The sequence below is a fragment of the Thermoplasmata archaeon genome (assembly GCA_038874435.1).
Lineage (GTDB): Archaea > Thermoplasmatota > Thermoplasmata > Lutacidiplasmatales > SKW197 > SKW197.
This window is the reverse complement of record JAVZCK010000002.1, coordinates 115,343-173,013: the sequence shown is the minus strand read 5'-3', so window position 1 is coordinate 173,013 and position 57,671 is coordinate 115,343. Positions and strand designations below refer to the sequence as shown.

General features: G+C 43.8%; 52 protein-coding genes and 4 tRNA genes (2 of these 56 running past the window's edge). 27 read left to right on the top strand and 29 right to left on the bottom strand.

What is annotated here, in order from left to right; genetic code table 11:
* Positions 1-2,143 carry the final stretch of a CARDB domain-containing protein gene (locus QXD64_01705; protein ID MEM3396029.1) on the top strand. It extends 6,374 nt beyond the left edge of the window, so only the last 2,143 of its 8,517 coding nucleotides appear in the window; the start codon falls outside the window, past its left edge; it ends in the stop codon at positions 2,141-2,143.
* Here QXD64_01705 and amrS read toward each other — a convergent pair.
* Together amrS and QXD64_01695 are read right to left on the bottom strand one after the other, a co-directional pair.
* On the bottom strand, positions 2,140-3,138 hold the full coding sequence (amrS, locus tag QXD64_01700; GenBank protein ID MEM3396028.1) for an AmmeMemoRadiSam system radical SAM enzyme: 999 nt from the start codon (positions 3,136-3,138) through the stop codon (positions 2,140-2,142). The two genes, QXD64_01705 and amrS, sit on opposite strands and share 4 nt — an antisense overlap.
* A gap of 2 nt (positions 3,139-3,140) precedes the next feature.
* Positions 3,141-4,595 carry an RtcB family protein gene (locus tag QXD64_01695; GenBank protein ID MEM3396027.1) on the bottom strand — a complete coding sequence of 485 codons (1,455 nt, stop codon included), beginning with the start codon at positions 4,593-4,595 and terminating at the stop codon, positions 3,141-3,143.
* A gap of 133 nt (positions 4,596-4,728) precedes the next feature.
* Between QXD64_01695 and QXD64_01690 the strand changes: the two genes are divergently transcribed.
* The 5 genes from QXD64_01690 to nikR are packed head-to-tail and all read left to right on the top strand — an operon-like array spanning position 4,729 to position 7,941.
* On the top strand, positions 4,729-6,660 hold the full coding sequence (locus QXD64_01690; GenBank protein MEM3396026.1) for an FG-GAP-like repeat-containing protein: 1,932 nt from the start codon (positions 4,729-4,731) through the stop codon (positions 6,658-6,660).
* A 32-nt stretch (positions 6,661-6,692) separates the two neighbouring features.
* The gene (locus QXD64_01685) at positions 6,693-7,088 is read left to right on the top strand and encodes a DUF6015 family protein (GenBank protein MEM3396025.1); all 396 of its coding nucleotides are present in this window, start codon (positions 6,693-6,695) and stop codon (positions 7,086-7,088) included.
* On the top strand, positions 7,075-7,302 hold the full coding sequence (locus QXD64_01680; GenBank protein MEM3396024.1) for a hypothetical protein: 228 nt from the start codon (positions 7,075-7,077) through the stop codon (positions 7,300-7,302). Before QXD64_01685 ends, QXD64_01680 begins: the two co-directional genes overlap by 14 nt.
* A 1-nt stretch (position 7,303) precedes the next feature.
* Positions 7,304-7,522 (top strand): hypothetical protein, encoded by a 219-nt coding sequence (locus QXD64_01675; protein MEM3396023.1) that lies wholly within the window; start codon positions 7,304-7,306, stop codon positions 7,520-7,522.
* Positions 7,523-7,530: 8 nt separating this feature from the next.
* A complete protein-coding gene (gene nikR, locus QXD64_01670) occupies positions 7,531-7,941 on the top strand; it encodes a nickel-responsive transcriptional regulator NikR (protein MEM3396022.1) in 411 nt (136 codons plus the stop codon).
* A gap of 2 nt (positions 7,942-7,943) precedes the next feature.
* On the opposite strand, the gene ndk is transcribed toward nikR, so the two are convergent.
* The 10 genes from ndk to QXD64_01620 form a co-directional block, all read right to left on the bottom strand.
* Positions 7,944-8,393 (bottom strand): nucleoside-diphosphate kinase, encoded by a 450-nt coding sequence (ndk, locus tag QXD64_01665; protein MEM3396021.1) that lies wholly within the window; start codon positions 8,391-8,393, stop codon positions 7,944-7,946.
* 4 nt (positions 8,394-8,397) lie between these two features.
* On the bottom strand, positions 8,398-8,673 hold the full coding sequence (locus tag QXD64_01660; protein ID MEM3396020.1) for a 50S ribosomal protein L24e: 276 nt from the start codon (positions 8,671-8,673) through the stop codon (positions 8,398-8,400).
* 12 nt (positions 8,674-8,685) lie between these two features.
* A complete protein-coding gene (locus QXD64_01655; protein ID MEM3396019.1) occupies positions 8,686-8,895 on the bottom strand; it encodes a 30S ribosomal protein S28e in 210 nt (69 codons plus the stop codon).
* 17 nt (positions 8,896-8,912) lie between these two features.
* Entirely contained in the window at positions 8,913-9,284 is a 372-nt protein-coding gene (rpl7ae, locus tag QXD64_01650) for a 50S ribosomal protein L7Ae (GenBank protein MEM3396018.1), read from the bottom strand.
* A gap of 105 nt (positions 9,285-9,389) precedes the next feature.
* Entirely contained in the window at positions 9,390-10,550 is a 1,161-nt protein-coding gene (aksA, locus tag QXD64_01645; GenBank protein ID MEM3396017.1) for a homoaconitate hydratase, read from the bottom strand.
* Positions 10,551-10,582: 32 nt separating this feature from the next.
* Positions 10,583-10,668, bottom strand: a tRNA-Ser gene (locus tag QXD64_01640).
* Between the two features lie 47 nt (positions 10,669-10,715).
* Positions 10,716-10,789 (bottom strand) — tRNA-Gly (locus tag QXD64_01635).
* A gap of 62 nt (positions 10,790-10,851) precedes the next feature.
* Complete coding sequence (locus tag QXD64_01630; GenBank protein MEM3396016.1) at positions 10,852-12,792, bottom strand: hypothetical protein; 1,941 nt, start codon at positions 12,790-12,792, stop codon at positions 10,852-10,854.
* A gap of 64 nt (positions 12,793-12,856) precedes the next feature.
* Entirely contained in the window at positions 12,857-13,690 is an 834-nt protein-coding gene (locus QXD64_01625; GenBank protein ID MEM3396015.1) for an MBL fold metallo-hydrolase, read from the bottom strand.
* Positions 13,687-15,150, bottom strand: a complete 1,464-nt coding sequence (locus QXD64_01620) for a 4-hydroxyphenylacetate 3-hydroxylase N-terminal domain-containing protein (GenBank protein ID MEM3396014.1) — start codon at positions 15,148-15,150, stop codon at positions 13,687-13,689. The genes QXD64_01625 and QXD64_01620 overlap by 4 nt, the downstream gene beginning before the upstream one ends.
* A 117-nt stretch (positions 15,151-15,267) precedes the next feature.
* Between QXD64_01620 and QXD64_01615 the strand changes: the two genes are divergently transcribed.
* The 4 genes from QXD64_01615 (at position 15,268) to QXD64_01600 (ending at position 18,961) form a co-directional block, all read left to right on the top strand.
* Positions 15,268-15,675 (top strand): 4Fe-4S dicluster domain-containing protein, encoded by a 408-nt coding sequence (locus tag QXD64_01615; GenBank protein MEM3396013.1) that lies wholly within the window; start codon positions 15,268-15,270, stop codon positions 15,673-15,675.
* A 9-nt stretch (positions 15,676-15,684) separates the two neighbouring features.
* On the top strand, positions 15,685-17,583 hold the full coding sequence (locus QXD64_01610; GenBank protein ID MEM3396012.1) for an aldehyde ferredoxin oxidoreductase family protein: 1,899 nt from the start codon (positions 15,685-15,687) through the stop codon (positions 17,581-17,583).
* A gap of 46 nt (positions 17,584-17,629) precedes the next feature.
* Positions 17,630-18,520: a phosphatidylglycerol lysyltransferase domain-containing protein gene (locus tag QXD64_01605; protein MEM3396011.1), complete on the top strand. Its 891-nt coding sequence runs from the start codon at positions 17,630-17,632 to the stop codon at positions 18,518-18,520.
* A gap of 368 nt (positions 18,521-18,888) precedes the next feature.
* Positions 18,889-18,961, top strand: a tRNA-Phe gene (locus QXD64_01600).
* A 31-nt stretch (positions 18,962-18,992) separates the two neighbouring features.
* On the opposite strand, the gene QXD64_01595 is transcribed toward QXD64_01600, so the two are convergent.
* From QXD64_01595 to QXD64_01570, 6 genes are read right to left on the bottom strand one after another with little or no spacing between them, the layout of a single operon-like run.
* A complete protein-coding gene (locus tag QXD64_01595; protein ID MEM3396010.1) occupies positions 18,993-20,225 on the bottom strand; it encodes an OFA family MFS transporter in 1,233 nt (410 codons plus the stop codon).
* A 48-nt stretch (positions 20,226-20,273) separates the two neighbouring features.
* A complete protein-coding gene (locus QXD64_01590; protein MEM3396009.1) occupies positions 20,274-20,927 on the bottom strand; it encodes a PHP domain-containing protein in 654 nt (217 codons plus the stop codon).
* On the bottom strand, positions 20,928-21,179 hold the full coding sequence (locus QXD64_01585; protein MEM3396008.1) for a MoaD/ThiS family protein: 252 nt from the start codon (positions 21,177-21,179) through the stop codon (positions 20,928-20,930).
* On the bottom strand, positions 21,160-23,025 hold the full coding sequence (locus QXD64_01580) for an aldehyde ferredoxin oxidoreductase family protein (GenBank protein MEM3396007.1): 1,866 nt from the start codon (positions 23,023-23,025) through the stop codon (positions 21,160-21,162). Before QXD64_01580 ends, QXD64_01585 begins: the two co-directional genes overlap by 20 nt.
* A complete protein-coding gene (locus QXD64_01575; GenBank protein MEM3396006.1) occupies positions 23,026-23,433 on the bottom strand; it encodes a 4Fe-4S dicluster domain-containing protein in 408 nt (135 codons plus the stop codon).
* 49 nt (positions 23,434-23,482) lie between these two features.
* Complete coding sequence (locus tag QXD64_01570) at positions 23,483-25,657, bottom strand: cytochrome c biogenesis CcdA family protein (protein ID MEM3396005.1); 2,175 nt, start codon at positions 25,655-25,657, stop codon at positions 23,483-23,485.
* A gap of 168 nt (positions 25,658-25,825) precedes the next feature.
* On the opposite strand from QXD64_01570, the gene QXD64_01565 reads away from it, so the two are divergent.
* The 7 genes from QXD64_01565 (at position 25,826) to QXD64_01535 (ending at position 35,281) form a co-directional block, all read left to right on the top strand.
* The gene (locus tag QXD64_01565) at positions 25,826-26,425 is read left to right on the top strand and encodes an HVO_0476 family zinc finger protein (protein MEM3396004.1); all 600 of its coding nucleotides are present in this window, start codon (positions 25,826-25,828) and stop codon (positions 26,423-26,425) included.
* Positions 26,422-26,757 (top strand): PadR family transcriptional regulator, encoded by a 336-nt coding sequence (locus tag QXD64_01560; GenBank protein ID MEM3396003.1) that lies wholly within the window; start codon positions 26,422-26,424, stop codon positions 26,755-26,757. The genes QXD64_01565 and QXD64_01560 overlap by 4 nt, the downstream gene beginning before the upstream one ends.
* A gap of 74 nt (positions 26,758-26,831) precedes the next feature.
* A complete protein-coding gene (locus QXD64_01555) occupies positions 26,832-27,326 on the top strand; it encodes a hypothetical protein (protein MEM3396002.1) in 495 nt (164 codons plus the stop codon).
* The gene (thpR, locus tag QXD64_01550) at positions 27,319-27,867 is read left to right on the top strand and encodes an RNA 2',3'-cyclic phosphodiesterase (protein ID MEM3396001.1); all 549 of its coding nucleotides are present in this window, start codon (positions 27,319-27,321) and stop codon (positions 27,865-27,867) included. Before QXD64_01555 ends, thpR begins: the two co-directional genes overlap by 8 nt.
* Before the next feature lie 53 nt (positions 27,868-27,920).
* A complete protein-coding gene (locus QXD64_01545; GenBank protein ID MEM3396000.1) occupies positions 27,921-29,213 on the top strand; it encodes an MFS transporter in 1,293 nt (430 codons plus the stop codon).
* A 132-nt stretch (positions 29,214-29,345) separates the two neighbouring features.
* Positions 29,346-34,415 carry an FG-GAP-like repeat-containing protein gene (locus QXD64_01540; protein MEM3395999.1) on the top strand — a complete coding sequence of 1,690 codons (5,070 nt, stop codon included), beginning with the start codon at positions 29,346-29,348 and terminating at the stop codon, positions 34,413-34,415.
* 14 nt (positions 34,416-34,429) lie between these two features.
* Entirely contained in the window at positions 34,430-35,281 is an 852-nt protein-coding gene (locus QXD64_01535) for a Rab family GTPase (GenBank protein ID MEM3395998.1), read from the top strand.
* Here the strand turns inward: QXD64_01535 and QXD64_01530 are convergent.
* Together QXD64_01530 and QXD64_01525 are read right to left on the bottom strand one after the other, a co-directional pair.
* Positions 35,278-35,895 carry an RlmE family RNA methyltransferase gene (locus QXD64_01530; GenBank protein ID MEM3395997.1) on the bottom strand — a complete coding sequence of 206 codons (618 nt, stop codon included), beginning with the start codon at positions 35,893-35,895 and terminating at the stop codon, positions 35,278-35,280. The genes QXD64_01535 and QXD64_01530 overlap by 4 nt on opposite strands.
* 15 nt (positions 35,896-35,910) lie before the next feature.
* Positions 35,911-36,558, bottom strand: coding sequence for a thioredoxin family protein (locus tag QXD64_01525; GenBank protein ID MEM3395996.1), 648 nt, complete (start codon positions 36,556-36,558; stop codon positions 35,911-35,913).
* Between the two features lie 65 nt (positions 36,559-36,623).
* On the opposite strand from QXD64_01525, the gene QXD64_01520 reads away from it, so the two are divergent.
* Positions 36,624-37,370, top strand: coding sequence for a hypothetical protein (locus QXD64_01520; protein ID MEM3395995.1), 747 nt, complete (start codon positions 36,624-36,626; stop codon positions 37,368-37,370).
* A 6-nt stretch (positions 37,371-37,376) separates the two neighbouring features.
* Here QXD64_01520 and QXD64_01515 read toward each other — a convergent pair whose 3' ends face one another.
* Both QXD64_01515 and QXD64_01510 read right to left on the bottom strand, forming a co-directional pair.
* Positions 37,377-38,663, bottom strand: a complete 1,287-nt coding sequence (locus QXD64_01515; protein ID MEM3395994.1) for a hypothetical protein — start codon at positions 38,661-38,663, stop codon at positions 37,377-37,379.
* A gap of 134 nt (positions 38,664-38,797) precedes the next feature.
* Positions 38,798-39,298: transfer RNA gene (locus QXD64_01510), tRNA-Glu, on the bottom strand.
* 57 nt (positions 39,299-39,355) lie between these two features.
* Between QXD64_01510 and QXD64_01505 the strand changes: the two genes are divergently transcribed.
* Entirely contained in the window at positions 39,356-40,099 is a 744-nt protein-coding gene (locus QXD64_01505; protein MEM3395993.1) for a tRNA (adenine-N1)-methyltransferase, read from the top strand.
* Between the two features lies 1 nt (position 40,100).
* Here the strand turns inward: QXD64_01505 and QXD64_01500 are convergent, their stop codons facing one another.
* Positions 40,101-41,201, bottom strand: coding sequence for a YkgJ family cysteine cluster protein (locus QXD64_01500; GenBank protein MEM3395992.1), 1,101 nt, complete (start codon positions 41,199-41,201; stop codon positions 40,101-40,103).
* Positions 41,202-41,249: 48 nt separating this feature from the next.
* Between QXD64_01500 and QXD64_01495 the strand changes: the two genes are divergently transcribed.
* Positions 41,250-41,855 (top strand): HAD family hydrolase, encoded by a 606-nt coding sequence (locus tag QXD64_01495; protein MEM3395991.1) that lies wholly within the window; start codon positions 41,250-41,252, stop codon positions 41,853-41,855.
* Between the two features lie 5 nt (positions 41,856-41,860).
* A complete protein-coding gene (locus tag QXD64_01490; GenBank protein MEM3395990.1) occupies positions 41,861-43,006 on the top strand; it encodes an aconitase family protein in 1,146 nt (381 codons plus the stop codon).
* A 12-nt stretch (positions 43,007-43,018) separates the two neighbouring features.
* On the opposite strand, the gene QXD64_01485 is transcribed toward QXD64_01490, so the two are convergent.
* Genes QXD64_01485 through QXD64_01470 form a run of 4 tightly spaced genes read right to left on the bottom strand, consistent with a single transcriptional unit; the run spans position 43,019 to position 46,396 of the window.
* Complete coding sequence (locus QXD64_01485; GenBank protein MEM3395989.1) at positions 43,019-43,258, bottom strand: RNA repair domain-containing protein; 240 nt, start codon at positions 43,256-43,258, stop codon at positions 43,019-43,021.
* The gene (pyrG, locus tag QXD64_01480; protein MEM3395988.1) at positions 43,255-44,868 is read right to left on the bottom strand and encodes a CTP synthase (glutamine hydrolyzing); all 1,614 of its coding nucleotides are present in this window, start codon (positions 44,866-44,868) and stop codon (positions 43,255-43,257) included. Before pyrG ends, QXD64_01485 begins: the two co-directional genes overlap by 4 nt.
* A 10-nt stretch (positions 44,869-44,878) precedes the next feature.
* On the bottom strand, positions 44,879-45,862 hold the full coding sequence (locus QXD64_01475; GenBank protein ID MEM3395987.1) for a histone deacetylase: 984 nt from the start codon (positions 45,860-45,862) through the stop codon (positions 44,879-44,881).
* A gap of 9 nt (positions 45,863-45,871) precedes the next feature.
* Positions 45,872-46,396 carry a hypothetical protein gene (locus QXD64_01470; GenBank protein ID MEM3395986.1) on the bottom strand — a complete coding sequence of 175 codons (525 nt, stop codon included), beginning with the start codon at positions 46,394-46,396 and terminating at the stop codon, positions 45,872-45,874.
* Between the two features lie 118 nt (positions 46,397-46,514).
* Here QXD64_01470 and acs point away from each other — a divergent pair, with 118 nt between their 5' ends.
* From acs to QXD64_01445, 5 genes are read left to right on the top strand one after another with little or no spacing between them, the layout of a single operon-like run.
* The gene (gene acs, locus QXD64_01465) at positions 46,515-48,416 is read left to right on the top strand and encodes an acetate--CoA ligase (GenBank protein ID MEM3395985.1); all 1,902 of its coding nucleotides are present in this window, start codon (positions 46,515-46,517) and stop codon (positions 48,414-48,416) included.
* Positions 48,417-48,429: 13 nt separating this feature from the next.
* Positions 48,430-50,058, top strand: a complete 1,629-nt coding sequence (locus tag QXD64_01460) for a benzoate-CoA ligase family protein (protein MEM3395984.1) — start codon at positions 48,430-48,432, stop codon at positions 50,056-50,058.
* Between the two features lie 5 nt (positions 50,059-50,063).
* A complete protein-coding gene (locus QXD64_01455; protein ID MEM3395983.1) occupies positions 50,064-50,576 on the top strand; it encodes a flavin reductase family protein in 513 nt (170 codons plus the stop codon).
* Between the two features lie 11 nt (positions 50,577-50,587).
* Complete coding sequence (locus QXD64_01450) at positions 50,588-51,040, top strand: RidA family protein (protein ID MEM3395982.1); 453 nt, start codon at positions 50,588-50,590, stop codon at positions 51,038-51,040.
* Position 51,041: 1 nt separating this feature from the next.
* The gene (locus QXD64_01445) at positions 51,042-51,956 is read left to right on the top strand and encodes a metal-dependent hydrolase (GenBank protein ID MEM3395981.1); all 915 of its coding nucleotides are present in this window, start codon (positions 51,042-51,044) and stop codon (positions 51,954-51,956) included.
* Positions 51,957-51,969: 13 nt separating this feature from the next.
* On the opposite strand, the gene QXD64_01440 is transcribed toward QXD64_01445, so the two are convergent.
* A complete protein-coding gene (locus QXD64_01440) occupies positions 51,970-56,121 on the bottom strand; it encodes an FtsX-like permease family protein (GenBank protein MEM3395980.1) in 4,152 nt (1,383 codons plus the stop codon).
* Entirely contained in the window at positions 56,118-56,837 is a 720-nt protein-coding gene (locus tag QXD64_01435; GenBank protein MEM3395979.1) for an ABC transporter ATP-binding protein, read from the bottom strand. Before QXD64_01435 ends, QXD64_01440 begins: the two co-directional genes overlap by 4 nt.
* A gap of 129 nt (positions 56,838-56,966) precedes the next feature.
* Here QXD64_01435 and QXD64_01430 point away from each other — a divergent pair, with 129 nt between their 5' ends.
* Positions 56,967-57,671, top strand: partial view of a metallophosphoesterase gene (locus QXD64_01430; GenBank protein MEM3395978.1) — the 5' portion only. It continues 2,055 nt past the right edge of the window; the window shows 705 of its 2,760 coding nt (coding positions 1-705); it begins with the start codon at positions 56,967-56,969; its stop codon lies off the right edge, out of view.

Sequence of the window (57,671 nt, the reverse complement as noted above, 5' to 3'; positions counted from 1 at the left end):
ACCTGGAAACCACATAGTGAATCTACGTGTGGAAGTGGACAGAGTGTATGATGCGGAAACCTTTGTGCTGAAAGTTTATTCTCCGCCTGACCTTGAAGTCGACACGAACAACATCCAGATTCTCTTTGGAAATACTCCTGTTTACAAAGCGATGGAAGATACGCCATTAACAATCAATGTTACCATTGCCAACCTTGCAGACACACCTGCCCACAATGTTACAGTGGAGATATACAATGACACTTACCTCATAGCAAGTGTTGTTATTCCCAACATTCCTGCGCTCTCTACGACCGAAATCTCAATACCCTGGAATGCGTCAATGCCTGGAAGAATTCTTGTCTCAGTACTGAGATGTGAACAACCATATTTAGAAAAGAACACTGCAAACAACAATGCAGAGAAACTGATTGAAGTGATTCCACTACCAGACATCCAGATTTTAGATTTCTATGCTGAAAAGAATGGAAATAAGACTGTCAACTTTACTGCAGGAGACACAGCTATACTCTGGTTGAATATTTCAAACAGCGTGAATTATGCAATTGAGAATTTCTCTTTAGAGATATTCGCGGGCAACATCAGTGATGAGAACTTGATAGTGTCTGCCAATTTGTCAATAGACGCAAATTCTACATTGACAACAAACTTCACATGGATTGTGCATCTTGACTCAAATACCTCGCTTTATGCGGTTTTGAACAGAAACCACACAATAGTGGAGAAGAACTATACGAACAACATGCTCGACCTTAACCTAACAATTATTTCTGCCAAACTGCTGATTTCCATTGCACAGCTCCCCCTTACCTTCAACATTGATGATACACCCGTGGTTTCTGGCCAAATTCTAAGAGAGGCAACTGGAGAAGGAATTCAGGGTATAAATGTGAATGTAGTTATGTTCCTGAATGATGACATTGTGTACCAGCAGGCAGTTACTACAGATCAGAACGGCAACTTTACAGTAACACTGATACAGCTGAAAGAACCAGGCCAGTACAGAGTGGTGGTTTCCTGTCCAGATTACCCAGATGTAGAGGTATCCAGCACTTTATTTAGCGTTGAGAAACCAGTGCCGCCGCCTCAATTCCCATGGCTCATGGTCATCATTGCAATAATTGCTGTTGTGGGAGTCTCTCTGGCAGTTGTCTTCCTCTACTTCCGCAGGGCTGCAGGGAAGCTCGTGGAGTGCGGTGAATGTGGTGCATACATTCCAGAAAATGCAACCAAGTGTCCGAAGTGCGGTACTGAGTTTGAAGTCACAACAGTTAAGTGCAGTGAATGCGGTGCATGGATAGACGGAAAGGCAACTGTGTGCCCAGAATGTGGCACTGTATTCACAGGGAAGAAAGTTGAAGCAGAGAGTTACGAAGAAATGATGAGAAAAGAGTTTAATGCCTATGTTGAAAAATTCAAGACAGAGGCAAAGAAAGAGCTTGGTAAAGAGTATTCTGAGAGCGCGTTCTGGGCCTGGTGGAAGAACAAACCTACTTACAGGACCTACACGCAGTGGCTGAAAGAAGAGGAACTCAAGAAGAAAGGTGCCCTTAAGTGTCCACAGTGCACTACCCTGAATGAGAAAACTGCAAAGGTATGCTTGAAGTGTGGTTCTTCACTTGAAGGTGCAGAACTGGTTCAATCTGAAAAACTACCGGGCGTGAAGAGGGTAGAAATTTCAAAAGAAGAAGAGAAGGTAGGGAAAGCTGAAGAAAAGGGCCCAACCCCTCAAAAGATCGAAGAACCTAAGAAGACCGTTCAACCAACAGCACCTCCTGCACAAGTTCCTCCTGTAAAACAAGCAGAAGCACAAAAACAACCTCCAATACCACAAGCACCTCCAAAACCACAGGTACCACTGCCTCCAAAACCCTCTGAACCGAAAGAAGAAATGCCAACGCTTCCGATTCGTGGCGCACCTCCATCCTCACCAGAACAGCAACAACCTGAAAAGGCAGTTCTCGAATTCAAGCCGGAACAGGCATCGCCAGGAGCACCCAAAGTCGTTGTAATAAGAAAACCCACTGCAGCAAAGGTGGTAATTCCGAAAAAAGTGATCCGGAAGCCGATGGCACCGGGACAGGAAGGAGAAGCCCAGGAAATCCAGGGTGAAGAATCGCGGGACAAACAGCAGCAGCCCTAAAATCTTCCAAATATTTTTTCTTTACATTTAAAGCATTTCCCTTCCTTTATTTTGTTGTAAACAACTGAAAAACCTTCGCGCTCTATCAATGGTTCGTTGCATCTCGGACAGTATGTTATATCCGGTTCGCCCCACACATTGCCAATGTAAACATTTGCAAGCCCATTCTCCTTCGCAATTCTGTGAGCTGTTCTAAGTGTAGCTAGAGGAGTTGGAGATACATCAGTCAACATATAATCAGGATGAAATCTTGTAAAATGCACTGGAACCTCTGGAGATAATTTCTCTTTCACCCATTTTACAAACTCGACAAATTCCTTCTCGCTGTCATTGTAGGTAGGTATCACAAGATATGTCAGTTCTATGTGAATTCCGAGGTTGTAAGCAAGTTCACAGGTTTCCAGCACAGGTTTTAATTTCGCATGAACTACCTTAGCATAAAATTCTTCTGTAAAGCCCTTTACATCAATGTTCATTGCATCCAGATAAGGTGCTATCTGCTTGAGTGGGTCCTTTTCGATGTAACCGTTAGTCACATAAACACTCTTTATTCCGTTCTCATGGAGAAGTTTTGAGCAATCGTAGGTGAACTCGTACCAGATTGTTGGCTCGTTGTAAGTCCAGGCAACACCTGGAACCTTGTAGCGTTTCGCAAGTTTGAGCACATCCTCTGGGGTAGTTTTTTCAAGGTAGGAGTTTGAGGGTTTTGCCTGGGAAATTGTGTAGTTCTGACAGTGAAGGCACTTGAAGTTGCAGCCCACTGTGCCATATGAAAGAATTTCAGAGCCAGGAAAGAAGTGGTAGAGTGGCTTCTTTTCAATCGGGTCAATGGCAACAGAAGAATAAAGTCCATAGATGAGCGTATGTAGTTCCCCATCTCTATTTTCTCTCACACCACAAATTCCACACTTTCCATTCTGGATTACACAGTGATGAGCGCACAGATTGCATCTTACTGCATTGCTCTCCTTTTTCTCCCAGAAAAGTGCCTTCATTTTTAGCCCTTCATCACACCAATTGGTCGCATCTTCACAATCATCCTGGAAATGCCTGCATTGTGTGCAATCCGCACCACATCATCCACATCCTTGTATGCTTCTGGACTTTCCTCTGAAAGCACTTCCTTGCTGGCTGCCCGCACATAAATTCCCTGCTTCATGAGAGAATCTTTAACATCATTCGGTCTGAAACGCCTTATTGCCGCCTCTCTGGACATTACTCTGCCGGCACCATGGCATGTGGAACCAAAGGTTTCCTGCATTGCTGTCTCTGTACCAACGAGCAGATAACTTGAGGTACCCATGTCTCCAGGAATGAGAACGGGTTGTCCCACTCTTCTGTAAGGCAATGGAATCTCTGGCCTCTCAAGAGCGAATGCTCTTGTAGCACCTTTTCTGTGTACCACCACCTTCCTTCGCTTTCCCCCAACCTCATGCTCCTCTATCTTACCGATGTTGTGGCACACATCGTAAATCACATGCATATCCATCGATTCCGGCGTTTGTTTGAAAACTCTCTGGAATGCTTCTCTCACCCAGTGAAGGATTAGTTGACGATTAGCCCAGGCATAATTAGCACCGCATCCCATTGCCTTCAGATATTCTTCGCCTTCAGTTGACGTTGCTGGTGCACACGCAAGTTGCTTATCCTCCAGATGAATGTTGTATTTCTTTGCTGCATTCACCATCTTCGCAATGTAATCAGTGGCAATCTGATGCCCAGCTCCTCTTGAGCCAGTATGTATCATCACTAGTATCTGGTCTTTTGCTGAGATACCAAAAACCTTTGCTACTTCCGGCTCATAGATTTCCTCCACTTTCTGCACCTCTAGAAAATGGTTGCCCGCACCGAGTGTGCCGAGCTGGGGCATTCCCCTCTGAATTGCTTTATCACTAACAAATGAGGAGTCAGCAAACTTAAGTCGCCCATTTTCTTCGAGGTAATCAAGGTCTTCCTTCCAGCCATAACCCTTTTCCACAGCCCATTCAGCACCGAGGTCAAGCACCAGTTTCATCTCCTCATATGTTAACCTCACCTTTCCTTCTGAGCCAACACCTGATGGAACATTCGTGAAGATTGTATCAATCAACTCCTTTATCTTTGGCTGCACATCCTTCAAAGTAAGATTCGTGCGAACGAGACGGACACCACAGTTGATGTCATAGCCCACACCACCAGGTGAGATTATTCCAGTGTCATAGTCAAAGGCAGCGACACCACCGATTGGGAATCCATAGCCCCAATGGATATCTGGCATTGCCATCGAATGTGAAATTATTCCAGGCAAGGTAGCTACATTTGCAACTTGCTCCAGCGAGTTATCCTTTCGCACATCCTCAATCATCTTTGCGTCTGCATAAACTATCCCAGATACCTTCATTCCTGGCTTGTAGGATTGTTCTATTTCATACTTGTAATCTGTCAGTTTCTTCAATGGTCCATTCCATGTCATGGTTTTTCACCTTCCACAGTTCATATTAAATCTCTCAGGGTAGATAAATGTTCCGAAGATGAACATATAACGAGGCACTGGGTCTAAAGGAAGCAAGCAAATTTTATATAGAGTGTGGTGATTGGTAGTTTAAATGAAATCTGTGGTTGTGATTGTTGGCTTGCTCATGCTGATTGCAGGTCTCGGCATCTTTCCTTCCTCTTTGTCTGAAGGCAACGTTACAAAAGTGATTTCACCCAGGTTAGTCAGCACAGACATCGCACCCTACTGTTGGGGACTCGCCACTGGAGACATTTTTGGAAACGGGAGCTTCGTAGTTCTAGCTGGTTCCAACAACAAAGTTGTTGGACTCTCGCCTGAGAATGGAACTGTTGTTTGGGAATCTCAAGAATTAAGTGGTAATGTGCGAAAGATTGCGGTCGGGAATGTGACTGGAGAGAGCAGAGGTGAGATTTTTGTGGCTACTCACGATGGCCATCTTTACATAATAGATGCCCTAGAAAATCAAATTCTGCTCGACTGGGATAAATCTCATTTTACAAATGGTGCAATCTTTGGGTTGTGTATTTGTGACATAGATGGTGATGGGATAAACGAGGTCGTAGTGGGCACAGGCACAGCAAGTATCGCTGTCTACAACTACAATGCTGGTCTCCTTTTCATGAAAGGGTTGACAATGACCCAGGATGCTGTTTTCGAAGTGAAAATGGGGGATGTAGATGGAGACGGAAGAAAGGACATTGTTTTCGTGGATTGGCGAGGAAACACAGAAAGCACAGTGCGAGTTCTTGATTACTACTACGGACAGTTCACCCAAAAATACATAAGTCCTTATATCCCTGGAATTTTATCAGCCCTTACTGTTGATGACCTCAATGGAGATGGAATAGATGAAATTGTGGCTGGAAGTGGGGATGGTAGCATCTGGGTAATTTCAATCGGAAATGGCAATAACGGAACTACACAGATAAACAATATTTTTGTTGCCCATACCCAAATTTTTGGGGTCGCAATTGGAGATTTTGAAGGAGATAGTATAAAAGATATTGCTTGCACCACATGGGACGGCTTTGTGTATATCGTGGATAGCCAGACAAAGACAGTTAAATATGCGAATGAAAAACGTCAATCTGACATCGGAAACTCGAATAGTGTTCTTTTCTTTAAACCATTAAATTCAAGTAAGGAAGTTTTGGTCGCCACTGAATCGGGAATCCCAGACATATTTCCTGGCAAAGTGCTGTTTTACGCAACCAAAAATGTTGAGCTTTCGAGTATAACATACTCTCCTAGATTTCCTGAGATAAATCAAAATGTAATATTTAACGTAGAGATTTTAAGTGTATCTGCAAATACACAAATCGAAGTGAAACTTGTTGAAGTCTCCTCCAGTGCGAACCAAACTATAGGACTAGAAATTCTTAGAAATACCCATCCGAACACAAACTATTCACTTAACTTCACATGGATACCCGTTTCTGCAGGATATAAATCCATTAGATTGGAATGCAATGCCGATGGCGAAGCAATGAATAAAACCACTATCGTATGCGTTGCCGTCAAAATGGATTTCTCGATTACAATTGGGAATTACATCAAAAACAAAACATTATCACAGGAAAATGAGCTCATTTTGAATCTTACAAAAGGAGAAGTAGTAGAGGTTTCTCTTAGAATTACAAATAATGCGCCCTATACCCTATTTAATCTTGCCATAGAAATATTCCTGGGTGAGGACTTATTCATGACAAAGAGATTTGACATCTCTGGCACTGAAGAATTCTCTTTCAAATTAGACACATTTCTCATAAACAATACAACATTAAACCTCACGATTAAATCGAAGTTAATAAATCCACTAGACAATACGGAAAGTATCTATTCTGTCTATGTAATCTCCATTTTTCTAAAAAGCCAAGTTGACTACTCCATCTATGTCCGATATCTATTCCCTGCACTGTTGGTCATTCTTCTAGCAATTGGAATTTTCCTTCTAACCAGGCGAGAGATGAAAAAATATAGAAAACTTTGGCAAATTCCTGAGAATTTCCTCCGTAAAGAATAAGTGCAAGGAGTGAATACAGGTTTTTGAGTAGTATGGGATTTGTCTCTGTTGAAATGCTGGCTGCAGCGCTCCGCGAAAAATTAAAGGGAAAAGCATACGAGGAAGAGGATATTGAAAAGCTGGCTGAATATGTAATGAGCTTCTTCGGTTTTGAAGATAGAATTATTGACAACATGTTGAATAACGAGGATAGAGATATGTTCTACTTCCTGGAAGACAATGGAATCCTCAGGTCTGGCTTTGAAGATACCACTGTGGAGAAAGGGAAGCCCTGGCGTATTCATTACTGGATTCTTAACAAAGAGGAAATCTTCCGTATTGTTGAACAAGCAAACCAGAAAAAGAAAATTGCAGAAAACGAGATATATGCTCTCTATGAAAACCCAGACCTCTGGAAAAGGAGCGACGACAATCATGAATCTCAATGACCTAGTAATTGCCTTGAAAGAAAAAAGGAAATGGGAAGAAGCAACAGTAGAACTGAACAGGAAGCTAGAGGATGTTGAGAGACAGATAGAAACCTTCACAGAAAAACTCAAGATGCTTGAATTAGAGTTAAATAGAATGAGAGAGATGTTACACGCAGAACCTGCAGGCAAAGTAGAGATGAGTGCAATCAAACTCAAGGACGAGGTGAGGTAAATTGCAGCCAGCTGAGACATTTGCAGAAAGAGTTGCGGAACTAGAAAAAGAGGTCGAGGCTATTAAAGCGAAGCTCTCTGCACTTAATACCGAACGTGAAATTTTGCAAAAAGAGCTGAAAAATGCTATGAATCAAACTCTGTACTATGAGAAGTTGCTAAGAGATATGCGAAAGGAGTTTCGTCCTCTTACAATGAAAGAGCTATTACTTAGAATATAGGTGAGAAAATGGGTGTAGAAAGGTTTGGTGTTTCAGTCGAAAAGGATTTGCTAGATAAATTTGACGCCATGATAAAGAGCAAGGGCTACGCAAATAGGTCTGAGGCGATAAGAGATTTGATTCGAGATGCTTTGCTTGAAACTGCATCCGAAATCGAAACTACGGAGGGGTTTGGCACGTTAACGCTCATTTACGACCACGACGCTGGAGATGTGGTAGAAAAGTTGCTCCATCTTCAGCACGATTGGCATGATCACATAATTTCAACGACACACATTCATATCTCAGAACATCATTGTATGGAGATAATTGCAATCAAGGGGAAAATTCTGGAAATGAAAAAACTGGCAGAACACCTAAGGGCATTGAAGGGTGTGCTCCACGGCAAACTCGTAGTTATCAAAGCTGCAGATGAATAAACTCACTCGTATATCCAGGTTTCTGTGGCAAGTTTATAGTCAAAAATCTCCTCTTTCGTGAAAAAGAGAGCTATTTCTCTTTCGGCACTTGCCGGAGAATCGGAGCCGTGAATTATGTTTCTTCCAAGGTCGATTGAATAATCTCCTCTGATTGTGCCAGGGAGCGATTCCTGTGGATTAGTTTTACCCATCATATCTCTCACAAGCTTCACTGCATTCTTACCCTCAATAACCATTGCAATAACAGGTCCAGAAGTAATGTAAGAAACAAGCCCCTCAAAGAATTTTTTCCCTACATGCTCCGCATAATGTTTCTCTGCAAGTTCTCTCTTAATCCAGAGCATTTTCATCCCCACAATTTTTAGGCCTCGTCTCTCAAATCTCGCAATAATTTCACCACAGACCCCTCTTTGGACTGCATCGGGCTTAAGCATCACAAAAGTGCGTTCCATGGTTTCACTCCTTATTCTCTGCCTTCTTTTCTTTTGTCTCTTTTTCCTTTGCGGGCACCACTATCTTCTTTACTACTTTCTTTTTCTCCTTCTTCGCTGCCCCCTTTGTAAACACAGCTGTCCATTTCAGTTTTCTAGGATTCCTTGCAAAGTCGAGGAGGTTTCTCTGACATCTCCGTGAACAGAAATTGTAAATTGTGCCATCTTTCTTTATAAACATCTTTCCAGTTCCCGGCTCTATTGGATTTCCACAAAAAGAGCATGTTTTGATTGCTGGCATGTTTTCATCTCCTTACTTCACTGTGAGCTTTCTCGCTTCACGAGCAGTTTCTCGAAGGTGAAGTATATCACCTACTTGGACTGGACCGATAATGTTTCTGGTGATGATCTTCCCCTTGTCCCTTCCATCAAGAATCCTGACTTTAACCTGGGTTGCCTCACCAGTCATCCCAGTCCTTCCTATAATTTCCACAACCTCTGCATTTGCAGATTCATCCGGCATTTATCTCACCTGTTTGTCTACTTCTTCAGATTTTTGAGTGCTTGCTCAATTTCGTCCATCAGAGGTTTTGCCTTTCCGAAATCAACAATGGCAACAGAAGCGGACTGTTTTTCCAGTCCGACAGCATTTCCAAGGGAAACCTTGCTAGGCACATAGCCGTAGGGGATTTTCTTCTCCTCGCAAAGCATTGGAATATGGGCAAGGATTTCAGGAGGGTCTACATCCTCAGCCATGACCACAAACTTTGCATCACCACGTTCCAAGACCTTAGTGACTTCATTTGTGCCCTTTTTCACCTTGCCAGTTTCCTTTGCCATCTGCACCAGCTGATAAATCTTATCCGCAACCTCTTTTGGGGTTTCGAACCTCACATACATTGGTTTTGCCATATTCAACACCTCTTTCTGCTATCTTGTATAGCCTCATTATTCACAGGCAGAAGGGCTTACATAGAAATGGTATATATAACTTTGCTTCCAAGTTGGCACCAGGGCTCATTTTTTATTTCTAAATTTTTCCAAAATTTCAAGCAACTTCTCATCACTAACAAAACCCTCTTTAGTACCTTCTCGCTTCACCTCAAGAAGCACCTTTTCAATCTCTTCATCAGAAATCTGGATACCATACTTCTGTAGTTTTGCCTTAAGCACGCCCCTGCCAGAGTGTTTCCCGAGTAAAATTCTCCGTCCTCTTGCAAGGACTGAAGGAGAGACGGGTTCGTAGGTAAACGGATTATCAAGAACAGCAATTGCATGTATGCCAGATGAATGTGTGAAAATATTTTCACCAATCCAGGGCTGGTTTTTTGGAATCTTGAGTTTTGTATGTCTGCTTACAATTTCAGCTAATTGCTGGAGTTTTGAAGTTTCTATTCCTGTTTCTATACCCCGTAAGTACTTGACCGCCATCACAAACTGCTCTAGCGAGAGATTTCCGGCTCTCTCTCCTATTCCCATAACAGTGACAGCAAAAGCATCGGCTCCTGCATCAAGACCAGCAAGAGCGTTGGCACAAGCTAGTCCAAAATCGTTATGGAGATGAAGGGATAGAGGTATCTTGTATCTCTTTTTCAACTCTTTTACAAGAAATGATATTGCTCCTGGATCAGCACAGCCAACAGTGTCCGTGATGCCAATCCTCCCCACACCATGTTCATACGCAATCTCATAAATTTGATGTAGAAATTCAAGTTCTGTTCGCGTTGTATCTTCAGTGCTAAAGCAGACATTGAGACCCAAACTCCTTGCGAAATCAATGCTTTCCCTCGCCACTTGCAGGACCTCTTCTTTCTCCATCCTCAACTTCCATCGTCTATGTAATTCAGAAGTAGCAATAAATAGTAGCACGAGGTCTATATTGCACTCAGCACATGCTTCAATGTCTTCTTTCCTGCATCTTGAAAGGCCCAGAACCCTTGCATTCGTTGTACTCTTTACTTCTTTTATTGCATCTCGCTCTTCTTCCGAAACTGCGGGATATCCAGCTTCTATTTCTCTCACTCCTGCATCCACGAGTGCATGGGCAATTTCCAGTTTTTGCTCTTTTGTGAAGGCAATACCTGGCATTTGCTCTCCATCACGAAGTGTGGTATCATAGATAGTTATCTTTCGTTTTTCTTTTGTACAACTGTTGTACGGGCTCAGGGCTGAATCCATTTTTCCTACCCTTTTTTCTTTTGTGTTTCTAGCGCTGAGGAGGAGATTTGAACTCCTGAGGGCTTTTGGCCCACTAGATCTCGAGTCTAGCGCCTTCGCCAGGCTAGGCTACCTCAGCACATAGCTTTGGGGAATTAACCCTACCTATTATTCAAGAAATTAAAGTGCAGGTGCCGGGATTTGAACCCGGGCAATTAGCTTGGAGGGCTAATATCCTAGCCAGACTAGATCACACCTGCTTGATTTCTGAAATAATGAATAGTATATAGAGATTACGATTTTACTATCTGGCATCTTGGCATCAAGCCTCTTCTTCCTCCTCTCCTTCTTCCTCTGTCACTGCCTCTTTCCTTCTCCCAAACCGGTGAAGAAGAAGCATGTTAGCTGCTTCCATTATGTCATCCTGGGTGACATGGTCTCTGCCTTCGAATGCTGCATTTGTTCTTGAAATCTCATCCACGAGTACATCCACATTGGTTCCCTGTTTGTCAAGAACACACATCCTTGCAATCACAGCCATCATTTTGTTCGAAATTGTCACCGTTGGAAGAATTGATCTTGCCTTCATTATCTTGGCTGTAAGTTCCTCCTCATCCTTTGCATATTTCTCTCTGAACTTTTCAGGGTCCTTGTTAAACTCACGCACTCTCTTTATAACTTCAATTCTCTGTTCTAGGTCCTTTATTGGTTCAACATGCACATGAAGAGCCATCCTGTTGAGAATGTGAAGAATCTCCTCCTCTTCAGACCTCAAATTCTCCACAACAACCATCGGGTGTGAATTGTTAAGTTTCTCTGTATGAATACTCAAACAGGCATTGTTCAGAACTGTGTCGATTAAATATGTGGCCTGCCCATTTTTTGAGAATATGTTACCAGTAAGATATCTATCTTCCTCCCACCATTCTTTCAGAACAACACCAGATGTGGCATCCACTGAGATAATCTGCTCCTTTATTTCAGAAAGACAGTGAGCAAGGCCGAGCACGGCTGTGTATTTCCCATTCCCCTCATTTCCCCAGATTAGCACACCACCAATCTTTGGATTTATAGCACTCAAGATGAGGGCGCGTTTCATGTTTTCCTGTCCCACAATTGCAGTGAATGGATAAGGGGTCTTCTTGATCTTCCTACTCAGAACACCATACGCCCCTCTCTGTAAAAATTTGGCTTTGATCTCTGCTTCAATTGTCTTTCGCATCTCCTCAACTTTCTTGTCCAACTTTTCCTGGTATGCTTTCTCAAGGCCCTCCTGTTTTTTCTTGTATTCTAATTCATAACTTTCCTTTAATTGTTCTGTCTTCTTCGCAAACTCAAGTTCCAGTTGCGACCGCATTGCATTCTCCATTTTCTTAATCTCGTTCTCCATTTCCTTTTCAAGACGTTCTTCTTTGGTTCTGTATTCAATCTCCAGTTTGTTTCGGAGTTCCTCCTCATGTTTCTTGAACTCCAATTCCATCTTCGCTCTTATCGCCTCCTCTGCCTTTCTTATCTCTATGCTCATTTCTCTTTCTCTTTCTTGTTCCCTTGTTTTAAATTCAAGGTCAAGTTTGGCTCTGATGTCCTCCTCTTTTTTCTTAAGTTCCAGTTCCATTTTTGAGCGTAGATTGTTTTCTGCATCCTGAAGTTTCGCGTTCATCTGTTTTACAAGTTCATCCTCTTTCTTCTTCAGTTCCATCTCGCTCTTGGTTCGTAATTCCTCCTCCTTTTTCTTAAGCTCCAGTTCCATTTTTGAGCGTAGATTTTCTTCTGCTTTTCGCATTTCTTCTGCAAACTTCTGAGCGCGAGCCTCTTCTGCTTTCTTCGCTTCCAACTCATAATTTGCCTTCAATTCATCCTCTTTTTTCCTCAATTCAAGCTCAAGCTTCGCTTTCATTGACTCTATCTCTTTTTCCATTTCTTCTCTGTATCTTTCTTCAATTTCTTCTTCACTCTCCTTGAGCTGTGTCTCAAACATTTTCCTGAGCTCTGCTTCTTTTGCAGCGATCTCAGCACTCATCTTTGCTTTGCATTCCTCCATTGCTTTAGCCCTAATTTCTTCTTCCCTCTTCTTAAAATCTTGCTCTAACTTGGAAATTACATGGGCCTCAATTCCTTTCCGTAGAGCTTTTTCACGCTCAGCAAATTCCTCCTCAAGCTTCTTCCTAAGTTCCTCACTTTTTTTCTTGATACCTTCTGCAATCTTTTTCTGGATGAATTTCATCTCAACATCTTCTTCGGACTCCATTTCTTCTTCAGGCATAATTCACCACAGTCCTCCAAATACTTCCAAATACTTATTTGTATCGGAATACCTAGAACTTCCACTACATATGCAGGAATTTCCTGTTGGCTTCAAGCATCCTGTTCTCCTGCCCAAGAAATTCTGCAAAAGTATAAATTTGTTTATGACCATAAACTGGTGCACATCGTTCTTTGTAAGAAAGGTCTCGAAGGAGATGATGGTCCAGGACTATTTTTGCATTTGTTTCCTCAATGATTCTCACAAGGTTTGCATTGGCTCGCTCCAAATCCCTTGCACTGAACTTCCAGCCGAGAAAGTAGGAAGGAGGTCCATCTATCACTAGAATCTCTGGCTCCATCTCAATCAAGACATCTGCACTATTTTCCACAATTGGGCCCTGGACATCTGAAGCATGCACAAAAACTTCGTCTTTCTCCTCTACTCTCGTTGCAATAACGAAACCCAACCTGCTTTTCTCATTTCCATGAGGCAATGGCTTTGAAAAGGAAATCTTCGTGTTACCTATGGAAAATTCCTGTCCATCACAAACTACAAGCTCTGCTTTCCCTTTGAATTTCTCAAAAAAGAAAGCTGCCCTTTCCTTCTGGCTCCTGTTTATGTTTTCCTCAGGGTCTTTCACAAAAACCTTTTTTCCAACCCAGAAATCCTCGTCTGGGTCGTGATGGTCATAATGGTAGTGGGAAATAACAAAGGCATCGCAATTTTTTGCAATTTCCCTGATTTCTCCCTTAAATTTATCCAGTGCCTCCCATTCTTCCGCAGCAGGAGGCAGCCCGTACCTGCTTGGCCCGAGTGCAGCACTCGGGTCTATCAGCATCGCTAAATCCCCAGTTTCCACATAAACACAAAGGGAGCGCACACCCATTGAATCTGAGCAAACTGGCTTCACAATCACTTTTTCTTTTCCTCCTTCACCTTGATGTCCTCACTCACATCCGCAAGTTTCTTTGCTAGTTCCAGATAGAATCCGTCGAAATCGAGTGTTCTCCTTATAACAAGCTTTGCAGCATCTGCACTGCCACCACCATGCATGCAACCAGGGACACCAAGACCCATTGTGGTGTATTCAATCAACCTAGCAATTTTCAAGCGAGATTCAGCACTTGCCCTTGCCCTGCAATACTTTTTCACAAGTTTCCCTAGTTCTGGATGTGTAAAATCCTGGTAGGAGGGGACACAGCCGACTTCTCCGATACCCCCTGCTATGTCCTGGCAAATGACTGATTGTTCGTAAGGCAGGGTTGCCACATGGACTTTAGTCACAGATGAAAGCAGGAAATCAGGGAAGAAGGCACCGCTCTCATGCTTTTTTCCAAGGGCACAGGCAGCAGCTCCACAACCAAACAGCGTTTCGTTCATTACACCCATCTTTGTCAGTTTTTCGTTGAAGGGCTTACTTCCAAGGCCATTAATGTGGGCCATTGCCACAGCAGACGCTATCTTTATGTCTCCCTGACCAGCAACACAACCACCCATTGTACTCCGCTCACAGGCAGCAAATCGCATCACGCAAGGGCCAGCAAACTCAGGAGTATCCATGAAGAAAATTCTGTCTTCTGGAACAAAAACATCGTTAAAGAAAATCCAGCTTTCAGAAACACCGCCTTTTTCACAACCCTTGTCAAAACCCTCCTCAAGTTTCCTTGTATCTCCAGTCCGCCTGTTTTCTATCAACACGAGATTTTCCGCATCCCTTGGAATTGCAAAGGCGATTGCATATTCCTTCTCATCCTCTTTGAGACCAGTGGTTGGCATCACAATCAACTCGTTGGAGGCAACAGCACCTGAAATCATCACCTTTGCACCCCTTACTACGACACCGTTGCTCCGCTTCTCAACCACATGAAGGTATGCATCCTTGTCTTCTTGCTGGCCTGGTGAGAATGCCCTGTTGCCCTTTGCATCTGTAATTGCACCTGCAATTGCCAGGTCATTTTCCTGAGCATACGCCAGCCATTTCTTAAATCTTCCATGGTAGTCAGTTCCATACTTTTTATCAATTTCATATGTGGTTGCCCAGAGTGCATTGATGCCGCTCCAGCCAACACATCTGCCACCAGTGCAAGTCCCTGTTTGCTGGAACATCAACCGCTTGATTTTGATGTTTGCAATGGCATCATCTCTATTCTCCATCACTGAAAGGTACCTGTTGATTTTTTTACCAGTTAGATTTGAGTTTGTCGTGAGCAGGTCCTGGTATTCTGGCATCAGTGCCATTTCATAGATTCTTGCCACACCCTTGATTGTGTATTTTGTTGTGCCATGGGCTGTCACATCCTCAATCAACTTCCCGAACTGGTAGACATTACTCCGCATCTTTTTGATGCTCTCAATATACTCCTCTGCAGTCTTCATGATTGGGCAAAGACACCATGTGAGATAAAGGTTTAGGTGGGTGCATTCTGAAGCTGAAAATGTAGCTCTGCAATAACCTTAAAATACTCTTCCACATTCTATTCCATCGGTGTTTGGATGTCATCAGGAGCTAAAAGAAAGACCAGAATAATGGTAGATAAGGAGAAGTGCACTGGTTGCAAGGCCTGCATGCTCGCCTGTGCAGTAAAACACACTGGAAAATACTCTCTATCCATGGCAAGAATCTGGGTGAATGAAATTGATGAACTTGAAGTCGTGCCAAATGTCTGCAGGCATTGTATCTCTCCTGCTTGCCTGAAGGCATGCAATGCTGGTGCAATCAGAAAAGAAGGGGAGGTTGTGATTTTGGATATGAAAAAATGCACTGGTTGCAGGGCTTGCATAGATGCCTGTCCTTTTGGTGCAATAAAATACTCAAACAGGCTAAAGAAGGCACTGAAATGTGACCTCTGTGACGGAGACCCCGCATGCATCAAAGCATGTATAACTAATGCCCTTTATTGAGGTGAAAAAATGTATGGATACACAGGCAAAATTCTTGTTGCGGATTTGTCAAAGGAAAAAACCTCTGTTAAGGAGCTTGAGCGAAGCAGAGCAAAGAAATATCTTGGCGGTGTCGGGCTTGCCGCAAGCTTTATCTGGGAACTGACAGATGCAAAGACAGACCCATTGCAGCCAGAGAACCCACTTATCTTTGTAACAGGGCCTGTCAATGGCACAGGTTTCCCACCAACTGGAAGGTTTGCGGTCTGCTCCCTCTCTCCATTGACTGGAATCTGGGGTGAAAGCCATTCTGGAGGTTTCTTCGGCCCGATGATGAAGTATGCTGGCTTTGACATGCTCTTGATTACTGGCAGGAGCAAGGAAGCGGTCTATCTTGCGATAGATGATGGGAATGTGGAATTGAGAAGTGCTAAGCATCTCTGGGGCAAAGATGTCCTGGAGACAACGGATAGAATTAAGGAAGAAATGCCTGGTGCAGAGGTTGCCTGCATTGGTCCAGCTGGAGAAAATCTTGTGAAGTTTGCCTCAATCCAGGTATGCAAATACCGTGCTGCAGGTAGGACTGGCATGGGTGCAGTGATGGGGGCAAAGCATTTGAAGGCAATTGCTGTCAGAGGCGAGAATGAAATCAAGGTCTACGATGTAGATAAATTCGTGGCTTTAGTTGAGGAAGCAAGACAAAGATACACGAAGGAGCGGTGGGGAATTGCCGCCCAGGAATCGCTTGGAAAGTATGGAACCACATCTCTGGTTGAGGCAGAGCAGGAGATTGGACGCTTGCCCACAAAGAATCATAGCACTGGCATCTTCAAGGATTTCGACAAGATTGGTGGCGAAGCAGTAAGGAAGTATGTGCGAAAGAAACGAAAGGCCTGCATGGGCTGTGCAATCCAGTGCAAGTATGTGGCGGTTATCGATGCTGGTGAGTTTGGTGGCACAATCACAGAGGGGCCTGAGTATGAGACGCTCGTGGCTTTTGGCTCTGATGAACTCAATTCCAGATTGGATGCAATTGTGTATGCAAACTACCTTTGCAACAAACTCGGTCTTGACACAATAAGCACGGGCAAGAGCATTGCATTTGCAATGGAGTTGAGTGAAAAGGGACTGATTAACCAGAGCATAAAATGGGGCGATGTTGAGACCATGGTGAAACTTGTGGAGGACATTGCTTACAGGCGCGGCTTTGGCAATGAACTTGCAGAGGGTGTCCGAAATCTGGCTGCAAAACTTGGTGCCGAGGCAGAAAAACTCGCAGTGCATGTTAAAGGGCTTGAAATGTCTGGACAGGACGGAAGGGCACACAAGTCAATTGGCTTAACTCACGCGATTTCTGTGAGAGGTGCAGACCACTTACGAAGCATTTCCTGTCTTGATGAACTTGGGTATGTGGATATAGCAAAGGAGCGATATCCTGAGGATGCAAAAATAATTTTAGATTTGAGAAGTGAAAAATTGAAAGGAATTTTAGTTGAGGACATGGAAACAAACTATGCGATTGTGGACTCGCTCATCATCTGTAAATACGGCACGATGTGGCCGCCAATTTTCTACTATTCAGATTATGCACGCCTGATTTACTACACGACTGGCTTCAAGGATTATCAAAAGCCAGAGAATGTGAGAAAATTGGGAGAACGCATCTGCTTGCTCCGTAGAGCAATCAATGCAAGGCGAGGAATCACAAGAAAGGACGATACCTTGCCATACAAGCAACTCCACGAGCCAATGCCTGATGGCCCTGCAAAAGGAGAGGTTGTGCATCTCGATGTGATGCTGGATGAGTTCTATGATGCAAGGGGCTGCACGAGAGATGGAAAGCCAAAATACAGCAAGCTCAAAGAATTGGGAATGAAGCAGGTTGGTGATGCACTGGCAAAGGAAGGGATAATTTCAAAAGAGCATTGATTGCCATCTCAGCAACCATTATACCCATGAAATTATTCCCGAAAACATGGCAGTATTTCCTGATTTTGAGCCATTGGGCCTGGAGCACAAGGTGTTGAAGGAAGTGCTTCTGCATGCTAACCCTATAACTTCGGAAATGTGCTTCGGAAGTTTGTTTATCTGGAGGGATACATACCCTGCGTACATCTCAAAAATTGGAAATGGATTTGTGCTTAAGGGTGAAGAAGAGTTTCTGATGCCAGTATGTGAAAGAAATCCTGCAGAGACAGAGAAGATTGTGCAGGCGATTGAGGACTACAATAGAGCAAGGCAAAAAAGAACAGTTTTCAGGTTCACACCAAAGGACTGTGCTGAGTTTTTGAAGCAAAGAGCGTATGAGATTGTGCCAGATAGGGATAACTTTGATTATCTTTACCTTACAGAGGAGCTTGCAACACTGCCAGGACAAAAATACTATAGCAAGAGAAAGGACATAAAAAAATTTGTTGAGAAAACTGGTGGAAATGCTGTGTTTGTTGAGTTAAAACAGGAACATCTTGAACAGTGCCTTGCACTCAATCTGAACTGGATTGTGGAGAAAGAGTTGAACAATGACTTTCATGTGATGGCAGAGCATCGAGCACTGGAAAGAGCTGTAAAGCATTATTTTGAACTTGAGTTCATTGGCTATGCGGTGCTGCTTGATGGGAAGGTTGTGGGCTTCACAATTGCAGAGCCATTAAACAAGGACACCGTTGTTGTCCATTTTGAGAAAGGAGATTATCGTTTGCCAGGAATATACCAGTATATAAACCAGAAATTTGCAGAGGCAATGTTAGGCAAATTCGGATACATCAATCGGGAACAGGATTTGGGGATATCTGGCTTGAGAAAGGCAAAGGAATCATATCACCCGATTACCATGGTAGAAAAATACACATGCACGAAAGAAACATGAGCACTTTCACTCCATATTTTGTTTAAAATCTGTGTGAGCCAGAATTCATAAATCAACCAAAGAAAGCACATTCACTTTCACTCACCCCTGGTGTTGAGATATATAAACCTCCCTGCCCATACAGTTATTGGTGATAAAAAATGCAGGAAGAATTTGACTGGTGCTCCTGGGAAGAAATCTACAAAGCACTTGGAGTAGAGGTTTACCCCGCTGAAGAGGCAGAAGTTGCGGAGTAACCTCTCCCCAACAAATCCCAATGCTCCCATCACCTTCATCATCCCACCCTTCTTATTTTTTTCAGGTGATGTGGCAACCTACTGTGTTACCCCCGAAAAATTAATGTATTCCCTTTATCTCCCCCAACTAAAGCCGCGGTAACTCAGTTGGGAGAGTGCCAGACTGAAGATCTGGAAGCCGCCGGTTCAAGTCCGGCCCGCGGCACTTTTGCAATGCTTCCCTGTGTACTCATTTGTTATTTTTGTTTAAGCATGAGGAAAGCCACAGCCAGCCCTATCAGAGCCAAGCCACAGACATATGGAAACACATTGAGATAACTTCCAGTTGTGTCTTTTATATAGCCTGCAAGCAATGGCCCTGCAATTGCCCCAGCCCCATAGGCAACGAAAACAACGCCATAGCATCTTGGGTAGTCCTTAGTGCCAAAGTATGTGGCTGTTGCTGCAGGAGCAATTGCAAGCCAGCCCCCAAGGCAACCCCAGAGAATTGCAAAGGAGAGAAGGTAAATTTCCATTGTGGGCTTCACTATCAGTAGCAAAGCACTTAGTGCAATCAAGCCAAATGATAACATTGCTGTTCTCTGCGGATTAAGCATGTCCGTGAGTTTTCCGAACGCAGGTCTACCAAGCCCATTGAAAATTGCGAAGAAACCAACAAGCATAGCTGAAATTTCTGCGGGGACATTCACCTCGCCGCTCACTTGCTTTGCAATTCCGATTGCCATGAGTCCTGCAAGACAACCAATGAAAAAGCTGAGCCAGAGCCCATAAAATGTTGGAGTTTTGAGCATCTCTTCTCTTGTATATTCAGTTTTCTTTTTCTCATCTTTCTTTACAGGCGGCTGCCAGTTCCTTGGCTTCCAGCCAGATGGCGGAAATTTCATCGGTAAAGCCAGTAGGAAAATCAGGGCAATAAAAATCAACCCAAATATTCTGAGTGTTGACATTATGCCATATGCTCCGATGAGCCAGTTTGCAAGATTTGCGGTGACAAAGGCAGAAAAACCAAAACCGAGAACAGTTAAACCAACAGCAAGCCCTTTGTTATCTGGGAACCAGCGTGTTGACACTGCGATTGGGCAGCCATAGGCAATACCCACACCAATGCCTCCAATCATACCATAGGTAACATACATCATCTCAATTTGTGTTGAAAATGAAGCGGAAAGCCAGCCAAGACCTGTGAGCAAGCCCCCAACGATTGTAATTTTTTTCGGACCAAATTTTTCTATAAACTTGCCTGTAAGTGGCATCGCAATTGCGAAACAGGCGAGGAATATTGAGAAGGCAAGCAGCATCTGTGCATCAGATGGCCTTGTTCCTAACTCTCCAAAATATGTCTGAAGGGGTTTCTGGAACACTGACCATGAGTAAATTGTTCCAAGGCAGAGGTTGATTATCAAACCTGCAACAACAAGTAACCATCTTCCTTTCTCTGCATCCATTCCGAGAATTTTTTCATCAGACATTTAAGAGCACCTCAAGTCGGGAAAAGAAGGGGGATATAAACGCTTTCTCTAAACTCTCCTAAATCCTCTTTTTATATATCCACTGAGCATTTTTCCATACTGGGCTATCACGCTTCCAACTCCTCTGGAATTTCCATAAACTTCCACATCGCCTTTGCTAATTTGCTCAAGCAAATTCTCGACTTTCTCTGCATCAGCAACCACATAGCTCGTTCCAACTTCCTCAATGCTGTGGGCATCGGAGCCTGCACTAAAACCTTTCTTTCCTTGCTCAGCAATCTCTCTTGCCTTTCTATTCACACCAGCACTGTTCCTTGAGTTCTGCACCTCTATAGCATCGCAGTAAACTCGTTTAACTAAATCACCAATCCCAGAAACAAATCTGTATGGATGCGGGATAACCACGAAGCCACCAGCATCTCTAATTTTTTCAATCGTTTCCTCAACTGAAAGCCCTTGCTTCACCTCAACATCCAGATTGTAGCCAATCACATGCCCTGCTTTCGTGCTCACCTCAATCCCTGGCACAACAAAAACGCCTAGAGTTTTTCCAAGCTTCACACCATGCAACGCACCTTTTATTCTGTTGTGGTCCGTAATGCCCACGCCAATCCCGAGCTTTCTTGCATATCTCAGCAATTCCAGAAGCTCAATTTTTGAATCCTGCGAATACACTGTATGCACATGCATATCCACTTTCACTCAACCACCCAGCACACTTGAAAAAAACTTCACAACATCACCATCCTGCAGGACATAACCACGCTCAACTCTCCTGCCATTAACCACGATAATTGCTGTCTCCGTCGCTTCAATTTTTCTATTAAGTTCTGGCATGTTTGCATTCAGTTCACGGAACACATCTTCCAATGTGGCATTTTTCGGGAGCGAAAGGTTCATCTCCTTCGCATACTCCCTGAAAGCACCGTAAAATTCAATTCTTATGTTTGGCATACTCGCTCATCGCCGTTTCCCATTCTTTGAGAAGGCCAAGTTTCGCAGCACATTCCTCTGTTGGCAGTCCATTTTCACTCCAATTTCTGAGCTGGTAATACTCTTTAAGCATCATTTCCAGATTTACAACCTGTCCTTTTGATGGTCCATCTGGCAATGGCTCTTTCAAAAATCTTTCTGGCAAGTAGTCAGAGCTAGCATCCAGACCCTCTCTTGCATTGAACAACCGCCTCAGATTCGCAATCCGCTCACCCACAAGCCCGAGTTCTTCCTTTGTGAATCTCATTCCAGTAACCGGGTAAAGAATTTCTGCAAAGTCCTCGAGCCAGAACACAGGTGGCCAGCCACAAGTATACCAGCAAGTTATCAGTGAATCACGGACAGCAAAAACATCCTCGCACACCTTCACGGCCAAAGCTTTGTGGGTTTCCGAGTAAGGATTGCATATTTCTGGTAATGTATGGGCTCCGAAACGATGCGCCGCTGCTTCCTTGTAGCCGAGCTGGTCAACTGTAACTAGTGAGCGGAGATGGTCAGCACCACGCACAGAAATTGCGTGTGTCAAGCCCACAGAACGATGGGCTCTGCCATCCTGGCCTGAGATTTCTAACCCCTTCACTTCCATTGCAAATTTTTCAGCACCAATTTTCCCAGCAACGGTTCGCATTCCCTCAGCCAGCAAATCACCGATGCCTTCCCTTTCTCCAATCATTTTCACGAGCTTCACAACTGCTTCACCATCACCCCATTTAATCGGAAACTCGCTCTTCAACAACCCATGTTCATAACATTCCATTGCAAAAGCAATCACACAGCCAGCAGAAATGGAATCCAAACCATATTCATTGCAGAGATAGTTTGCCTCCAGAATCTGTTCAAAATCAGAGACCATGCAGTTTGAGCCAAACGCCATTGTACCTTCATATTCTGGCCCACCAGAAATTGTTTTTCCTGCCCTGTAAACTTTCTTGCACCTTGTTCTGCAGTTAAAACAGGCACGGTGTTTCACAAAATATTTTTCTCGCAGATATTCGCCTGTAATCTTATCTGCATCCTCAAAAATGCCCCTTGAGTGGTTCTTCGTCACGAGTTCACCAATTGCTGACTTGTAAGCCACCAGAATGTTTGTGCCAATATTATGCAAATCATGGTTTTGCTGGCTCTTCTTAAGTTTCTGCTCCGCCTCCTCTATTTTCTTGATGTATGCATTTCGGTCATAGACCTCAAAACATCCTGTGCCTCTCACCGCAACTGCCTTCAATTTTTTAGAACCCATCACAGCACCAAGCCCAGTTCTACCAGCTGCACTCGCATAGTTTGTAATTATTGCTGCATATTTCACAAGTTTCTCGCCCGCTCTTCCAATGCCCATCACTTCGCAATCTGGCAGTGATTTTTTAAGCTTTGTCTCCACCTCATGCGTATTCTTTCCCCAGAGTTCTGTAGCATTCTTTATGCTTACCTCTCTGTCCTTTATTTCAAGATAAACTGGCTTTTCAGAAACTCCCTCGATAATTAGAAAGTCATAGCCGGCGTATTTAAGTTCTGGTGCAAAGAAACCGCCAAAATGGGATTCACTCCAGATGCCTGTTGCTGGTGATTTTGAGCAAACCACACCTCTGCCCGCAGACATCCAGAGTGTTCCTGTCAATGGTCCAGTTCCGAAAATCAACTTGTTTTCAGGTGAAAGAGGATTGATACCTGCCTTAACCTCATCAAATAAGAGCTTAGCACAGATACCAGTGCCGCCGATATAATTCTGGATTAATTCTTCAGGTAGCTTTTCTTCCCGCACCTTTGCTTCGCTCAGATTGACCCTCAGCATTTTGTTGTTGTAGCCCTTCAATCAATCCACCTCCTTAAGGGATAGCACTCCCTCTGGACAATGCTCAATGCATTTTGGCGCACCATTACACAAATCGCACTTCACTGCCTTTTTCAAAACAGGATGGAGTTTTATTCCTTCGTAGGGACAGGCACGGACACAGGCACCGCAACCAGTGCATTTCTCATGGTTTACCATAAGCACACCGACCTCATTAGGCGCGATTGCTCCAAACTTGCATGCAGCAAGGCAAGCTGGCTCTTTACACTGCCTGCAAATAACAGGATAATCCACATCTGGCTCTTCCTTCACGATTTTAATCCGTCCATGCTTCCAGTTCTGGCTCCCAGAATTGTACCAGGCACAGGTGGAGGCACATACCCTGCATCCTGAACAGCCATCACCTTTATACTCTACCTTTTTGTGCATACTCTATGGAATGAATAGAGGTATAAAAGGGTTCATGGAAGGCAGGAGTTCACCACAGATTCACTCCAAAAACTTTGAGGGAAAATAGAACTCCGATGCATATCAATGCAATTCCAAACCCTTTCTCTATCCATTTCCCAGCAGAGATGTACCTGTTCCCGAGTGCTGCTCTCGTGCCTCTGCTCACCGCAAGAAGAAGGATTACAGGGATTCCGTGCGCAATCCCAAACACAAACAGGAGAAAACCACTCATCAGCATCGTTAGTTGCTGGGTAAGAAGCAATATGAACACTGGGAAAACAAGGGAAATTGCACACGGTGCCCAGCCAACAGAAAACAAGATACCGAGAAGGAAGGCACCCATATAAACTGACCTTTTGGTGGTTTTGATGAAAAGATTTTTTCCTCCCTCCCGGAAGGTCTTTCGTTCCACTCTATCCTTTCCAATCCTCAGAAACATGGATTTAAATTTTTCTCCAAGCGAGAGTAAAATATTGGACCCCAGGATTATCAGGATTATCCCTGCAATAAGATAGAAAATCGCAGAACTCCCTGTGAAAAACCCTATTAAGGAAAGGAAACAGCCAAAAACAAAGAATATCAGTGCCATACCAATTGTAAATGCAACGCCAACCCAGAATCCTTCAAGCATCTCTCTTCTCGGATTTCTCTTTCCCTCTTTTTTCCCACCTACCGCTCCTCCATAGGACAGCATCGCCACGAGAAGCGCAATTGAGCACGGAGTAAAGGCTGTTATTAGACCAAGCAGGAATATTCCGAAGAATGTGATTTCATAGTTCGGAATATTCTGGCTCTGCGTCCACTCACCTGTCTGGATTTTGCGAATTGATGCTGCAAGTGAATCAGCACTCTGGACACCGTCAATTTCACCTTTTCCGATGCAATACACATGATATACCCATACAACCCGCAGTTCCATATCAGTAAGGACAAGCGTGGGATTCGAAAATGCACCGTCAATCGACCAGTACTTCAGGTAATGAGAAGCAACCGGATATGGCTCAAATTCCTCAAACCAGTACCAGGTAATGTTAACGCCGTACCAGTTCTCAACTATTTTCCAACCAGCTTCAGAGTCCGGGTTTTTCCTGATATTTATCGTGATTATACACACGCCTTCTCCCTGGCTCTCAATAAGCTTCTGAAGCTCCACAATCTGGGCCTTCATTTCCTTTTCACACTCAATGCATATCGGATTTTCGATACCGGTTATGTGGATTATGACAACCTTACCAGTGCAGTTTTCAAGTGAAAAATTATTTCCCCATACATCCACTGCAGTGAAGAGAGGTATTCTTTCTCTTTCGTTGCTCAGACTGTAAAACTGATGTGGAACTGAATTCATAGCAAGAGATTTGGAGTTAAAGTAGTAAATTGCATCTTTTATCCAGCCCTCGATCACATCGGACCCAGTAAGCCCTTCCCAGGAATGCCAGATTGTTATCAGGGCACCTGACCTATCTCTCATTTGAGAAACAATTATTGTGAGCGGGATGTATGACTGTTTGTCATCTGGGTCGTACACATTGAAAGCTTCAACTCCTTGGTCGTATGTACCGCTGCCATAATCCACGCAGAAGTCATGATAGTTGAGCTGTGAATATTCTGCATGGAGGGATTCACATATCTCTATTTGTTGACCACAAGGAGGACAGCCAGTGCTGTGTACCACAATAAGAACAGGGTTTCTCATAAGGTCTTGTCTCACCCAGTCAGGATGAGACACAGTTTTTCCACTGTTTGGATTGATTGCAGGGTATGTATTCCACCAATTGTAATTTCCTGATCCGATAACATATTGCGGTGTATATCCACTAAGCCAGTCACCATTTTCTTGTGGTTGCGAATTTGTGGAGTTGTTAATTTTACTGGATTGGATGGATGTATAGGCAAGGTATGCTCCAATTGCTGCAATGAGAAGCAGCGAAACAATGGATACCACAATAATATTTTTTTTCCCCATGCCGTGTCCTGCACTTTTTCCCCTTGCCTTACTCCCGCTCTTCCTTTCTTCTGCACGCAACCTTACCTCAACGGACTTAAGTTTCTCGTGGGAATGTAGTCCATGGACCTTCTTTAGATGTTCCAGTATGTTTTTTGTCTTTACATTTGCACCGCATTCCGGGCATTCAATCCATTCACCCAAGTTATCAGCACTAACTGGTTTTTCCCCTTTTTTGCTTCCACCTTTGCTGTATGACATTCCGGTTCGCCTCATGAGTATAGATAGCATATGTTGGCTTTATATATAGGTATTGATATTTCAAAAAAAATTGAAATATCGATAGATTTTTTTATATCAACGACGCTCCTCAGACATAGCCCAACAACTCCAAAGGTAATATATATCTGAATTCCATGTGTGGGTTTGATGCTAAAAGTGCCAAAAACGATAGAATACTTCTGCGAAAACTGTAAGGAGGAGACAAAGCATCGGGTGATAAAGGGAAAAATTACCGAAGGAAAGAAGCTCCGTTTCAAAGGCGTGATAAAATGCAGTGTTTGTGGGGCAACGAGAGAGGTAGAGATTGCAGAGGAGAAGCCAGTCATTGTGAATGTCAACATCAGTTTCGGCGAGACCACAAAGACAGAAAAGGTAGAATTTGAACCAGATGAGGAAATTGTGGCTGGAGAGACCCTTGTGGTTCTTGGAAGAAGAGCAAAGGTGACGAAGGTGGAGTTAGAGGACCGCTCTGTGAAACGGGCTGAGGCAAGGAAAGTGAAACGTATCTGGGTAAAAGATGTTGAGAAGGTGCGGGTGAAACTGGCGGTTAATGAAAGGAATATTACAAAGTCCTATGCATTTCTTGCTGAGCCAGATGAAGAGTTTTGTGTGGGAGAGATTCTGGATACGGAGGATGGAGAGGTTGTAATTACCTCAATCAAAACCAGCAGCAAACTTGTGAAGCGGGAGAATGAGCCGGTTTATGCAGATGAGATTAAGAGAATATTCTGCAGGAGAGTGACATGAAGGAAAGTGAGTGGAGTGCAGAACTAAAGAAAGGAATAATTCCGCTCTGCATCCTTGCCTCCCTGGCTAAGGAGCGAAAGTATGGGTTCCAGATAATAAAAGAGCTTCGAGAGCTTTCAGATGGATACCTCGACCTGAAAGAAGGCACGCTTTATCCTGCATTGCATCGCCTTGAGCAAAAAGGCTATGTGAAAAGTGAATGGGTAATTCAGGAACAGGGAATTCCAAGGAAGTATTATGTGCTTACAAATGAGGGCAGGGCTGCACTCCAGCAGTTGCTTGGAGAATGGGAAAAAGTTGTTAAAAGCGTGGAAAGGGTGGTGAGAAAATAGGTGCAATCGATGACTACTTGAAAAGTGTGGAACGGGCATTACTCCCTATTAGACCAGATAAAAGGAAGGAAATTTTGGCTGAAATCAGTGATGACATAAAAAGCAGGGCTGCAGATGCAGGAGTAAAAACACCAGCAGATGAGGAAAAGTTTGTGAGGGCTTTAGAAACACCTAAGATGCTTGCAAAGCGGTATGTCCAGATTTATGGAATTTCTTCCGTCTATCTATTGTTACTTTCAGTTCTTGGTGTTTTTCTGGCGTTTCTGTCGGTGCCCGTGATTCCACTTCCAGAGGGACATTATGTTTACCCAGAGAGCTTAGCAGCGCTTACAGTCCTTCTGCTCACAATTTATGTTGCCTGGACATTCATCCGCTTTCCCCAGAATTCCTGGGTCATCGGAAGTATGGTCTTCTCTGCAAGAATTGCGTTTTATTTGATTTATGAGTTATTATTTGAAGTAGGATTTGATGTGGTTGATGGGGCGCTCTTCTTAGTCACGACTGCGGGTATTGTGGCAGTGGGTTTTGCGGTACTCTATTTCTCAAAGGAGGAAAAAGCAGATGCATAGAGCGTTTATTGCTGTGGAAATTGAGCCAAGTGAAGAGATAAAGAGCATCTGGAAACAATTGCGAGAGACCGGTTGCGAGCTTAAACTTGTAAATCTCAACCAGATACATATCACACTCCGTTTTCTCGGAAACATTGAGGAAAAAGCGGTTGAGGAAATTTCTGGGGTTATCAAGAGTTGTGCATCTCCCAAAGAATTTGTTGTGAAATTGCGTGGAATGGGTGCCTTCCCGAACCTGAACTACATAAATGTTGTCTGGATTGGGATTTCAAATCCTGCAGAACTAGAGCGTATGAGCACCTGCATCAACGAAAAATTGCTTGAGCTTGGGTTTCCGAAGGAGGACAAGCCCTTTGCACCCCACATCACACTGGCGAGGGTGAAGAGCAAACGAAATCTGAATGTCTTGCAACGATTGATCAAGGAAAATGGTAACGGAAATTTCGGGGATATTCAAATAAATGCGATTTATCTTAAGAAGAGCGTTCTGACACCAGAGGGTCCAATCTACACGAATTTATACAGCCAAAAATTCGGCTAGCTACAATTCATCTATAACAAACTATTTATTCAGGGGTTTTTATATGCACACTAATGCAAGTGATACCGGGAAGCGATAAAGTCACGAACTCGAAAATGCTAAAAGGGATGTTTAGTGCTTATTCTGAGTTTTCTGCCAACATAAAGCTTTTAATAATTCTTTCCTTTGCTGGTGGGATTGGAGGAGGGATGACTTGGTTCATGCTTTCACTCTACATGCAAAGCGTCGGCTTTTCACTCCAGAACATCGGATGGGTAGGAGGGATGGGAGGATTGGCTACCACATTGACATATCTTGTGACTCCATTTATTGGAAACACAATTGGCAAGAAAAATACACTTTACATTGGCTATGGGCTAGGGATCTTAAGTGCAGGGCTCCTACTGATACTGGTTAATCTGCCACTTTACATCGTTTCGAGTGTTGTAGGTGGTATTGGTAGTGCCCTCGCAGGTCCTACATTCATCACAGTGCTCTCGAACATGTGCAATAAAAAAATCAGCAATTATGCATTTAGCTTTCAGTCATTTTCGCAGCAAATCGGGATGGCAATAGGAACTGTGATGGGAGGCATCCTGCCATCTGGCATAATGCAAATCTTCTCGTTAAATATCACTCAGGGATTCTGGTGGAGCATTCTTATTTCTATAATAATAAACTCAACTCAGATTATAGTTCTCTTTTTCACCCGTGTAGAAAATGGCATCAAGCTTGCCCATTTTTCCTTCAAAATCAAGGAACCGAAACTGATTGGAAAATTTGCAGTTACTCAGATGTTGATTGGGTTGGGTGCAGGGCTTGTAATACCTTGGTTCCCAATTTTCTTCACAAACAAGTACTTCCTTCCAAACTACCCTGACTTTAACACGGCTTACGCTGTAGCCCTCCCGCAGGTAAGTGCGATAATGACAATTTCTTCTGTTATAATGTCCTTCTCATTTCTGGTGGCACCTTTCTTTGCTGAGAGGTTTGGACAGGTAAAATTGATTGCCGGTAGCCAAGCAATCTCTGTGTTTTTCCTGTTCTCTATTCCATTTTCCCCATTTTTTGCATTAGCTGCGCTTCTCTACATCATAAGAACAATCTTAATGATGGTTTCCTCACCAATAGGCACATCTTTCATGATGACCACTGTAAAACCAGAGGATAAAACAAGTGCCAATGCTATTAGTATGTTTGCATGGAATGCTTCCTGGAGCTTTAGCTATTTTATTGGTGGAACTCTGTGGGAAATCTTTCCGGACTATGTGCCGTTCCTTCTCTGCTCTGCATTCTATCTATCTTCCTGCTTCCTATACTTTGTGTTTTTTTCTAAACTAGAAAAGAGAGAACACACAAGGGATTGAATGGCTTTAATTGATAAGACGAGACCTTGCATCAGGTACTGAGGAATATTAGCTTTCCTATGAAAATGTAAAAAAACTTAAATATGCTACTGAAGATATAGTGAGTTGTGGTAAGTGAAAAAAGGGATTATTATGCCCGAAGATGATATTGCAGAAATGAACCGTGCACTAGCAGAATTTACGAAAATTCCCGGTGTGGGACTCTCAAAGGCAAAAAAGCTTTATGAGAGTGGCTACAAGACACTTGATGACCTGAAGAATGCCCCTTTTGAAGAGCTCGCGAATATAAAGGGAATTGGAGAGAGTAGAGCCACCTTGATTAAGAAATATTTTGAAGAAGGAGAGGAGGAGAAATTAAAGAAAGAGACTGCCGTTGAACAGCAAGTTGATGCCACGGCAAAGAAGAGTGAGGTAGAAAACGAAAAAAGAAGCGCAAAACTTGAGATGAAAGAGAGCGAAACCGAGAGAGAGATAAAAGAGATGGAGAAAGAACTGGAGGAAGCAGAGAAAGTGCTTGAGACCGCTAAGGGACGAGAAACAAAAATAGTTATTGAAAAGAAGGTTGCCCCAAAAGAGGGAAAGATTAATGGGCTCAAGGCAAAGCCTATGAAGCAAAAAAAGCCAGTGAAAGGATTCACTGCGAGACGAATCGGTGCAGCATTTCTCGTTCTTGCGCTGATTTTCTCCTCAATTTTTGTTTTGTGGTATGCTTTCCAGCCAGTAGGTAGGATTAAGGTTGATGGAAGCATAGATGATTGGGAAGGCATTGCAAGATACACAGATACTCAGCCCGTGTTCAACATGGACATCAACCTGAACGAATACAGTGTTTACTATGAAAGCGATAGAGTTTACTTCTATGCTAAAGTATCTGGCAGTTTGTTCAATGGTGCTAACAATGGCTACGATGCTTTGATAATTTTTGTGGATACAGATGCAAATGCCAACACTGGCTACAGAATAGAAAATCTGGGTGCTGATGCGAAAATTGAAGTTTCTGGTTATGCGGGTGAAATCCGCTCTGCCGTTGCCTCAAGATTCATTGAACAGAGTGCTTCCTCAAAGCCAGAATTGAATTACAGTGCCTGGGAGAATGCTGGCGAGGTAAGAGTTGAAAAGAGCACAAACATTGTTGAGGGCTATGCCAAAATTGCTGGCTTGAACAACCCAGTGAGTTTGGTGTTGATGCGACACTACGAGAGCAGTGTTTATGCAGAGAAACGGGGCATGGCCCTAGTGAGCAAAACAGAAGGAAGTTTGGTGGTTTACCAGAATTTTATTGGCAATGATGTGGTGAATTCAGACGAGGATGTGCTTGAGCTGAGATTGATTGCAAAGGGCAAGGCGGTGCATGTGGAGAGTTTGAGCGTGGAGAATGCAAACCTGGATTTGCCAAAAAAAGATTTGGGAGTGAACGAAGAACTTACTGTGAGATGCAAGGCAAAGAGCCTGAGTGATGGCATTGCCTATACATTTGCAGTTTCCAGCGTGGACACAAATGTGCCCTACAGAATTGTGGGCAACGGTGGCAAGGCATACTTTGGTTCCTTACCTTCTGGAATTGTTATAGATGGTGCGTTTGGTGACTGGCAGGGTGTGCAGAAAGGTTTTGATGTGCCTGGTGATGCTGGTAAAAACATTGATTTGCGAGAGTATGCCAGTGCAATAACAAACAATGCCTACTTTTACATGGCAGTGGATGGCACAATGCTGGCTGGCTGCGAAATCCCTGTGCTTGGTGCCAGACCCCCAGTGCAACCAGGACCACCAACGCCAGTGGTGATAAAAGAAAATCTGGGCATGGATGTGGCAAGGGTTTACATTGATTTGATGAATTCCACAATCAACACCTTCAACCCAGCAATGATTTCCCATGGTTATTTGATTGAGTTACAAGGGAGGAATGGACAGGTTGTAAGTGCAAAGGCCTGGAAATGGGAGAATGGTGTTAAGGCAGAGGAAATCCAGAATCCAAACATTGTTCATGGTTTGAGCGATGGAAAAATAGAGTTCAGTGTTGGGCTTGACACATTACCAGGCACTGATGGAAACTCCAAATTCTACTTTGAGATGACAAATTGGTTGGGAGAGAAGGATGCAAATGAACTTGCTTACTGTACCATAACTCAGGAAACTACAAAATGGTGGCATCAGCAGGAAAATGCATTATTTATGGAGTCGGGTGGAAGAACAAGCAGTTCATTAGCTGGCGGAGATATTCGCTGCATTGCTGCTGGCGACATTAACAGGGATGGGTATCCTGACATTGTTTCTGGTGATGCTGGAAACTATGTGTATGTCTGGATGAACCCTGGCAAAGCGACAGTGTGGAGCCCCAATTCCTGGACGAGATACACTGTGACTTCAACAGCCCTTCCAGATTATGTGACTGGTTTAGCACTTGGGGATTTGGATAATGATGGTGATCTGGATATAGCTGCTTGTTGCAGAAGCAATGGGAATAACAATGTAAGAATTTATAGGAACGATGCGAATGGCACATCATGGTACGAGAGAGTGGTAAATCCTACCACAACCTTGAATCGACCAACAGACATAGAAGTTGGAGATTTTGATGGAGATGGCTGGCTTGACTTAGTGACCTGTGTGTCCAACAACCAAGAGCATGTGAGGATATGGCAAAATGACAGAACGCCATTCGACAGTGAGTGGGCCTCAAACGACATCACAGGGGATTATAATCAGCAATTTATGACACTAGATGTTGCAGACCTGGACATGGACGGGAACTTAGACATAATCGTCAGTGGAAATGAAAATATTATCAGAGGATTGAAAAATCCGGGAAGAGCTGTTGCGTTCACAACCTCACCCTGGCCTGTAATCGATGCTCTCACCACCATGACTGCAAATGACATAAGGGCATTAGAAACTGCTGACTTTGATAATGACGGCTGCATTGATATAGTGACGCTTGAAGGAAATGCAATGGTATGCAGTTTGGATGTATGGCGAAATCCAGGCTTTGCGCTTGCTTTTGACACTGGGAGCACATGGAAGAGAACGCAGATAAGTGATGTGGCTGGTTCTGAGGAAACAGGATACATTGAAATGGATTATCTCTGGACTGCGGATTTTGACAATGATGGCTGGATCGACATACTTGGGGGAAATTCAAGTGATGGTTCTCCCCCTTCCAATGTGTTTATCTGGGAAAACACGCATGAGCCATTTACCTCAAATGGCTGGGTTCTTGCGTTCGCATCAAACACATACAGTAACGGGGTAACTGATGCAACAACGCTTACTGTGAATGCGGTAGTCGCAGCTGACTTTGATAGAGATGGGGACTTGGACATTGCCTGCGGCGATGCCTCTGCAGATGCTCCAATAATCTGGAATAATTCACTGGTGCACCGGAACTTCGAATTTGTTTCTGGTGGCAGCATAGCAGGTTCTGAATTTACTGGTAATGTTACTGCTATGGCCTCTGGTGACCTTGATAACGATGGAGACCTGGATGTGGTCGTAGGGGACAATTATGGAAGGGTTTGGGCATACAACAACTCGGGAAATTCCAGCAACTCTCCATGGGACCAGTGGACCTCCTATGCAATTATCACAGACCTGCAAGATTCTATACTCTCCATAGCCATAGGTGACCTTGACAGGGATGGAAAACAGGATGTTGTGATAGCAGAGGCACTTGGTTTTGATGATTCAATAATCGTAATATACAGAAATGTAGACCCATTTGTGACAGGTGGCTGGAGAAATGAAACAGTTTTAGATAAATGGGCTACTGGTACAAATGCACCCGTAGATGTGGTGGACATTGATAAAGATGGAGACCTAGATGTTGTGAGCGGAGACGACCACGGCAACATTGGCTTATTCAATAATGATGGCACCCCCTTTGATGGCGGCTGGAGTACCTGGATTAACATATTCAGTGGTGGAAGTAAGATGAATGCCATTGCTCTTGGTGACCTGGACAGAGATGGAGATGTGGATGTATGTTCTGGGGATACTAGTGGGGGATTGCGAATTCATCGGTGTCCTGCCGACCCTTTTTCTGGCACATGGGATTTTTCCCTGATTGCGACGATTTCCGAAATAAGTGCAATTAAGTGCAAGGATTATGACATTGATGGAGACCTGGACATAGTTACAGGAGACAAAGGCACTACATACCAGATAAAACTATGGGGCAATCCAAATTCTTCTGGCAGGGACCCATTTGTATATCCATGGCTTGATTACCCAGATGTCTCTATAGGAAGTGCTGTCTTGAGCATGGATGCTGGAGACCTTGATAATGATGGAGATGTGGATATTGTCTGCGGTTGTGTTGGTGGTAATGTGACTGCAGTAAAGAACCCACTAACTGAAGGCACGCTAGGAATCCTGATTTCGTTTATCGGGAATGTAAGTGGAAATGTCACAGCCATTGTTCTTGCAAACCTTGACCCAAAATCGAATGATACACGCCTCCCAGCTGACCTCGGAGACCTTGATTTGATAACAGGTAACCAGAAAACAACAAACCTCCAGCCGTTGAGAACTTGGAGAAACATAGGGGCAAATTGCAGAATCAATGCGACGAGCACAGCACCAGAATCCTTGCTACCAGGGCAGGTAGAGGATTTGCTTGCAATTCGTGTGGTCCATAATGGAATTTCTGCAGATAATCCTATAAAGATAAAGTCATGGCATTTCCTGTTCCATGACCAGAACTTGAATCCACTTCAAGACGATTACATAAAAACTTTGTTTGATAATTTTCAAATTTACTATGAAACTGGAGTGGTAAATGGCTGGGATTCAACAGATGTGCCATTGAGCCAAATATCCGGTAGCCCAGCAATTACCACAGGTATTGTTAGCATTACAATTGAAGATGTCGAACCTAATGCTACAATTCCTGCACGAGGCATGTCTGTGTTTTACCTGGTTGTAAATCGGAGCTTGGAGTTGGCACCACCTGGTGTGACGCATTTCATCGTGCGTTTTGATCCTGATGGATATGCTCCTGACTTATGGAATTCTATAAATCAAACCCAAAAACTGAACCAAAGCGGGGCAACAGTGATGGAAACTGACCAAGTAGAAACTTCTAAAATCTCAGTAAATGAAATCGCGGTATTCTCCTCTAACATCCTTATTGTCTCTCCTCTGCTTCTCCTCGTTCTTCTGTTCAAAATGCAAAGAAATCGTAGGAATAAATTTAATACCCTGTAGTCCATCTAGGTACAATGAGAGTACTTACGAAGAAAGTTGCCCTTTTGGGAGATTGGGCGACAGGGAAAACAAGCTTGATAAAACGTTTCGTTCTCAACATGTTTGATGATTCCTATATCCAGACAATCGGCACCAAGGTTTCAAAAAAGACGGTAAAATTCTATGACCAGGATGAGCCAGTCGTTGTGAACCTTTTAATCTGGGACTTGCTGGGACAGAAAGAATACCATAGAATTCACAGAGAGGCCTACAGGGGTGTTGATGGCGCCATTCTGGTCTGTGACCTCACGCGGAAAGAGACACTCGAGAGTTTAGTCCAGTACTGGTATCCATCCCTGATAGATGTGGCTGGAAAGGTGCCAGTTATAATCGCAGGCAACAAAGCAGACCTGAAGCAAAACCTGGTGTTTGGGATTGATGAAATCCGCAAGGAGACAAGGAAACTGGAATTGAGCGATGGGATGTGCTATCTCACCTCTGCAAAAACGGGTGAGAATGTGGAGCAGGTATTTCACCTGATAGCAGAGTGCACAGCAATGCTAGATGAAACAATAGAATTGATGGAAGAGCTTGGAAGAATTGCATCTCTCCAGGAAACAGAAGGCGAGGTAAACACAATTGAAGATGCGACAGATTACATCATTGTTGACTTTGTGCGTGCAATCGGACAAACTGACAGAGGGATGGATATCGTGCGAATGGGTTTCAGAGAATGCGGACTTTCCCTAAAAAATCTGAAAAAGGAGAAGTTGAATGCCCTTGTGGACTTTCTTTACAAAAAAGAGATTGAGTTGAGCGTTCCAGAAACGGTTGCCAGTGACAACAGAAAGCGCAGGCGGGACGCAATTGCAGGGTTGAAAAACTAGGGTAGATAACCTTTGCACACAATGTAAATCTCAGAGCTACTTTTTCTACTTGCATCTGACTTGTAGCCCTTCACAAGTTCAAATTTGGCACTGAATCTTCTTAGTAGACCTTCGTACATATCCCCTTGGAACACCTTTGCCACAAAATTTCCGCCTCTAGCGAGAATCTGGCATGCAAACTCAAATGCGTTCGTTACTAACTCAACTGAACGAGCGTGGTCTATAGAGTAATTCCCGCTTATGTTCGGAGACATGTCTGAAAGCACCACATCCACCTTGTCTTTTCCACTTGCATTGACGATTGCATTTTTCAGTTTTTCCCTTGTTTCCTCTCTCAAAAAATTCCCACGAATAAATACAACTCCTTCCAGTGGCTCAATTTCCTGCAGATCAATTCCGAAGACAAAGCCTGTATCTCCGACGAGTTCTTTTGCGACCTGAAGCCAGCCACCAGGTGCACAGCCGAGGTCCACAACCAAATCTCCTTCTCTTATTATTCCATACCTCTCCTGGATGTACATCAGTTTATAAGAAGCCCTGCTTCGATATTGCTCCTTCTTTGCCAGACGGTAATAATAGTCTCTTCTTCGCTCACGCAACCATTTCCTTGCCAAGGTTCACCGTCTGCCTTAAATGTTTTTCCCTATAGCCAGCAGGACATGTTCTGCAAACTGCTCTTCGGGTAGGGCACCCTCGAATTCCACATCGTTGTTGATAACCACTTTCGGAACACTGAACACTCCGTACTTTTCTGCAAGTTCTGGAAACTCACTTGCCTCAATCATTTCCGCTCGAATTTTTGGATTCTCAAATGCAAATTTGTGGGCGACACGCACTGCAGCAGGACAGTAAGGACATGTTGGCGTAACAAAAACCATTATGTGGACATCCTTATCTACCTGCTTAAGCATCTCCCGCGTCTTTTCATAGAGTTGTGGCTTCTCGTCAGAAATTTCAATTATGTCTTCAATAAGTGTGGTGAATTCATAGCCAGCTGGCACTCCAAAAAATACCGCCTTTCTGTTTCCTGCTTCAAGCACAATTGCAGGTGTTTTGTCAATTCCATATTTTTCAGCCACATCCTTGTTTTTCGCAATATCGTAGTCCTCGACCTTGACTTTCTCACTCAATGCTTGCACCTCTTTTGCAATCTCCCGAACAACTCCACAATATTCACAGCCATCATCCTTCGTGAACACAAGCATCTTCACATCCGCTTTCAGTTTTCCAAATTCCTTTCTGATTGTTTCCTTATCCTTATCTGTTATAAGCCCCATGGACTCACCACTGCTGCAACAGCAATCGGTTATTTAATATTTTAGATTGCATTATTGGAAATTGAATGAAACTCATAGGGATTGCCACAACGAATGTACCAGTTTACTACGAAATTCTTAGGTTGTTGAAGGAAAAAAACCTGGCGTTTGAAGTTCTAGTCCCTGGAGAAGAGATTCCACTGCATGTGGGAGTGGTCATCACTACCAAGGAAGAGCGGAATTTGATTGATTTTGAAGATGTGGTTACCTACGACGGAGAGCCAGAAACCACTGTGCTTGAAGCGATGAAGCTGTTGATGGGAAAGGAAATCATACATGAACTTGTTGTGGGGATAGACCCAGGTGAACACATTGGAGTTGCTGTTGTGGGCGACGGTGTGGTGCTTGCCAGAGCAACAGTATTCTCTGCCGATGCTGTGGTCGAAATGGTCAAGACCTACCTGAAGGTTTTCAAGGCATTTAGAAAACTCCTGAGGGTAGGGCATGGAGACATCACGAAGAGGAACAAGATAATATCTGTGCTCTGGAAATTGAAAATTCCAATTGAAATTGTTAACGAGCAGGGCACGACCACAATAACGCAGGAGCCAGATGTCGAGGCAGCCGTGAGAATTGCAATGCACGAGGGGAAGGACATTTCCTCAAGACCAAAGGTGGAGCCAAGTGCTGGTGAACTCAGAAACATTCAACGCATCAGCAGGATAAAGAGCAATGGGAAAATCACAATTTCAAGAAAGTATGCAAGAGAAGTAGCGAGAGGCGAAATCACAATTGAAGAAGCAATAGAAAAACAGATAAAAAAGAAAAAATAAACGAAATTATTTGTGTTTTCGTATTATTACATAGGCAACTGCAGCGAGTCCCACTAAAGCAACTGTAAGCACGCCTGCTATCATCACAATTCTGAATACATTTTTTGCATCAATGTCCTGTATTGTGAACATTGCTGCCTCTGTGCTTAACCCAGGGTCATGGTAGATCGTGGTTCCTTGGGGATAAAGGAAGGCACCTTTCACACCGAAGCCCCTGAGATGCCCGTTGGCATACTGGAAAGCAAGTCGCTCCCAGGCGTGGACTTGGAACAACATCGGTTTTTCTACGCCATCCACTGTCACATTGTTCACCCATCTGAAGACACCAATTCTCTGCCAGTTGTCTTTGAACGCGATTGCGTCCCTTGTTATTGCCCTGGGTGATGTAGGACCAGTGCTTTCATTTGCAATTGATTCATTCCCTGCATTCGCACCCATCCTTCCATACTCTGCATGGAGCCATTCTGCCACCTTGTTGTGCACATAGTTGAGCACCACTATTGTTGTACCCATAGCCAGAGCACTTTTGTTTGTGGCAAAGTCCCAGCCCTCAATGAGATGGTCATACTTGAAACTCCCGTTCACAACCCCACTGGAGTAATTCTCGTATCTCAGGAATTCAGAATCCACAATCTTGTTGTTGTCCCTTCTGTCCACTGTCACCTTATACCATGGCACATCGGTTATTGTCTTGTTTTCAATGCTCAGGTGAAGATGGAAGGTGAGCGAGATTTTCTCAAGCACACCCGCAGGTGTTTCGCTGTTCAGATGCGTATAGGTAAGGTTGTATCTGCTTAAAGTGAAACTTATCTCTGCACTTCTGCTGGCATTGTCAATCACCTTTGTGAGATTGCCAAATTCCCAGCTTCCATTCAAATTGGTTCCTTTTATTCGCTCAATCGGTGAAAACAGTTGATCAGACGATGCCCTCTGAAACTCACCCAGATAATCAAATCTCTGAGCACAGATTGTGGTTATCGGAATCCCTCTCTTTCCCAGGTAATTCCCATTTGTGTCATAAAGTTCCGCACCTCCAAAATACCTGGTTGTTGAGGTATACACAATCACGCTGTTGTTATGGTGTTCATCGCCAAAGAGCACGCCGAAGGTTATATCTCGCACTCTCAGTCCAACAACAGTGCCTCCCCCAAGCATCTCACTTGTTTCAGAAACATAGGCAATGTTGTCTGTCTGACTTTCTCCCATTGCAGTCGGAGCCCATACAATTGCAGGCAGAAATGCCAGAAGCGTTAGCAAGCCCGCAATTGCCCATATTTTTATTGCGTTTTTCATTTTTTCACCTCAGAGTCCGATATACATAGTATCACTATGTATTTAGTGTTATATATAACTTTCGGAGGCGATGTATTATTCTTTATTTTTTATAATAACTGGTTGATAAATCCAATATCAGATAAAAAACAAGTTGGTGCTCCCGGCGGGATTTGAACCCGCGTCCAGGGCTATCTCCGGTCGGGGTATGCACCCTACGCGACCCGCATCAATGGGTACCACCGTTATCCCAGAACCTGCAGGCGAGGAGTTTTCCTCCTCTAGAGGCATACCCCGAACATGCCCATTTTGGGTCTTACCTTTTTTGGGTGAAACCTTTTTGGGCGAGGGGGGCTACGCCCCCTTACGGTAACCCCCGAGGGTTGACACCCTACGGTACCCACTTTTCCGTGAACGCTTTTCGGGCGGGGCTACGCCCTACGGTACCTGTGCCAAGGAGATGCTTTCAGCATCTCCGAACCGACCCTTTTTTTGGATGAAACCTTTTCGGGCGAGGGGCTACGCCCCCTTACGGTAACCCCCGAGGGTTGACACCCTACGGTACCCACTTTTCCGTGAACGCTTTTCGGGGTGCGAAGCACCCTGAAAAGGGTTCCGCGAGAGGCCCCGATGATTGACCACTACACTACGGGAGCTTGATGGAAGGAAAAAAGGGAAGATTATTTATATTTTGCCCATTTTTGATGAACACAATGCATCTGCTTCTACTCAGCGAGAATGGCAAGAAGTACATTGTCCAGGCCACTGGAGGTATGCAAAAGGTATCTGGACTTGGAGTGGTGGACACTGACTTTTTGATGAAAACCAAGATTGGAGATGTTGTAAAGCTTTTTGGTGAAAAATACATTGTTCTCCAACCAGAGCCATCTGATTACATTGAATTAATCAAGAGAAAAACCCAGATAATTCTTCCGAAGGACTCTGGCTACATCATTACAAAATGTGGTATTGCATCAGGCAAAAAAATTTGCGAGATTGGTGTCGGCGTTGGAGGGTTGACTATTTTTCTGGCCTTTATTGTGGGAAAAACTGGAAAAATTTTTGGCTACGAAAAAAGGAAGGAGCACATCCAGGAAGCAAAAAAGAACCTTGGAGTGCTTGGACTTGAGGGAATTGTGGAATTTTTTGAGCAGGATGCTGAGCATGGGATACCACAGAGAGAACTTGATGCTGTTGTGTGCGACATCCCAGAACCCTGGAAAATAATGAGACACATAAGGGAAGCGCTCAGGAATGGTTCATGGTGTGCTTGCTATCTTCCGACATACAACCAGGTCGAAAGAACTGTGCTGGAAATGCAGAAAGAGGAATTTAGAGAGATTGAGTGCGTAGAACTCCTGCTGAGAAGGATTGTTGTAGCAGAAAACGCTGTAAGGCCAGATTTTTCAATGCTAGGGCATACTGGTTTTCTTGTTTTTGGGAGAAAAATCTCCTGATTCAAAATACTGCACCGAGAGTGGGTTTATCCAGATAGTCAGCATCATAGAATATTATTCCTTCTCGCAATGCTTTTGCATCTATTGTTGATGTGTCTGCAAATAGGTTGGCACGCCACCAAAGTTCCAGCACGGAGGTGGCAAGAGCACCAAGATAGTTTGAGATTACAGGAATCTCATTGTTTGAAAAATCTGTGAGCAGGAGAGCGTTGCCATAGGTAAGGTCGCGTTCGTTCAGCAAACGAATGTAATTTTCCAAGAGTTGTTTTGCTTCCTCATTCATTGGCTTTAATTTACTTGTGTGCACAATAATACTCTCTGCCTTCAGGAGACCTTCTTCATTCATCTTATACCATCTCAGTTTACCGTTTTCGAATTTGAGCAGGAGCCAGTCAAGGTTTTGTGCCGGATAAACTGGCAGATTCACAATGTCCTTTTCACTGAAAACTTCAATGCTCATTTCATCAGCATATTTCTCCGCATCTGCGGTTACTTCAGTATTCTCTATTTCAGAGGGGTCGGCAGTCGCCAGTTCATTCCCATCAGCAAACGAAAGGATCTTCTCAAGCCCTCTTTTCGTTGTAAATAGTGGCATAATTTCTAGAACCAGTTTTTGCATATCACTTTGGGAAATGTAAACCCCATCTGCTTCCAAGCCCTCAATTACATCCGCATACCTTTTTTCTAGTTGTCCTATCATTCTTTCGATTTTCTTTTCCTCTGGAATGTATGCAGAGACAACTGTTTTTAGATTTTCGCCAGAACTCTCCCAGAGACCTCGACAAGAAAGATTTGCAGTAATCTGCAATCTCGTGGAAAAATGCCGTTGAAATGGATATAGGCGGCAGTAAAGTGGTCGTTGTTCGTAAATAGTGCAACGTTTTTGTGCAAGAAAACTACAGGCACCGTGACCGTTTTTGAGTTTAATCACATACTTGTATTCGCCGTCCGCAAATTTTCTCAGTATCTGCGATTTCAATCTTTCGTCTGAGAGAAAGACAGAAAGCTCTTCATCTGGCACTTCGGGTTCACATAGGCAGCAGAAAGCACAGTCCTCTAGACATTTGTAGTGTTCTGTGAGAAACGCAAAGGACGTTTTCATGGTTGAGAATTATTAATTGTGTATATATCTATTGTCGTAGAAGCTACCATGGCCTCCAAAAAGGTTATAACATGTAGAGATTATCTCTATTCTGGTGTACGAATGCAAAGGGCTGTGTTCATAGACCGGGATGGAACGATAAATGTGAATGTGGAATACCTAGACAATCCTGATGAGTTTGAGATGTATCCTGGAGTGGCAGAGGGAATCAAACTACTCAACACGCGTGGTTTTCTAGTAATTGTGGCGACCAACCAGTCGGGAATTGAGCGTGGCTATTACACACAGGAAATCGTGGAGGCAATTCATGCAAGGATGATGCGAGAACTCTGGGAGCGAGCCAAAGCAAAAGTGGATGCCATCTATTACTGTCCACATGCTCCTGAGACGGGTTGTGAATGCAGGAAACCAAAGCCTGGCCTTCTCCAAAGGGCAATAAGAGAGCATGGAATAATTCCTCGTCTCTCATTTATGATGGGAGATAGACCTCTGGATGTCGAAGCAGGAGAACAGGTTGGTGCAATCACTGTGCTTGTGCCAGAAAAGGGAAGAGAGGAAAGTGTGGCAAAAGAATTGAAGGAGAGCTGGGCAGTGCCTAATTACATTACGGATTCTTTCTACGATGCCTGCCTCTGGATACTCTCTCAGGGCTGAGATAAATGCTTCTGGAATTGCTTTCAGAGAAGGCAAGAAGAAAAGTTTCGCCTGGAGAATTTGTGGAAATTGATGTGGACCTAATGCTTTCTCATGAGAATGCAGACCTGGTTATTGAAAAGTTCAGAGAGACAGGGAAAAAACTGCATAACCCTGACAAAATTTTCATAGTGTTGGACCACAGAACGCCAGCTGAAAGCGAGGGTACTGCAAACCTCCATGCGCGAATAAGGGAATTTGTTAAACAAAATGGAATAAAAAATTTCTATGATGTTGGCTCTGGCATCTGTCACGAAGTGCTCGCAGAATCTGGCATCCTTTCTGATGGTATGTTTGTGCTGGGCACCGACTCTCACACTCCGACAGCTGGCTATGCCTCTGCAATTGGCTATGGCGTTGGTGCCACCGACATGGCTTATGCTTGGGCAACTGGTAAAATCTACCTGGAAGTGCCTGAAATTCGGAATGTAGAACTAACTGGCAAAACTTTGAAGAATGTTTACCCAATGGATGTATCTCTCCACTTGCTTTCAATGCTAGGTATGGAAAATGAACATGCTGCATTCGAGCTGTCTGGAGATTACATCAATACCATTCCAGAGGCAGGGAGAAAAAACCTGTGCAATATGCTTGTTGAGACAGGGGCTGCAACAGTGTGCCTGGCGAAAACGGAGAGCAGAGAGCCAATTAAGGTTGATGTGAGTAAGATTGAAAGGGTTGTGGCTGTTCCGCCGACTCCATCAAACATAAAACCAGTTTCCGAGGTCAAAGGCGCCAAGATTGACCAGGTTTTTGTGGGCACATGCACGAGCGGAAGGTTAGAGGACATTGCTGTAGTTGCAACGGTGTTGAAGAATAAGAAGGTGCATCCAGATGTAAGAATGATTGTAGCACCAGCAACCAGAAGAGTATTGCAGGATGGATTGAAAATGGGCTACATCAAAACTCTTGTAAATGCTGGCTGTGTGCTTCTCCCACCCGGGTGTGGACCATGCCTTGGTGCCCACATGGGCTTACTGGCAAATGGAGAGGTCTGCCTCTCCGCTGGCAATAGAAACTACCCTGGCAGAATGGGAAGCAGGAATGCAAAAATATATCTGGCTTCACCCTACACATGCGCAAAAAGCGCGATAGAAGGAGAGCTTGTGTGATTCCGCCATTGGTCACTCCATTTTCCTCCTCTCAAAAATCACTTCACCCCTGTGCACAATCTTAAATATTTTGTAGAGTGGAATTTTCGCATTTTTAAGGACCAGAAAACCGCTTTCCACAGTTACAATTTCGCTCCCCTTTATTCCTCGCTCTCCAGTTGGTGACATTCTGTCCCAGAACCAGATTTCTGCCTCTTTCAGATTATATTTCGGGTCCCAACGCAGTTTGTCAATTGCCTGCTTTGGCGTCATCTCTTTCCTTTCCTGTACTCAATGCAAGCACGGATAAAACCGAAATAAGGCGGTGACGGTGCACCAGGCCTTGACTTGAATTCTGCATGGAACTGGGTGCCAAGGAAGAATGGATGGCCATCGAGTTCAAGCACCTCACATCTTCTTCCATCCTCCGACTTACCGGTATATCTCAATCCATGGGATTCAAGCACCTCAATAAAGTTCGGGTTAACTTCATACCTGTGCCTGTGTCTCTCGTAGATAACTGTGGAATTGTAGAGAGAGGCAATCATTGTCTTTGGTTTCAAATGAATCTTGTGGGCACCGAGTCGCATCGTTGCCCCCATCTCCTTTATGCCTTTCTGCTCAGGCAGTAAATCTATCACCGGATGTGTGGTATCTGGGTTGAATTCAGTGCTGTTCGCATCCTTGTAGCCCAGCACATTTCTTGCAAACTCAACGGTGGCAAGCTGGAACCCGAGACAGACGCCTAGGAAAGGCACCTTGTTTTCTCTTGCAAACTCAATTGCTTTGATTTTGCCCTCAATTCCCCGATTCCCAAAACCACCAGGCACAAGAATGCCATCCACTTCCTTCAGTTTTTCAATTTCATCTGGCTTTTCCTCGAGTGTCTCTGACTCCATCCAGATTTTGTTCACCCGTGTTGCCAGTGCTGCCTCGCAATGTCTTATTGCCTCTGTGTAGCTAAGATATGAATCTTTGAGATGTGTGTATTTCCCAACAATTGCAATACTGACTTCCCCAGAGGGATGTTCGAGTGTTTCAACCATTTTTTTCCATTCCTCAAGTTCCGTCTTTCGCTCCCCAAGTTCAAGTTTTCTCAACAAATAACTGGTGAGGTTTTGCTCATGCAATACGAGAGGCACTTTGTAGATGCAGTCAATGTCAGGTGCACTTATTACTGCCTCAAGGGGCACATCACAGAAAAGCGAGATTTTCTTCTTGATTTCATAGTCAAGCGGGGCAGAACTCCTTGCCACAATTACATCTGGCTGAATGCCTATTTCTCTTAATTCCTTTACAGAATGTTGAGTGGGTTTGGTTTTCTGCTCTCCAACGGTTGAGAGCACTGGCACAAGGGTTGTGTGAATGAAGATGCAGTTGCTTTCCGAACCCATCTCCCTTCTTAACTGTCTGACTGCTTCAAGAAATGGCATGGATTCAATGTCACCTACTGTGCCTCCAATCTCCACGATTGTCACATCTGCATTTGTCCTCTCGCTCACTCGCTTTATTCGTTCCTTGATTTCATTTGTGATGTGGGGAATGATTTGCACTGTCTTACCCAGATAATCCCCTTTTCGCTCTTTCTCAATCACTGCCTTGTAAACCTTGCCAGTTGTGATGTTGTGGTCACTGGTTAAGCTTTCACCGAGGAAGCGCTCGTAGTTTCCAAGGTCCAGATCAACCTCTCCTCCATCATCCAGCACAAAAACTTCTCCATGCTGGTATGGATTCATGGTGCCAGCATCACAGTTGAGATAGGGGTCAATCTTTATCGCAGTCACTCTAAGCCCTGAGGACTTGAGCAGTTTTCCGATGCTAGACACAGTAATTCCCTTACCAAGCCCTGAAAGCACGCCTCCGGTCACAATTATATACTTCATGTTTCACACCTCATAGCTTCCAGTAATTTGAGAACAGTTTCTTTGCTGCATCAATTCTTTCTCTTCCCCTGCAGTCGGTGTCAATACTATCCGTGTATTTGATTGCATACTCTTTTCCTTCGCCTGCACTTACAAGAGCACAGAACACATCTGCAAGGGCATCCAGATCATAACCTCCTTCCAGCAAGAACATGGCTTTGTACCTGAACATAGCTTTGAGCATCTCAATGTAACCTTTAGTGGATACCTCAAGTCCAGTGAGCGGATCGAGCGAATGGGAATCCACACCCAAACTAACAATCACAAGCCCTGGCTTAAAATCATCCAGAATTGGTAGAATTAGTTCCTCGAGAGCAGAAATGTAGGATGCATCCCCGCAGCCAGAAAAAAACGGGATATTCAGATTGTAGCCAACGCCTTCTTTTTCTCCAATCAACGAAAGATGGCCTGTGCCTGGATAAATCTCAAGCTGGTGTGTGGAAATGTAAAGCACATCTGGCGATGAATAGAATATGTCCTGCGTTCCATTTCCATGGTGCCCATCAATGTCAACGATGGCAACCCGTTTGCATCGCTCAAGCATCGCTTTAGCACATACTGCTGCATTGTTTATGTAGCAGAACCCTCCACCAAAATCCTTTCCAGCGTGATGCCCAGGTGGTCTAACGAGAGCAATGGAACTTCCTTCATCTAAGGCAATTTTTCCTGCAGTTAGGGCACCACCTGCAGAAAGCAAGGCAATTTCATAGGTCTCTGGGTGAGAAGAAGTGTCCATATCTATAATTCCCTCTCCAAGTTCTGAGAGATATGAAAGGTATTCTGGAGTGTGCACACCAAGAATTTCCTTCTCACCTGCCTTCTCTGGCTTTATCACATCTGTAAAAAGTTCGTGCTTTGCTAGTGCACCAGTTATTGCTCTGAGGCGGTCTGGCGATTCAGGGTGTCCAAAATGTTGCTCATGTTCCAGGTACCTCTCGTGGTAAACAATCTTCATGGGGCATAATCAGATTTCAATATTAAATGTTTTGCAAAAGTATGCAGGCAGGGGCTCACGAAGGACCTTAACCACATTCTCTCCAAGCGAGTTTACAAACTCCCATGCCTCTTCCTCACCAACCACATCCACATCAATGGTCCACCCAATGCCTTCTATTTCCTCAATTGCGAGGTTCCAGCGATGATAGTCAAGAAAATAACCTTGCTTTCTTTGAATTTTGAACATTGGTTTGAAACCAAGGTTTTCCAGCACCTCTGCTAGTTCCTTTTCACTACCGCTTGCAATGAAATACTTTTTCCCATGTTTTACAATCCCTTTGAACTCGGGCACAGAAAGCACAATTTCTGCCTCTGCATGCCCGAATTTTCTGAGGCGAAGGTTTCGCTGCTCGATTTTCCAGAACTGGCTCCTCTGCACTGGAGCATAATAGGTGTCCACGAGTGCATACTCTCTCTTGTTTCTAGCGACAGCAAACACAGGGTCAGGTTTTTTGAGTATCACCCTAACCTCGTGCTCTTCCTTCACATTCATAACCCTCAAATTTTCAGCCAGTATATAATTATTTGGATTAGAAACGCTTTTATCAAAAAGGTTGGGAAAAATAAATATACATGTGGTATTTGGGACTAACAATGGAGGTTATGAAACCATGTCAGAAGAAACATTATCCACACTGTTGAAGGAAGAAAGGAAGTTCCTGCCAAGCAAGGAAGTAATTGCAAAAGCCACTGTGAAGGACTGGGAAAAGGTTATCAGTGAGGCAGAAGCAAATCCCCTGAAATTCTGGGAGGAAGCGGCTAACGAACTTGAATGGTTCCAGAAATGGGAAAAAGTCCTTGATGATTCGAACAAACCGTTTTTCAAATGGTTTGCTGGTGCAAAATGCAACATCACGGTTAACGCTCTTGATAGACACTTAAGCGCAAGAGCAAACAAGGTTGCAATTCTTTTTGAAGGTGAACCAGGCGATGTGCGAAAAATCACATATGGAGAACTATACAAAGAAGTGTGTAAGTTTGCAAATGCTCTAAAGAAACTCGGTGTGAAAAAAGGAGACAGGGTCACAACATACCTTCCCAACATTCCAGAGCAGGCAATCACGATGCTTGCATGTGCAAGAATAGGCGCAATGCACAGCGTGGTTTATGCGGGTTTCAGCAAGGAGGCGCTGCGAGATAGAATTATAGATGCAGAGGCAAAGGTTGTGGTCACAGCAGATGGTACATTCAGAAGAGGAAAGACGATCCAGCTCAAGCCCACCGTAGATGAGGCAGTAGCTGCATGCCCAAGTGTTGAGAAGGTTATTGTAGTGAAACGGGCTAATGCAGATGTAAAGATGCAGCCAGGAAAGGATTACTGGTTCCACGAATTAGTTGCTAATGAGAGTGCTGAGTGTAAGGCGGAAGTTATGGAGGCAACTGATCCTCTCTTTGTTCTCTACACTTCAGGCACCACAGGAAAGCCGAAAGGCGTTGTCCATGTGCATGGCGGTTACATGGTTGGTGTCCACCGCACTATGAAATGGATTTTTGACATCAAGGAAGAGGATATTTACTGGTGCACTGCAGACCCCGGCTGGATTACAGGTCATAGTTACATTGTTTATGGCCCATTGATGGTGGGCACTACTACGATAATGTCGGAAGCAGTACCCGATTACCCACAGCCAGATAGATGGTGGTCCATGGTAGAGAAACACAAAGTCTCAGTTTTCTACACGGCGCCAACAGCAATCCGTGCAATGATGAAGAATGGCGAGGAATGGCCCAACAAACATGACTTGAGCAGCTTGCGATTGTTGGGTTCTGTAGGAGAACCTATAAACCCTGAGGCATGGCACTGGTATTATAGAGTCATAGGAAAAGAGAAATGCCCAATTATGGACACATGGTGGCAAACCGAAACTGGGATGATATTGATCACGCCATTGCCTGTCTCACCCCTTAAACCTGGCTCTGCAACGAAGCCATTCCCGGGCATCATTGCAGACATTGTTGATAGCAGCGGGAAATCCCTACCACCAAATCAGGGTGGCTTCCTAGTAATTAAAACACCTTGGCCAGCCATGATGGCAACAATTTACAAAGACCCAGATAGGTATGTACAGACATACTGGAAGAAACTGCCTGGCGATTTCTATGTGGCTGGAGATGTGGCAAGAAAAGACGAAGATGGTTATTTCTGGGTGCAGGGCAGAGCTGACGATGTGCTCAAAATCTCTGGCCACAGGATTGGTACGATGGAAGTAGAGAGCGCATTTGTAAGTCATCCTGCAGTGGCTGAAGCTGCGGTAGTTGGTGTGCCTGATGAAGTGAAGGGTGAAGTAATAAAGGCATATGTGATTCTGAAAGCAGGGCAGAAACCTTCAACTGAGCTCGCTGAAGACATAAAGAAGCATGTCAGAAAAGAACTCGGCCCAGTTGCTGTAATCAAGGACATTGAGTTCAGGGACAAGCTACCAAAGACAAGAAGCGGAAAGATTATGAGAAGAGTGCTGAAGGCAGAGGCAACTGGCAAACCAATAGGAGACATTACTACCCTGGAAGATTAAGGGGGAAATTAGAATGGGATTCAACTACGATGAGGAAGTCAAGAATTGGAAGTGGGACATTCCAGAGAAATACAACATGGGCTACGATTGCGTTGACAAACATGCAGAAGGAAAAAACAGAAACAAGGTTGCATTGTTCTGGGAAAACGAACAGGGAAAAGCCGAGAGGTACACATTCCTTGAAATGAAAAATCTTTCCAACAAATTTGGAAATGTGCTGCGAAATCTGGGCTTGAAGAAAGGAGATAGATTCCTGATGCGGCTCCCGAACATTCCTCAGTTCCAGGTTGTTTTTATTGGTGGTGTGAAAATAGGTGCCGTGCCAATACCATCCAGCACAATGTTCAAGGGTCACGAGGTGGAGTATAGAATCAACGACAGTGCTGCAGTGGCTGTGGTCACAACACCAGAATTCGTGAAAGAGGTTGAGGAAATAAGGGACAAATGCCCCACACTAAAGCATGTGATTGTTGTTGGTGAACCCCAAAATGAGAAACAACTTTCGTTTGATGCATTGATGAAATCTGCAAGTCGCCACCTTGTGCTTGAGGACACACGAAGCACAGACATGGCGTTCTTCTGCTATACATCAGGCACTACAGGAATGCCAAAGGGTGCTGTCCATCTCCACAGGTGGGTGATTGGAAACGACCCCGGCTCCAAATACTGGCAAGCATACAAAGAAGATGACATTGTGGCCCATACTGGACAGCTAAACTGGATTTATCCCCTGGGTAATGGCTTCCTCTATGCATGGAGACACGGCGTAAGCACTTTTATCTATGAAGGCCGCTTCGATCCAGAGCGCTGGTTCCAATTGCTTGAAAAGTATCAAATCACAACTCTGGACTCAGTACCTACTGCATACAGAATGTTTCTCACTGTTAAGGATGCTGAGAAGAGGTATGACCTTTCAGCTCTAAGGCACTGCATAAGTGCTGGAGAACCATTGAACCCAGAAGTGATTCAGGAATGGAAACGCAGGTTCGGGCTTGAAATTTACGACGGGATTGGAATGACTGAGGTGATGGTTTACCTTTCAAACATGCCTGGACTTGAGATTCGCCCAGGTTCATGTGGGAAGCCCCAGCCCGGACACAAATGTGCAATTGTTGACTCTGAGGGAAGGGTTCTGCCGCCTGGGGAGGAAGGCACACTTGCAGTGAGTGCTGATGACCCTGGCTTGTTTAAGGAATACTGGAATAAACCTGATAAAACTGCAGAGTGCTTCAAGAATGGCTGGTTCCTCAGCGGTGACACGCTCAGTTATGACGAAGATGGCTATTTCTGGTTCAGAGGAAGGGGTGACGACCTTATCAAAGCATCTGGCTACAGAATCTCGCCATTTGAAGTTGAGAGCACCCTGATAGAGCATCCTGCAGTGCTTGAGGCGGCAGCAGTTGCAAGCCCTGATGAAATGCGTGGTAATGTTGTGAAGGCATTTATCGTGCTTAAGCCGGGCTACACGCCAAGCGAACAACTTGCAAAGGAAATTCAGGAGTTTGCGAAGGAGCATTCCGCACCTTACAAATACCCACGTCTCATTGAATTCGTGAAGGAATTACCAAAGACCCAGAGCGGAAAGATTAAGCGAAAAGAACTGCGGGAAAAAGAGTTTGCAAAAGTGAAAAAACAGGGTTGAGGTAGATGGAGATAAATCTGAACGAAGCATACAGATTGTTCCCAGCGTTTCCACTGGCTCTCGTGACCTGCGGGCAATACGAGAATACAAACATTATCACGATTGGAATGTGCCACATCTTTTCTTTTTCCCCTCCTTTAATTGGAATTGGTGTTGCTCCTAAAAGACACTCATTTAAACTATTGAAGGAACATAAGGAATTTGTGGTTAATCTTCCGACAAAAAATCTGGCAGAGGCAGTGATGAAATGCGGAAGCACAAGCGGGAGAAATGTTGAGAAATTTAGCCACGCTGGACTTACAAAAATTCCAAGCAAAAAAGTGAGCACAGCATCAATCAAAGAATGCCCGCTGCGATTTGAGTGCATAACGAAGCAGGAATGTGAAACAGGAGACCACATTTGGTTCGTTGGAGAGATTGTGCATTGTGAGGCAGAGAATTACAACAAGGAGGACTTGCTGCTGTACTGGGGTGGCGAATTTAGGGTGCCTGGGAATGTGGTGATGAAACGAGCATAAAGGGCGAGAACTTGAAACCAGACGAGAAGTTCAAACAGCTTTGTGGGGAACTTGATGTAGCACCAGCTGGCAATTATATTCCATGCGTTAGAAGTGGTAAGTTGCTGTTTGTGAGTGGGATGCTGCCTCGCACCAAAGAGGGGCTCAGTCACAAAGGGAAACTTGGTGTGCTATCAAAGGAAGATGGCTATGTGGCTGCGAGAAATGCAGTAATTTATGGGTTGCATGCGGTGCGAAAAGAACTTGGAACGCTGGCTTCGGTGAGCAGAGTACTTAGCATTACAGTGTTCGTGAACTCTTTGCCAGAATTTACAGAGATTCCTTTTGTGGCAAATGGGGCATCTGATTTTCTAGTTGAGGTCTTTGGAGAAATGGGAAAGCATGCCAGAACTGCAGTAGGTGTGGCGTCCTTGCCCTTAGATGCTGCAGTTGAAATCAACATGGTGCTGGAACTCAGGGAGTAAAATGGACTTTTTTACGCATTTGCTGTTTGGCTTCCTTGTTTCCTCCTGGGTTTCTGGAAATTTTTACAATCCATATGTAATTCTTGGTTCTTTACTTGCAGTCCTCCCTGACTTTGACATTTTTCTTTTTCCGCTCTGGCGAAGGTTTCCGTTTACATCACACCATGGAATCACGCACACTGCGATTTTTGTGATTGTTGGTTCCCCAGTAGTTGCTTTACTTGCAAAATTCCTGTTCTGGGGAGAGTTAAACCTGGTGCTTGCAACAGCCATCATGCTGCTCTGTGGTTTGCTGCATCTGGGTTGCGATGCCCTCACGAACTGGGGAACACCAGTGTTCTATCCGCTTTCAAAAAAATATTACAATCTGAGTGTGGATGTGGCTGTCAATGTCTATCTCATGCTCGGATTTTTTGTTGCCGTGCTGTTTCTTGCCCTAGTGCGCTTTCGCTACATCACATTTCTGAACATGGAAATGGCTTCTGGGATTCTTGGTGCTCTTTACCTCACCTACTTTGGCTTTCGCAGTGCAACTAAGCTTTACTTCAGGAAAAAGTTCGGAAAGGAATTTGCGTTGCTCCCTACAGAAAAACCCTGGCACTGGCGAATGGCAAGGCGTTTGGAGAACGAGAAAGAAATTGTTGTGGGCATCAGAAACAGCGAGGGGCTGAAGGAATACAGAATTCCTAAATTTAGAGGAGAAAAAATTGAAATAAGGTCTTGTGAGGACATGGTTTACACATACCATTTACCTGAAGTCCAGAGCCATCTAAGCGTTTTTAGATTTCCATACTACAAGTTGAACTGCAGCAATGGGGTCTGGGAAATTGTCTGGTATGTGGCAGAGATGCACCCAAGGATGAATCTGAGAGTGGAATACCGAGATGGAAAGTTTACGGTGCGGTCTTGGTGGTAAGTTCAAAAGTTCACTACTCGATATACCGCAGCGCCTCCGCAGGATGAATCTTTGAGGCCTTCACTGCAGCATAGGATGTTAGAACTAGTGTGAGAATGTATGCAATGGTAACGATGATGATGATGTTCAGCCAGGGGATAGTGAAGGGCGCACTTCCTTCCTCTCCAAAAGAGTTGAGGTACACACCATAAGATACGCCGATTCCAAGCCCTACGCCAAGCAGAATTCCAAACAAAGCCACAAAGGAGATTTCCACAAGGAAACTCAGCGTCACCATTTTCTTCTGGAAACCGAGGGCACGGAGCATTCCGATTTCTCTCCTTCTTTCCGTAACCTCTCGTAGAGTAACAATGGAAATGCCAGCGATACCCACAATCAGCCCTAAACCCAAGAACACCTGCATCAGATTCATGATGTTAGCAGCAATCTTAATAATCATTTCCAGTAGGTCTTTGAGCACAATCGTGCGGAATCCATAGGGCAAAAATTCCTTCTCCAGATTTTTCGCAATTTCACTTGCTCTCTCTGGCTTGTTGAGAGCAATTGCAAAAACGGTTTTGTTGGTGATGTTAAATGCATTTGTGAGAAAATTCTGGTTCGTGAAAATTCCAGCAATCAGATTTGTGTTCATTATTCCAATGACTGTTAAATTTGCCTCCTGTCCATACATGTTTCGCACAATTATTTTCTCACTCACATTTACAGATAGCACCGAGAGACCATACATCATTCTCTGCCGGGTCATGTCTTCGGACTTGTAAGCCAGATTTTTGTCCACCACTGCTAGAGAAGGGTTTCTCCTTATTGCCTCCCACACCTCTGCAGGTGAGTTATAACCTGGAGCCATAGCATAAAATGTGTATGTGTTTCTAGTTAAAAATGCTTCATCCACACCGTAAAGTGTGTATGGTGTTGCATTTTCCTTACTCATATTCTTGGTATACACAAACCCATAGGTGGTGGAGAAACTTGCTATGTGTTTGAAGTCGGAAGCAGAAAGGTTCCGGTTCCCAGCAATCATCTCTGTAATGTTATTAATTGGGTTGTCCTGGTCAGTAAAACCAAAAATGTCAAATCCACCAGAGTTGTCCTCTAACAACTTGTTTACACTGCCCATCTGCATTCCCGTAATCATTGCCAGCATCGTCACTGAAAAAATCACAATTGCAAACATGAAAATTGTAGTTGCCGTGCGTAATTTCTTCTGCATCGGGTAGAGAATTGCTATTTTCATCACTGCGTTCATCCGTTTCGACTTGGTCTTCCTTGTAAATTTGAGGAGGCCATTTAAAATTACGCGAGAGTTGTAAATGAGGAGCACAACACCAGCAAATACAATATATATGCCTACACCTATGAATAAGTCGAACCCAAAACTTTCCTCTGATGAGACATCCATGGGAATAAGGAGGAACACAATACTGACTAAACTTGCGCTAGAAAGGAAAAGGCGTTCATGTCCATATTTCTGGGTCGCAAGTGCCGCAATCCCATAGCTCAGGAAGAATGGTGCACTGATAATTGAAAGTCCTCGAAATGCTGTTCCAACAATTGCATTAAGAGCGAAAAGGATGCCCACAATTAAGGAAATGCTGCCGAGAATTCTATAATTCTGCTCTTTTCTCTCTTTTGTTTCTGGGATGTTTCTTATAGCCGTCACTATGTTCAACTTACTGATTACTGTAGCTGCTATGAAAATAGTGAAAATTGTTATCAAAAAACCCACACTGAATGCTATCAAGAGAGAACTTGGTTCAAAATGGGGGACAATACTAAAACCAACAATCGCAAGAGAATTGGCGAAAGTTAATGTGAATAGATAAATCATGGAATAGCCAAGAGCAATTCCGACCACACTTCCCACAAGTGCGGAAATCACAGCATAAACCATTCCCTCGTATAGAAACATCTGGATGAGTTGTCTTCTTTGCATTCCCACAGCTCTAGCAATCCCAAGTTCTGATTTTCGCTCTTCAGCCAATAAATAAAATATAAGAATTATCAGTACAACCCCTGCAGAAATCGTAAAGCCATCCAACATCAGGAAAAGCGAGGAGATCATACTCCCTGCTTCTTTCATCTCCTTTAAGTTATCTGCCTTGGATGTGTGCACTTCCAGTCCGATAGTTTCATTTGTTGTTAGCTCATTTAGCTTTTGCTTCAAAAACTGGACAAAGGCTCTGCGCTCCTCAATGTTGCTGAAACTCACCTCCATCCGAACAAAATTCACAGAGCCATTTTCGAGAGAATAGAGTTTGAGTGCGGTGGAGTAATTGACTATGAGTGTGGTGTTGGAAATTTGGTTTACCTGTGTTCCCGGAAGCTTACCAATTGGTTTAAACTCCATGACTTCCAGTTCACCTGTAAGTTTCAGGGTAGAAATTTCAATGTTCTCTTTACCAGATGCAGAAAGCATTCCTACAAGAATACACTGTTTATCAGTAAGCGAGAAATTAGTAAGATTTTGATCCTGCCAGGAGTTATCAAGAACTCTCACTGTTCCATTTTCAATGGCCATTATGTTAAGTGGCATTGGGATTGCAGTTCCATTTGGAAGCGTGAAATTAGTAAATGCAATTTTCAGATTGTATGGCTGTGGGCTCATGAAATCCGTGTAAATTCCTTTTGCAATTGAAATTCTTGTTGAGGTGTAGTCTTCCATGCTCAATGTGAGGTGTTGAACAAATTCCTCAGTGAAGAAATTTCGCACCGATTTAACACTAACAGGCATCTGGCAGACAGTTTGAGAGAGCAATTCTTTAATCTGGCTATATGTTGCATTTATGCGATAGGCGTTTGTCAGATTTCCAAACATTGCTCTTGCATCAGTATAGTTGAAGATTAGGGTCGCATTTAAGAAATCTCCTCTTCCTTCTGCTACTACAATATCCTTTACTGTGAAATTTTTCACTGCGTGCTTATAGTCAGGATATGCCAGGTATTCCACAGAAATGGAAATTGGAAATTGTTTTGCATTCCTTGTGACATTTATGTTGAAGTTGTTGACAACAACAACCTCTCCTTCATTTACCTCGCTGAAACTTGTTCCGAATAAACCAGTAAAATTTCCAAAAATTGCGTCATTTTCATCCAATGCTGTCGTATTTACTGGGACACTCATGTTGAACCCAAGGGCACTTAGATTCACATAGACATTTCTAAGTGGCTCCGGTAAAGAGAAATCCATGAAATTCGTGCATATGCCTGATGAGAAGGAGAAATTCGCCTCAGCAAGCTTGGAAGCAAATTTTAGAGGCAGGCTGAGGAGAAGAGCTGTGGTGTTGTTTGCTTCTACACTTCTCCATAGTCCATTCACTTGGTCCTCAATATAAATCCCTGCATCCTCTGCAGTAATTGTAGCATTAAGCTGTTCGAGTAATTTCTGCTTCACAGTTTCAGAGTTTTCCAACCCATCTTCTACTCCTCCCTTGTTTGAAACAATTATTCTATTAATTTTCCCTTCCTTCCCTATGATGGTCTGGAGAGTTTCAAGGCGCAATATTAAGGCATTTGAATACACCTTACCTTCATTTTCAATAATCTCCTTTAGTGTCAAATTCCAGGATTCTCCTTTGTAAAATACAATAAGAGTGTCGCCCTTTACTGCCTCCATTTTCTCTGCAGATTTACGAGTGAGATAGCACTCCCATGGACCAAGGTCTGAGCCATCTAGTATTTTTCCTTCAATACTCTTGTAATTCCCAAATGTTTTGTCATACTCAGGTACAATTCCAACAACAGAGAGAGAGGCCTCTCCATACAAGGTTCTTGCGTCTCTTACAGGAAGCGTTTCTCTAATTCGTGGTGCGATTCCATCAATCAAGCTGTCGTTTTGCACACTTTTATAGAGTTCCGCGAACCATGTGTAAGGATAGTATGTGGCTTCTGGGTCAATTGAAGAAATTGAAATTTGTTCGTCAATAAGGTAGAGGTCATCATAGACACTTTTCTCAAAATAGTAGTTAAGTGTATCGCTCATCGTCAGAGAGCCAGAAATCATTGCAGTACCTATCATCAAGCCAGCAACAACAAGCGTAATCTGCAGCTTTCTCCTAAGTGCATTTTTTAATCCAAGTTTAAGTAGGATTCTGTTTTTGAAACCAGCTGCAAAAAGGATTGCAATAACTACTGCCAAAAAAATAATCATCTGGAACTCAAAACTCATTGGGTCTCACCATGTCTTTCAGGCACATACTCTCTCGTGATTTTACCATCCTGCATCTGCACAACCCTGTGAGCATGCTCACCCACGAAAAGGTCATGTGTAACGATAACAAAAGTATGCCCTTTTTCTCTGTTCAGCTTTACTATAAGGTTCACAATTTCCTTTGTGCTTTGGCTATCCAGATTTCCTGTGGGCTCATCAGCCCAGACAATAGCAGGGTTGTTCCCCAATGCTCTCGCAATTGCAACCCGCTGCTGCTGTCCTCCACTGAGTTGGTTGGGAAGATGCTCAGCCCATTGCTCGATTCCTACCTCTCTCAAAGCTTTCAAAGCCATCTTTCTTGCCACATCCGGTTTTTTACCCGCGACTAGCATCGGAAGCTCAACATTCTCAACTGCTGTGAGCACGGGAATAAGGTTATAGGCCTGGAAAACAAATCCCATTTTTTTTGCTCTATATTCGGTAAGTTCCACATCAGTGAGATTGTCAATTCTTTTATCGTCAATTTTCACAATTCCTTTGTTAATGGTATCCAACCCTGAGAGACAATTTAGCAATGTGGTTTTCCCACAACCAGATGGCCCCATCACAGAGAGAATTTCACCTCTCTTTATTTTTAAAGAGACACCACGAAGTGCATGCACCTTTGTGCTCCCTGAATTATAAATTTTATGTACATTTTCTGCTTCTACGATATAATCCGCCCCTGACATCATTGGCATCCAAACGATGTGTGGTATATAATGATTGCTTTAGGTTAATCCATAACTAGATAATCATTCTCAACAGCAATATCCTCGGGAACCAAAGAAACTCTTAAATAATCTATGTTCATAACTTTAACTATGTTAGTAAGAAGCTTGATAATTGCTTGCCTCATTCTCGCTGCAGTTCCCACAGGTGGCCTTTACCACGGAACAACTGCCGAAAACTGGGATGGTGACCAGAAAAATGTAGATTTAAGCCAATATCCTCAAATTTCTGGTGCTTATACAGTTCTGGTTCATCTGGACTATTTTATCTGTGACCCTGACCTTGATCCATGGATTGCAGGAGACCCTGACCCGTTTTTTGTGGTTCATGTAGAGGAGCAGTCACAGACCACTGGCGTTTATGATGGAACTGACGAGGTTTACTTGAACCTCAACTTGACATTCACAGTCTACCCAAAAAACCCTGTTATTCTTGTGCGAATTGAAGCATGGGATGATGATACTGGCTTAACTCTCGGTGATGACGAGATAGACATAGATCCAAATGCAGGGACTGCTCTGGACCTCTGGTATAATCTGCTTACCAAGACATGGAGTGGTGACACGAATACAACACTGGCGATTGGGGATGCACCGGAATACTGGGGAAAACTTGCATTCTACATTGATTCTGAGCCAAGCTCACCATTGGGATATGGAAAAGTTTCCTTCTCCTATCTTAATACCGAAAATGTGTACATTGATGGGGTGTGGAAAAGCACTTTCAAGAATCGTGTGAAGGACTACCAGTTTTCAGTGAGTGTTGGAATGACACTAACATTTAACTTCATGACTTCA

Bases quoted from the DNA above. Each gene is read 5' to 3' on its own strand.
- amrS (MEM3396028.1), bottom strand. From the start codon at position 3,138: ATGAAGGCACTTTTCTGGGAGAAAAAGGAGAGCAATGCAGTAAGATGC.
- QXD64_01695 (MEM3396027.1), bottom strand. From the start codon at position 4,595: ATGACATGGAATGGACCATTGAAGAAACTGACAGATTACAAGTATGAA.
- QXD64_01690 (MEM3396026.1), top strand. From the start codon at position 4,729: ATGAAATCTGTGGTTGTGATTGTTGGCTTGCTCATGCTGATTGCAGGT.
- QXD64_01685 (MEM3396025.1), top strand. From the start codon at position 6,693: ATGGGATTTGTCTCTGTTGAAATGCTGGCTGCAGCGCTCCGCGAAAAA.
- QXD64_01680 (MEM3396024.1), top strand. From the start codon at position 7,075: ATGAATCTCAATGACCTAGTAATTGCCTTGAAAGAAAAAAGGAAATGG.
- nikR (MEM3396022.1), top strand. From the start codon at position 7,531: ATGGGTGTAGAAAGGTTTGGTGTTTCAGTCGAAAAGGATTTGCTAGAT.
- ndk (MEM3396021.1), bottom strand. From the start codon at position 8,393: ATGGAACGCACTTTTGTGATGCTTAAGCCCGATGCAGTCCAAAGAGGG.
- QXD64_01660 (MEM3396020.1), bottom strand. From the start codon at position 8,673: ATGCCAGCAATCAAAACATGCTCTTTTTGTGGAAATCCAATAGAGCCG.
- QXD64_01655 (MEM3396019.1), bottom strand. From the start codon at position 8,895: ATGCCGGATGAATCTGCAAATGCAGAGGTTGTGGAAATTATAGGAAGG.
- rpl7ae (MEM3396018.1), bottom strand. From the start codon at position 9,284: ATGGCAAAACCAATGTATGTGAGGTTCGAAACCCCAAAAGAGGTTGCG.
- aksA (MEM3396017.1), bottom strand. From the start codon at position 10,550: ATGGATTCAGCCCTGAGCCCGTACAACAGTTGTACAAAAGAAAAACGA.
- QXD64_01630 (MEM3396016.1), bottom strand. From the start codon at position 12,792: ATGCCTGAAGAAGAAATGGAGTCCGAAGAAGATGTTGAGATGAAATTC.
- QXD64_01620 (MEM3396014.1), bottom strand. From the start codon at position 15,150: ATGAAGACTGCAGAGGAGTATATTGAGAGCATCAAAAAGATGCGGAGT.
- QXD64_01615 (MEM3396013.1), top strand. From the start codon at position 15,268: ATGTCATCAGGAGCTAAAAGAAAGACCAGAATAATGGTAGATAAGGAG.
- QXD64_01610 (MEM3396012.1), top strand. From the start codon at position 15,685: ATGTATGGATACACAGGCAAAATTCTTGTTGCGGATTTGTCAAAGGAA.
- QXD64_01605 (MEM3396011.1), top strand. From the start codon at position 17,630: ATGGCAGTATTTCCTGATTTTGAGCCATTGGGCCTGGAGCACAAGGTG.
- QXD64_01595 (MEM3396010.1), bottom strand. From the start codon at position 20,225: ATGTCTGATGAAAAAATTCTCGGAATGGATGCAGAGAAAGGAAGATGG.
- QXD64_01585 (MEM3396008.1), bottom strand. From the start codon at position 21,179: ATGCCAAACATAAGAATTGAATTTTACGGTGCTTTCAGGGAGTATGCG.
- QXD64_01575 (MEM3396006.1), bottom strand. From the start codon at position 23,433: ATGCACAAAAAGGTAGAGTATAAAGGTGATGGCTGTTCAGGATGCAGG.
- QXD64_01570 (MEM3396005.1), bottom strand. From the start codon at position 25,657: ATGTCATACAGCAAAGGTGGAAGCAAAAAAGGGGAAAAACCAGTTAGT.
- QXD64_01565 (MEM3396004.1), top strand. From the start codon at position 25,826: ATGCTAAAAGTGCCAAAAACGATAGAATACTTCTGCGAAAACTGTAAG.
- QXD64_01560 (MEM3396003.1), top strand. From the start codon at position 26,422: ATGAAGGAAAGTGAGTGGAGTGCAGAACTAAAGAAAGGAATAATTCCG.
- thpR (MEM3396001.1), top strand. From the start codon at position 27,319: ATGCATAGAGCGTTTATTGCTGTGGAAATTGAGCCAAGTGAAGAGATA.
- QXD64_01545 (MEM3396000.1), top strand. From the start codon at position 27,921: ATGCAAGTGATACCGGGAAGCGATAAAGTCACGAACTCGAAAATGCTA.
- QXD64_01540 (MEM3395999.1), top strand. From the start codon at position 29,346: ATGCCCGAAGATGATATTGCAGAAATGAACCGTGCACTAGCAGAATTT.
- QXD64_01535 (MEM3395998.1), top strand. From the start codon at position 34,430: ATGAGAGTACTTACGAAGAAAGTTGCCCTTTTGGGAGATTGGGCGACA.
- QXD64_01525 (MEM3395996.1), bottom strand. From the start codon at position 36,558: ATGGGGCTTATAACAGATAAGGATAAGGAAACAATCAGAAAGGAATTT.
- QXD64_01520 (MEM3395995.1), top strand. From the start codon at position 36,624: ATGAAACTCATAGGGATTGCCACAACGAATGTACCAGTTTACTACGAA.
- QXD64_01515 (MEM3395994.1), bottom strand. From the start codon at position 38,663: ATGAAAAACGCAATAAAAATATGGGCAATTGCGGGCTTGCTAACGCTT.
- QXD64_01505 (MEM3395993.1), top strand. From the start codon at position 39,356: ATGCATCTGCTTCTACTCAGCGAGAATGGCAAGAAGTACATTGTCCAG.
- QXD64_01500 (MEM3395992.1), bottom strand. From the start codon at position 41,201: ATGAAAACGTCCTTTGCGTTTCTCACAGAACACTACAAATGTCTAGAG.
- QXD64_01495 (MEM3395991.1), top strand. From the start codon at position 41,250: ATGGCCTCCAAAAAGGTTATAACATGTAGAGATTATCTCTATTCTGGT.
- QXD64_01490 (MEM3395990.1), top strand. From the start codon at position 41,861: ATGCTTCTGGAATTGCTTTCAGAGAAGGCAAGAAGAAAAGTTTCGCCT.
- QXD64_01485 (MEM3395989.1), bottom strand. From the start codon at position 43,258: ATGACGCCAAAGCAGGCAATTGACAAACTGCGTTGGGACCCGAAATAT.
- pyrG (MEM3395988.1), bottom strand. From the start codon at position 44,868: ATGAAGTATATAATTGTGACCGGAGGCGTGCTTTCAGGGCTTGGTAAG.
- QXD64_01475 (MEM3395987.1), bottom strand. From the start codon at position 45,862: ATGAAGATTGTTTACCACGAGAGGTACCTGGAACATGAGCAACATTTT.
- QXD64_01470 (MEM3395986.1), bottom strand. From the start codon at position 46,396: ATGAATGTGAAGGAAGAGCACGAGGTTAGGGTGATACTCAAAAAACCT.
- acs (MEM3395985.1), top strand. From the start codon at position 46,515: ATGTCAGAAGAAACATTATCCACACTGTTGAAGGAAGAAAGGAAGTTC.
- QXD64_01460 (MEM3395984.1), top strand. From the start codon at position 48,430: ATGGGATTCAACTACGATGAGGAAGTCAAGAATTGGAAGTGGGACATT.
- QXD64_01455 (MEM3395983.1), top strand. From the start codon at position 50,064: ATGGAGATAAATCTGAACGAAGCATACAGATTGTTCCCAGCGTTTCCA.
- QXD64_01445 (MEM3395981.1), top strand. From the start codon at position 51,042: ATGGACTTTTTTACGCATTTGCTGTTTGGCTTCCTTGTTTCCTCCTGG.
- QXD64_01440 (MEM3395980.1), bottom strand. From the start codon at position 56,121: ATGAGTTTTGAGTTCCAGATGATTATTTTTTTGGCAGTAGTTATTGCA.
- QXD64_01435 (MEM3395979.1), bottom strand. From the start codon at position 56,837: ATGATGTCAGGGGCGGATTATATCGTAGAAGCAGAAAATGTACATAAA.